The following is a 55,539-nucleotide window of genomic DNA, read 5'->3' on the forward strand; positions in this document are numbered from 1 at the left end:
ACGTCGCCGGGACGCAGGCGGGCGCGGCGGGACTTGAGGAATCCGCTCAGTTCGGCTCGGTCGTCCACGCGGCAAACGTACGTGATCACGCGGTGAGTACGCGGAAGCCGGATCTGGCCGATCATCCGGTCGGCGATGAGGCTGTGGATCTATCGATGGGAGATCCACATGACCCTCGCGATCATCGGCGGCGGCATGATCGGCTCGGCCGTCGCGTGGCGCGCCGTCGCCGCCGGGCTCGACGTCGTCCTGAGCAACTCGCGCGAACCGTCCACATTGGCCGGCCTGGCGGCGTCCCTGGGCGCCCGCGCGGCCTTCGCGGCCGAGGCGGCTCTCGCCGCCGACGTCGTGGTGGCCGCGATCCCGGTCTCGGCCTTCGGGAAACTGCCCGCCCGGGCGCTCGCCGGGAAGATCGTGGTCGACACCGCCAACTACTACCCCGAACGCGACGGGCACCTGGCCGAGCTCGACTCCGGCGCGCTCACCTCCAGCGAGCTGCTGCAACGGCACCTGCCGTCGTCCACAGTGGTCAAGGGCTTCAACGCGATCACCCCGCACCAGATCGGGACACTCGCCCGCCCCGCCGGGGCTGCGGACCGCAGCGCGCTGCCCATCGCCGGTGAGGCCGGGGCCAAGGCCGAGGTGGCGCGGCTGCTGGATCGGCTCGGCTTCGACGCGGCCGACGCCGGCGTCCTCGCCGAGAGCTGGCGCGCCGAGCCCGGCACGCCCGCCTACATCCTCCCGTACCTGGGGGAGGGCGGCGGCGTTCCTCGCCTGGACGGCCGGGACGCCGGGCGTGCCCGTCCCGGCCGCGCGGGTGGCGGCGCTGCTGGCCTCGGCGGTCCGGCGGCGGGCGGGGGAGGCGCTGCTGCCCCGGCCGTGAGCCGCGTCAGGTCCCCGCGTGCGCCAGCGCCGAGGGCGTCAGCCGCCCGACGATGGCCGGGGCCTGCCGGACGAGCGCGTCGTCCTCGACCGCCTCGACCATGAAGCGGGCGTAGTCGACGCGCCGGGTCCGGTTGCTGGCCAGGACGGGGTCGCCGACGTGGTGGCTCCACACCGGCAGGCCCTGGCTCTCGCCCTCCTCCAGGTCGCTGCCGCGCACCACCGTCCAGGCGGTGTCGCTGGCGAAGACCCGGCGGCAGGCCTCGACCTGGTCGCCGACGTCGATGACCCGCAGCAGCTTCGCCAGCCGCCCGACCACCGCCGCCATCGCCCGGAAGTGCCACGGGTACACGTCCCGGCCGTCGCGGCTGATGTGCCAGCCGCAGGAGAACACCAGCCGCGCGCCGGGCCGCGCGTGGTCCAGCACCGCCTGCGCGGTCCCGGACGCGTAACCGTCCACCCCGAACGGGACCAGCACGGTGAGGACCGCGTCGCAGCCCCGCACCGCCCGCGCGATGACGGCCGGGTCGTTGGTGCGTCCGGGGTGGACGGTGATGCGCCCGGCGAACTCGGCCAGCTTCGGCACGCTCTTCTCCCGGCAGACCCCCACGACCTCGTATCCCCGTTCCAGGGCCAGCCGCACCATGTACCGCCCGAGCTTCCCGGACGCGCCGATCACGCACAGTCTCTTGCCGTTGGATGCCACGTCGGCTCCCCTCCTCTTCCTTACTTAGTAAGGCTGGGCCTTACGGTGTAAGTTTGTCAAGACCGGAAGCGGAGGGGCCGATGACGCGGAGTCCACTGAGGACCGAGACCGTGCTGCGCGAGGCGGTGGCCTACGCCGATGAGAGCGGCGGCGTCCCGAGCATGCGCAAGATCGCCGAGCGGCTCGGCGTGGAGGCGATGTCGCTCTACCACCACTTCCGCAACAAGGACCTGATCCTGGACGGCATGGTCGACCACGTCTTCGCCGAGATCGAGCCGCCACCGCCCGCCACCGAATGGCGGGCCGCGCTCGGGCATCACGCCGCCTCGATGCGCGACGTGCTCGTCCGCCACCCCTGGGCCATCGGGCTGATGGACTCCCGCGGCCGCCCCGGGCCCGCCACCCTCCGCCGCCACGACGGCGTCCTCGGGCTGCTGCGCGCGAACGGCTTCCCGGTCGCGGGCGCGGCACACGCGGTCTCGGCGCTCGACAGCTACGTCTACGGGTTCGTGCTGCAGGAACTCAGCCTGCCGTTCGCGACGGCCGGTGAGCTGGACGAGGTCGCGTCCGGAATCCTCGACGCCGTGGGGGAGGAGTACCCGCACCTGGCGGAGCTGATCGCGCACCGGAACGCGCACTCGCCGGCGGTGGAGTTCGGGGCGGGACTGGACCTGGTGCTGGACGGGCTGGAGCGGTGGCGGGCGTGATCAGTCCTGCTTGCGCCGCCGCAGCAGCCATCCCGTCAGCCATCCGGCCAGGAACGTCACCAGCAGCACCAGCCACAGTGGCGCGCCGACGGAGGTGACGAACAGCTGCACGCGGGCGCTGTCCCGGTTGGCGAGGACGAACCAGACGGCCAGGACGATGATGATCGCGCCGAGGACCATCTTCGGGGTGATCCTGAACTTGCCCGGGGTCTTGCCCCCCGCCTGCTGGTCGCTCATGGACTCACGTTAGTTCCATTGTGGCCGTTTCGGTGCAAATCAGCCGATCACGGGCGGGCCCGTGACCGGCCGGGGATCGCTCAGGCCAGGCGGGTGCGTGAAACCGGTCCGTGGCGGCGGGTTTCGGGTTCGGCGCCGTTGGCGCGTTCCTCGAAATCGGCGGCCGGGGCCGGATCGATCCGGGTGACGCGCGGACGTGTCTTCTTGCGGCTTCCGGACAGCAATTTCACGCCCGGTTTCTCCACGAACTCATGGAGTAGCACCGCGCCCACGAGTGCGATGCAGAAGACCGCGATCAAGTTGGGCACCGTGGCGATGTCGCGACTCCCCATTACATGGTTCGCCAGATAGATCACCAGTTCGTGCACCAGGTAGAAACAGAATGAGATCTCACCGAGGTACACGATGCGTTTGTTCCGGAACACCGACGGTGCGCCACGCAGGTCCGCCGAGGCCGCCGCGGCGATCAGGAGGCTGAACGGAATCACCGTCACCGCCGCCCGATGGAACTCGTCGGGCACCTGATGCACGCCCCAGAACAGCGCCGCCGCGCACAGTCCGAGACTGATGACGACACCCGGTCCGCGCCATTTACCGGCCTTCACGATGAACGCCAGGCAGATGCCGGCGAGGAAGTCGGGCAGCCGCAGCGGCGGCAGCAGGTACGTCACGAACAGCGGCGTCCAGCCCAGCACGGAACGGAACACCTCGACCGTGAACGGCAGGACCACCACGAACAGGCACGACAGCCCGCCCACGACGTACCACCCTCGCACCGACAGCCCCCGCAGCCATCGCGCCAGGAAAGGAAACATCGCGTAGAAGAAGAACTCGCAGCTCAGCGACCACGACACCCCGTTGAAGCCGAACCAGATCCGGTCATCACCGGGCACCCACGCCTGCGTGAGCGTGACGTTGGCCAGCGCCGCCCGCCACGAGAAGTGCTGCGCCAGCCACGGCAGCGCCACCAGCGCCACCAGGAACATCACCAGGTGGCTGGGGTAGATCCGCGCGAACCGCCTGCGCCAGAAGCCCACCTTGGTGTCATCGGCCCTTAAAGTCCACGCGAGCACGAATCCCGAGAGCACGAAGAAGAACGAAACGGCGGTCGGCCCGCCGAAGAACGTGTGCTTGAGCCATTGGACTTCTCCCGCCGTCCCATAGGACTTGTCCTCGTAGGAGAAGTGATACAGAAAGATCAACAATGCCGCGAACCATCGCAACCCCGTGAGCGAGTCCAGTCGACCCGGCGACGGGGACGTTATCGACGGTGCAATGGTCGGGTTTGGTTTACCGAATGTGAGATACTTCACTCCACTCCTCTCTCCATGTCAATGGAAAAGATCGAGCATCGACGGTAATCTGTTTCCCGGCCGAGTAACAAATCATCGGCACCATCGCCGTGGATCTTTCCAAAAGATGAACAAGCAGGTAGAGCGGCGATTCCCGGCTTGCTGATCGAGGCGTTTACAGATCCACGAGTCGGATTTTTCACTCGGCGCAGGCCCCGAATGCGGGGAATGGGTGCTTTGTCGGCGCGGGTGGGTGGCCGGTCGGCGCCGCGGTGCATCGTGGACGGTTGATCCATGGAGACCCTCGTCGTCATCGTCACCGCGGAGGGCTGGGACCTCGGCGTGTTCGCCGCCGCGCTCGGCGCCTCGCACCAGGTCGCCCCGGCGTCCCCCGGCAGCGGGAGGCACCTCGTGGTCTCGCGGCCGGAATCGAGTGCTCGCGCCTACGTCGTCCTCATGGACCGGGAGGGAGACGGCCTCTTCGAAGACTGGCCCGAGGCGCTGATCCCCGAGGAGCCCTTCGCGGCCTTCGCCATCGACTACCGGGTTCCGGCGCTCGCGGAGTCGATCGCCCGCGCGATCCTCTCGGGCACGACCGGCCTCGTCGACACCAACTTCGGCGATGTGCTGACCGGCGAGGAGTTCCTCGCGCGAACCGGCCGCGCCGGTCCCCGCCGGGTGTGGTGGACGTGGCCTACGCCGGAACCGATGCCCTCCGCCGGTGCCCCGGCTTCAGTCCCGCGCGATCTCGGCGGCGAGATCGGCGGTCCCGGCCCGTGAGGATCCCCTCTCCCCGGCGCGGAAGCGTCCGGGGGCGATGCCGAACTCGCGCTTGAAGGCCGTCGCGAAGGCGAACTCGGAGTGGTAGCCGACCGCGGCGGCCACCGTTCGAAGTGGCTCGTCGGACGCGCGGAGATGCCCGGCGGCGGTGGTCATCCGCCACCAGGTCAGGTAGGCGAGGGGTGGGCGGCCGACGAGTTCGGTGAAGCGCCGTGCGAAGGGCGCGCGGGACAGCGCGCCCTGCGCCGCCAGGGACGCCACTGTCCATGGCGCGGCCGGGTCGCGGTGGACGGCCCGCAGCGCCGCCGCGACCGGCGGGTCGTTGAGGGCGGCGGCCCAGCCCGTCACGGCGTCGCGGGCGGGCCCGGAGCCGAACCAGGCGCGCAGGATGTACAGCAGCAGGATGTCCAGGAGCGGTGGACGGACGGCGTCCGAGCCGTGGCGGGGGTCTGCGATCTCGGCGGCCAGGAGCTTCACGATCGCGAGGAGCTCGACGCGCGCCGGGAGGTGGATCACCGCGGGGAGGCCGCGCAGGAGCGGGTGGCCGCGCGCCGGATCGAGGCGGTAGGCGCCGCAGAGCAGGGTGGTGGGCGGGCCGTTGGCTCCGGTGGGGTCGACGGTCGCCGTGGAGTAGCGGTCCCCGGGCCGGGGGTCGCCCGGATCGCACGGCGGGTCGTCGGCGCGTGTCGCGAGGCTGTCGACGAGCGTGTGGGCACCGCCCTGCGGGAAGAAGACGACGTCGCCCGCCGACAGGCGGAGCGGGGCGTCGTCCGGCCTCAGCAGCCAGCAGGATCCCTCCAGCACCACCTGGAATCCGGCCGCCCCGGGCACGGACGCGAACCGCTGCCCCCACGGCGCGTGCCATCGCACGAGCGCCGAGCGCGGCGTCCCGGTCCGGGTCACCGCGATCACGTCGCTGAGCACGTCCACGCCGGGAAACTACCCGCCGCGAGACGATCGCGTATGAACGGGGGATCCGCACACATGGTTCGTCTCGTCCGCGCTTTCTACGGTGGGATCATGAAGAGCGCACGAATCCACGAGTACGGCGACCCGTCCGTGATCCGCTACGAGGACGCCCCGCGGCCGGTTCCCGGCCCCGGCGAGGTCTTGGTCCGGGTCGCCGCGACGTCCTTCAACCCCACCGAGATGGCCCTGCGCTCCGGCGTGCTGCGCGACCTCTTCCCGCTCGCGTTGCCCTACACACTCGGCTGGGACGTCGCCGGCACCGTCGTCGAACCGGGCGAGGGGGTGGACGAGTTCGCGCCCGGCGCTCACGTCATCGGCCGCTCGGACGGGGGCGGCGCGGCCGCGGAGTACGTCACCGTCCCCGCCGCCGTGCTGACCCCCGCCCCGGCGTCGATCCCGCTCGCGCACGCCGCCGCGATCCCGATCGCCGGTGTCACCGCCCGGCAGGCGGTCGAGCGCGCCGCGATCACACCCGGGCTGTGCGTCCTGGTCAACGGCGCGGGCGGCGGCGTCGGCGGCTTCGCGACCCGGCTCGCCAAGCACGCCGGCGCGCACGTCATCGCCACCGCCGGGCCCCGCAGCGCCGCCGCCGTCCGCGCGCACGGCGCCGACCGGGTCGTCGACTACACCGCCTCCCCGCTCACCGAACAGCTCGCGGACCCGGTCGACGTCCTGCTGAACCTGGTCCCGGTACCGCCCTCGGAGACCGGGCCGCTCGCCGCGCTCGTGCGCCCGGGCGGCCGCATCGTCAGCGTCGCCACCCCGTTCCCCGCCGGTGACACCGATGTGGCGGCCCACCACGTGGTCGCCCGCAACGACGCCGACGACCTCGCCGCCCTCGTCCGCCTGGTCGACGCCGGAACCCTCACCGTGGACGTGAGCGCCGAGCACCCGCTGTCCGACATGGCCCGCGTCCACCGCCTCGGCGAGGCCGGAGGGATCCGCGGCAAGGTCGTGCTGGTGCCACCGGCGGAGCGGCGGGGCTGACCGGCGGGGGACCGGCCGGCGCCGAGGTCGGGGACACCGCACCGTCCCCCGCTGCTTACGCTCACTCCCGTGACCTCCCAAGACGACCACCTCGACGGCATCGGCGTCGGCCCCTGGCCCGGCGAATGGCCCACCGACGCCAGGTACGACCCCGAGCTCCTGGAGCTCGGCGACCGCCGCAACGTCCGCGACGAGTACCGCTACTGGACGCGCGAGGCGATCGTCGCCGATCTCGACACGCGGCGGTTCCCCTACGAGGTCGCCATCGAGAACTGGCAGCACGACTTCAACATCGGGACGGTGGTGCGCAACGCGAACGCGTTCCTGGCGCGGGCGGTGCACATCGTGGGGCGGCGGCGGTGGAACCGGCGGGGTGCGATGGTGACCGACCGGTACCAGCATGTCGAGCATCATGCGACGGTCGGGGAGTTCTGCGAGTACGCGGCGGGGGCGGGGCTGGCGGTGGTGGGGATCGACAACCTGCCGGGGGCGGTGGCGCTGGAGGAGACGCGGCTGCCGGAGCGGTGCGTGCTGGTGTTCGGGCAGGAGGGGCCGGGGCTGTCGGACGAGGTGCGCGAGGCGGCGTCCATGGTGTGCTCGATCGCGCAGTACGGGTCGACGCGGTCGATCAACGCCGGTGTCGCCAGTGGGATCGCGATGCACGCGTGGGTGCGACAGCATGTGTGGGGCGCGTGACGTTGGGGTGGCGAGAAGGGGCGTCGGTCGCCTGTGGAGCGTGACGGGTTGCCGACACTTCAGGCGTACGGGAAGTGCGGATGGCGGCACTGTCCGTACATCGTCACGTCCGTCCGGTAGCGTCACTTGTGGTCGTGACCAGGGATGTCTGTGGAGCCGGAAGGCGCAAAGGGGGGTTATCCTGGAAGCGGTCAAATGGGATGCCGGGTGTGTCGGCGCCCGTTACGGTTACAAGCAGTAAGAGTTTCAACATCACCTTAAAAGCTGTAGGCTCTAAGTGCCCGAGGCCTGTGCGACACGCAGCCGCAGACTGCGTGGGCATGGGGCCACCAACGCGGCACCGTGGGAGGGGGCTCGCCCGATGCTTAAGAAGATCCTGACCTGGGGTGGTTTGGCATTCCTGGTCTTCTTCGTCGCGTACCGGCCGAAGGAAGCGTCCAATGTCGTCGGAAACATCGGCGGCGGCATTATGGACGCCGTCCGGGGTCTCGGTGACTTCGTTTCGAATCTGCTCAGCTGATCGGTCCCGATGAGCCCCGGTGAGTTCGGTCGGTCGGGCGGTCGTGAGGAACGGGATGGTGAGCCGCGTGACGATGACACGCTGCTCGATTCCGATCTTTTCGACTCGCCCGATCTAGACCCCCCCGCCCCCCGCAGGCCCATCGACGGCGACATGAGCCCCCCTCTCGAAGTCGCCGACGAGGACCTCGACGGCCTGCGCTACGACTCCGCCGGCATGCCGGTGGGGCCTCGTCGTGTTCTGCCGCTGCCGGACGAGCCGAGTCCGCTCGCCGCCCGCTACCTCTTCCCCACCGAGAAGTACCGCGGCGAATGGCGCCGCCACTGGATCCACCTGGTGCCCGAGTTCGTCATCGGCGTCCTCGCCACCTTCGTGATGGGCTACGTCTCCGGACTCCTGGCGCGCACCAACAACGAGGGCGCCATGGGCGCCGTCATCGTCGCGTGGGTCATCGTCCTGGGCTGGGTCGGCTGGCGCGTCATGGACTGGTTCTTCGACCGCTTCATCCTGACCAACAAGCGCGTCATGGTCGTCTCCGGCGTCGTCACCCGCAAGGTCGCGATGATGCCGCTCCTGCGCGTCACCGACATGAAGTACGAGCAGACGCCCCTGGGCCGCATGCTCAACTACGGCACGTTCGTGCTGGAGTCGGCCGGCCAGGACCAGGCGCTGCGCGAGATCAAGCACCTGCCCGACCCGAACGAGCTGTACCTCCAGGTCGTCGAGGAGATGTACGAGCCGGACGCCGTGCAGGCCCGGGTCGAGGGCGAGGAAGAGGAAACGGCCTCGTCGCCGAGCGCGGTCAACGACGCCTGACCCCCGAAAGTGTGAGAACGGCGCGGCTTCGGCCGCGCCGTTTCTTTGCGCGCCGGAGAGCGGACCGTGTGGACGGTGGTGTGTGGACGCCGGTACGGCCGGGTCGACGGTGGACGGTGGCGTGTGGACCCCTACCGCCGCACCCCCCGCGCCACCAGCCGCGTCCCGATCACCTCGGTCCGCGCCGCCGCGCGCTCGCCCCGCACCCGCTCGAACAGCATCTCCGTCGCGCGTCCCGCCATCGCGCGGGTGTCGTAGGCGACCACGGTCAGCGGGCGGGGCATCAGGTGGGCGAGTTCGAAGTCGTCGAAGCCGGCGAGTTCGGCGTCGTCGCCGCGGCGCCAGAGCTCGCCGACGGCGCCGACGGTGAGGCGGTTGTTGACCGTGAAGAAGGCGGTGGGCGGCTGCGGGCCGTCGAGGAGCCCGGCGACCGCGCGGGCGGCGTCGTCGGGGTTGGCGACGCCTTCGACGACGGTGAGGGGCGCGTCGACGCTCTCCATCGCCTCGCGGGCGCCGAGGAGGCGCTCGCGCATCGTGTACACGCCGGTCGAGTCCAGCAGGACGGCGATGCGGCGGTGGCCTTTGGCCAGCAGGGCGTCGACGGCGGCGCGGGCGCCGCCGCGGTTGTCGATGAGGACGGTGTCGGCCTCCAGCCCGCCGCCGCCGGGGCGGTCGAGGAAGACCACGTGGACGCCCATGTCGACCTCGGGGCGCAGGTAGGCGTGGTCGCCGGAGGCGGGGACGAGGAGGAGCCCGTCCACGCGGCGGGAGCACAGGTCGAACACCAGGCGGCGTTCCAGGTCCGGGTCTTCCTCGGAGCTGGCGGTGATGAGCATGGTGTCGTGCTGGGCGGCGACCTCGGCGGCGACCGAGGCGATCGTCGAGTAGAACGGGTTGGCCAGTTCCTCGATGACCAGGCCGACGGTGCCGGTCCGGCGCCCGGCGCGCAGGGTGCTGGCGAGCTGGTTGCGCTGGAAGCCCAGGACGCCGATGGACGCCAGGACGCGCTCGGCGAGCCCGGCGTTGACCGTGGGCTCGCCGTTGACCACGCGGGAGACCGTCTTGAGGCTCACCCCGGCGTGGCGGGCCACGTCGACCATGGTCGGTCTTCTGGGGGTGTTCACGGGCGGGGTCCCATCGGTGCGTGTGGACGAAACGGTCCCACGCTACCGACAGGACGCCCGGGGGCCGCTAGGAGCCCGTGTACCAGACCATCTTCGCGCCGGTGTGGCCCGACTCGAACACGATGTAGGCGTTGGCGGCGGCGGCCGCGATGAGGAGGACGCCGAGGACGATCATGACGACGCGGCGGCCGGTCGCGGCCGGGTCGTCGGTGCGGGGCTTGGGCGCCTCCTCGCCTTCCTTGACGGTGGGCGTGAAGGCGCGGCCGGCGGCGGTCCGGCGTCCGCGTTCGAGGGCGCCGAAGAGGAGGAACAGGGGCAGGATCGCGATGGACGCCCACAGCAGCCAGTCACCGAACTTCTCGTGATCGGCGAGTCCGTTGGGCGCGGACGGGAGGGACGCGGCGAACTTCTCGCCGCTCCAGCGGGTGAAGAACACCGCGACGGGGGCGATGACGGCCAGGACGAGGACGGCCCAGCCGATGCGCTGGCGGACGGGCGGGATCAGGACGTAGGCGAGGGCGAACAGCACCAGCAGCGGCACCAGTACGACGGGCAGGTGGACCAGCAGCGGGTGGAGGGGGAGACCATCGACTTCGGTCGGCATCGATCCATTGAACACCATCGAAACACCGGGCGTGACCTGCACGACAATTCGCAGCGTGGTCGTGATCTCCGTGTCGTTGATCACGCCGGTAAGGTCCCATTTCTGTTTGACCCCTTCCATCCGGCATGTAACGGTGAAGAACGTGCAGAGCGAGCGTCTATTGCGATCCCACGGATTGCGCGTAACCCGGCAGCGCCTCGCCGTACTCGATGTGCTCCAGGAGGGCGGGCACCCCGAGGTCGACGAGATCATCACGCGTGCGCGCCGCCGGGTGAGCTCGCTGTCCACGCAGGCCGCCTACGACGTCCTGGCCGCGCTCACCGACGCCGGGCTCGCCCGCCGGATCGAGCCCGCCGGAAGCCACGCCCGCTATGAGGCGCGCGTCAACGACAGCCACCACCACCTCGTGTGCCGCTCCTGCGGCGAGGTCCTCGACGTGGAGATCTCCGGCGAGGAGACGCCCTGCCTGGAACCGGCCATGGCGCGCGGTTTCATGGTCGAAGAGGCCGAAGTGACCTTCTGGGGGATCTGCCCCCGCTGCCAGGCCGCCCGCTCCTAGCGCGTTCCCGGGCGGAGTGGCATCCTCCTCCCGCGTGGCCCTTCCCAATCGGCCGTTCACGCGTCAGAATCGATCAGTAACCCGCTGGGAGGAGCACACCGATGGGCCTACTGCGCTGGCTGCGCGGCGGCGACGACAATGACTCAAGTGTCGCCGCCATGTCCGCCGGGCTCGCCGAGCTGGAGGGCTTCGTCCAGCCGTCGAGGCGCAAGCAGACCGAGCTCATCCAGGAGCAGGAGCGGATGCGCGAGGACATCGGGAACGGACGCCAGTTCGACTCCCTCGACCTGGACTCCGGTGTCGCGGTCATCTACCGCCCGCGCAAGCGCGCCACCGAGGACGTCGCCGAGGCCTAGCCTCATCGCAGACCACCGAACGGCCCCCGCGAGCGGGGGCCGTTTCGCGTACAAAAAAGGAGCGCCGGGACCCGTTGGCCCCGGCGCCCGAACCCACCGCCGCTAGGCGGTGAACAGCTTGATGTACCCGTAGATGGACGAGGCGATCAGCTGGACGGCGATGGCCGCCAGCAGCAGACCCGCGATGCGCGTCAAGACCTCGATGCCGCCGCGCTTGATGAGCCGCACGATCACCGACGAGAACCGCATCGCCAGGTAGATGCCGATGTGCACGCCCAGGATCGCCAGCCCGACGCCCAGGTAACCGCCCGCGCCACCGGCGTCGTCGGCCTGCTGGACGAACAGGATCACCGCCACGATCGCGCCCGGCCCCGCCAGCAGCGGCGTGCCCAGCGGCACCAGGGCCACATTGGACGCCCCGGAGTGGTTCGGGTCGTCGGCCTTGCCGGTCAGCAGTTCCAGGGCCACCAGGAGCAGCAGGAGGCCGCCGGCGCCCTGCAGGGCCGGCAGGTCCACGTTCAGGTAGTGCAGGATCTGCTTGCCCGCGAGGGCGAACAGAGAGATGACGCCCAAAGAGAGCAGTGTTGCCTGTAGCGCGGCCTTGCTTCGCGCCTTGGCGTCCATGGCCCCGGTGAGCGCCAGAAAGATCGGCACTACGCCCGGCGGGTCCATGATCACGAACAAGGTCACGAAGGCCTCGCCGACGAGTGCGAATCCATTCACGAGATCTTGATAGCACCGCGTGAGGGATGGTGCACGTCGAACGGGAGTCCGGGGCGACGCCCGTCACGAACCGTAGCGGGGCACCGGCGTGGCGACCGGTCCGTCCGGTAGGGACACCCGTTCGAGGGACTGGTCGCCCGGGTCGTACGCCCACCAGCCGTCACTGTTGACCAGCAGCAGCAGGTTGTCGCGGGTCCACACCGCGCCGGCCATCTCGTATCCCGGCGGGAGACTCAGCATGCTGCCGTGGTCGTCGGTCGGGGACAGGTCGCGGCTCAGGTCGATGGTGAGCGGCGCCACCCCCATGCCGGGCAGGGTGAGTGTCACGCAGACCAGCCACCGGCCGTCCGGTGAGACGCTGGCCGGGGACACCCGCATGTCGGTCTTGGCGTAGCAACGGGGCGTGGTGGTCTCCTTGAAGGACGACCGCACGTCGATCCCGACGATGCACATCTGGTCTCCGGCGAACTTCGCCATCGGCGTCTGCCCGAAGTCCTCTTTCGACGTGCCGAACATCTGCAGCTGCCGGTCGGGACCGGACGTGGTCTCGGCATTGGAGACCGGATTCCAGGCCTGCAGGACCCGTTTCGAGCCGAACACGATGTCTTCGCCCACCCAGCCGCCGAGATCGCTGCCCTCGGGGACGGCGCGCTCGCCGAGCTGCTCGCCGTTCGGCAGGGAGTAGACCCGCAGCCACGGCTTCTGCCCCGGGGTGACGAACGGGGCCATCACCGCGACCCGTTTGCCGTCGGCGCTCACACTGAACACGAGGTTGTTGTCCTCGGCCAGGGTGACCGGAGACCGCCCGGGCATGTAGAGGGACAGCCGCTGGGTACTGGCGGGAGTCTCGCCGTCGCGCTGCCCGCCGAAGTAGGTGAGGGCCAGGAAGCCGTCGGGTACGCGCGCGCCCTGCTGGACGTACCGGCCGTCCTCGGGCTCGATCTTCGTCCCGTCGGCGGCGCGGATGAACGACCTGCCGCCGTCCTTGGGAAGCACGAGCGCGTCGATCCCGTTGCCGGACGGAGTCGTGGTCGGCTGCGGACCGGCCGCCTCGTCGGTGGGGCCGGAGGGGCGCATGCCCGGCAGGACGCCCGTGACGGTCGCGATCGCCAGCACGATCACCACGAACGCGGTGGCGAGCCCGGCGGTGGCCGCGCGGCGGCGGCGGACGTGCCCGGCGCGCACCAGCACGCGGTCGGCGATGTCCGGTTCCTGCGCGGGCACGGGGTCCGCGCGGTCCTCGAACACGGCGCGCAGCCCGCGCTCCAGCTCTCGGGTCATGTGGCCGTCCGCCTCCTTCCAGGTGTGTCGAGGGCGGCCATTTCGATGCCGGCCTCGGCGAGGTACGTCCGCAGGTTCGACAGTGCCCGTGAGCACTGGCTCTTGACCGTTCCCGCGGCGATCCCCAGGACCCGGGCCGTCTCCGACTCGGACATGTCCTCATAGAAGCGCAGGACCAGCACCGCCCGTTGCTTGGGCGGCAGCTTGCGCACGAAACGCCACATCAGGTCCCGTTCGACGTGCTCGTCGGTGTGATCGTTCCCGAGGTGCTCGGGGAGGATCTCGGTCGGATGCTCATTGCGCCACATCCGCCGCCACCAGCTCACGTTCGTCGTGTACAGGACCCGCCTCGCGTACGCCTCGACCGAGCCGATGTCGCCGATGCGCTTCCACGCGAGGTAGGTCTTCGTCAGGGCGGTCTGCACCAGGTCCTCGGCCGTGGCCCAGTTACCGGTCAGCAGGTATGCCGCACGGTGCAGGGCAGCGGACCGGGCCGTGACGAAGTCACGGAAGTCGGCCTCGATCTTCTCCTTCGAATCCACTCGTCTCCCGGGGGTCTGTGGAGGTGAACGCGCTGGAGCGTAGGAAGGGTTGCTGAGAGGGGCATGAAATTTCTCAGCGCCGGGCGCCGCAATGCGCGCGGAAGGGACCCGAAACCTACCCGGAAAGGGCGACGCGTGTATACCCGGTAGGTGTGGGGAGAGTGAACGCGCAGGTCAGCGGGGTGTGCGTGGCTGAAAACCGCTTCAGCGTCCGGCGTGCCGACGCGGGGAACGTGACGACGCTCTCAGGTGATCGCGCGGACCAGCAGCACGAACAGGGCGACCACCATGACCGCGCCCGCCATGATCCCCACGCCCGCGGTGAACGTGCGGGCCTGGCGCTCGGCGACCTCGGCCGCGGCGACGTCCTGGGCGGGCAGCGCGCGGGGCGGGGCGGCGTTCACCAGGTGCGGGACGCTCCAGCCCGGCGGAGGCGGGGCCGCGCGCGGCGGCCCCTCATAACGGGACGGTGGTGGCGCCTGTGGCACCACCACCTCCATGGGGGTGGCGTCGCCGCTGGGGCGGCGCCACACCGCGTCGGGATCGGTCACGGGACCGATGGTATTACTAGCCCGCGTCGGGGCGGCGGCGCTGCTGACGGCGACGCGGGGTCCGGGTCTCCAGGACGCCCGTCTCGTCGACCGGGGGCAGCGAGGCGCCCGGGTCGGAGAACACCGGCACCAGCGGCGAGTGCAGCGGGTGCTTCGGCGCGGAGACCGGGGCCTCCTCGCGGACGGCGGGGACCTCGTCGCGGACGACGGGGGTCTCCTCGCGGACGGCCGGGGCCTCGTCCTGCGCGACCGGAGCCTGCCGGCGGGTGCGCGTACGGGCGGGCTTCTCCACGACCGGCTCGGCGACCAGGGTGTCGGCGTCCTGGGCGGCCGGCTCGCGCGGGGTCTCGTCCTGAACGGCGGGAGTCTGCGCGACGGGCGCCTGGCGGCGCGTGCGGGTACGGGCGGGCTTCTCCACGACGGGCTCGGCGACGAGCACGTCCTGAACGGCGGTGGCCTGGACGGCGGCGTCCACGGCCTCGACGGTGACCTCGTCGGTGCGCTGCGCGGGCGTCCGGCGGCGCTGGCGGCGGCGCTCGGTGCCCTCGCCCGACTCGGTGACCTCCGTGCGGGTGCGCGACGGACGCTCCGCCGAGCGCTCGCGGGCCGGGCGCTCACGCGACGGCCGCGACTCCGACTGGGAGCCCGCCGGGCTCTTCGCCCGGCGACGCGAACGGGAGGCCTTGCCGCCCTCGACGTCGATCTCCTCCTCCGCCGACAGGCCCTCGCGGGACCGGTCGCGCTTGGGGAGCTCGCTGGTCACGTCGGTGGGGATGTCCAGATCGGTGTAGAGGTGCGCCGAGGTGTGGTAGGTCTCGACGGGCTCCCCGAGGTTCAGTTCGAGGGTCTTGTCGATGATCTTCCAGCGAGGCGCGTCCTCCCAGCTCACGAAGGTGATCGCGATACCGGTGGCGCCCGCGCGGCCGGTGCGGCCCCGCCGGTGCACGTAGGTCTCGACGTCCTCGGGGCTGTCGTAGTTGATCACGTGCGTCACGTCGCGCACGTCGATGCCGCGCGCGGCGACGTCGGTGGCGACCAGGATGTCGATCTTCCCGTTGCGGAAGGCCCGCAGGGCCCGCTCGCGCGCCGACTGCCCGAGGTCGCCGTGCACCGCGCCCACCGCGAAGCCGCGGAAGTCGAGGTCGTCGGCGATGCGCTGGGCGTGCCGCTTGGTGCGGGAGAAGACGATCGTCAGACCGCGGTCCTTCGCCTGGAGGATCCGGGCGAGCACCTCGATCTTGTTGAGCGAGTGCGTCAGGTACGCCAGCTCGCGGACCTCCCCGCCGGAGGCGGCGGGGTCCACCGCCACGTCGGCGTGGATCGTCATCGGCTGGTGCAGGTAGCGGCGGGAGAGGGCCACGATCGAGTCGGGCATCGTCGCCGAGAACAGCATCGTCTGCCGCTCCTCGGGCAGTGCGCCCAGCAGCTTCTCGACGTCCTCGGCGAAACCGAGGTCGAGCATGCGGTCGGCCTCGTCCAGCACCACGATCTGGATGCCGTCGAAGCGCAGGTGCTTGGCCTTCATGAGGTCGATGAGGCGGCCGGGCGTGCCCACCACGATGTCGACGCCGGTGCGCAGCGCCTCGATCTGCGGCTCGTAGGCGCGCCCGCCGTAGACGGGCAGCACGCGGACGCCGCGCAGCTTGCCGGCCAGTTCGATGTCCCGCGAGACCTGGAGGCCCAGCTCACGCGTGGGGACGACGACCAGCGCCTGCGGGCGGCCGTCGGCGCCCTCGTCGGGACCGAGCACGCGCTCCAGGATCGGGATGCCGAAACCGAGGGTCTTGCCGGTGCCGGTGGGGGCGCGTCCGATGACGTCCGTGCCGCGCATCGCGATCGGGATCGCGTACTCCTGGATGGCGAACGCGCGGGTGATGCCCACCGCGTCCAGGGCCTCGACGGTCTCGGAGCGGACACCCAGCTCGGCGAGCGTGGGGCTGTCGGGGCGGACGGGAGCGACAGGGGTCAGCTCCCCGACCTCGGTCTCGTCGACCGGGATCTGATGTTCTGCATCGCTGTACAGTTCGATTTTCCTAACATGATGAGCCGGTCGCCGCACCGGTTCGCTTACGCCCGGTGTCGCTGTACCCGCTGGAGTGTTCCCGCCCTTTTCGTCTCCAGGGCGGCCGGTGATCCGACTGTCACGCGGATCTAAACTCCTCCATGGTACGTGGTCGCCGGGGAATGGCCAGCGCCTTACCAGTACAGGTGTGCTCCGTTTCATGCGCGCGTGTGGCTGATGTGACGTGGGACCACGGGAGTCGATTCTTCGATAGCCTCGCGGAGTGGCCACTTCCTCCGTTCCCTCCGGTCCCGTCTCCGGTCCCGCCGCCTCCCCTGACGCCGTCGCCGACCTGCTCGGGGCGCTGGCCTACGGGTCGCTCGTGGCCTTCGACCGGCTCGCCGCCGACGCCCTGCTCGCGCCCGACCTGACCCGGCGGGCCCGGCTGGCGGTCATGGCCGGGGCCGAGATCGGCAACTATCAGCGGCTCGCTTCACGCCTTTCGTCTCTCGGGGTCCGGCCCGCTTCCGCGATGGAGCCCTTTCAGGCGGCCCTGGACGCTTATCACGAGGCGACGGCGCCGCGGGACTGGCTCGAAGGGCTGGTCAAGGCTTATGTCGGGGACGGGATCACCGACGACTTCTACCGGGAGATCGCTCCGTTCCTGGGGGACGGGGACCGGGAGCTCGTGCTGGAGGTCCTGCACGACACCGAGTACGCCGAGTTCGCGGTGGGGGAGATCCGGGCGGCGATCGAGGCCGATCCCCGGGTGGCGAACCGGTTGGGGTTGTGGGCACGGAGGTTGGTGGGGGAGGCGATGACGCAGGCGCAGCGGGTGGCGGCGGAGCGGGACTCGCTGGTGGAGCTTGTGGTGGCGGGGACGGGGGATTTGGTGGGGGTGGGGGCGCTGTTCAAGCGGTTGTCGCAGGGGCATGGGGAGCGGATGAGGGTGGTGGGGTTGAACAACTGAGGGTTCTTTTTGGGGGGTGGTCCGCTCGGCGCACCCAGCCCACCCAGCCCACCCAGCCCACCCAGCGCGAGCATCGCTACCACACACGGGGCCTTCCCTGGTGCGGCCGTCCCTCATCACCCGAGGCCGTTTCACCCGGCCTTCGTGGCCGTCTTCAGGCCGGAGGTCGTGGGTTTCCGACGCCTGTTGCCGCCCTCGGTGCTTCTTGTCTATCGCCCCGCGGATCGTTCGTGTTCGATGTATCCACTGCGTTGCGGCTAAGTGACGGTCACCCTCTGGCCTGGGCTTTCAGCCCTCGTCCCCGACCAGGACGCTGTCCTGGACCTGGGCCTCTCTCGGGAGGCGTCTCCTCCTCTGGTCGGCTGTCGTGACGGTGAACGAGGAACCTGGGGGTGTCAAGACGGAAGGGCGTGTCTTGACACCCCCAGAACCCTCGTTCCAAGGCCCATCCCGGCCGACCGACGGAGGATCCACCTCTCCTATCCCGGGTCGCTGTTTCCGCGCGGGCTGGTCTTCGGCCCGGCTCAGTTTTGCGGCCTGCGTCCGGTCTTCGACCCGGCTCTAGAACAACAAGCCGACTCCCCACCCGGGTTTTGACCCCGTTGCCCGCCAGTCACCGCGCCCGGCCCAGTTCCCCACCCCGCCCTGCCCCACCCATCCCCCGAACGCACCAACGCCACGCCCCTTCGGGCGTGGCGTTGAAGCTTGTGCGCTTGCTCTATGGCCGTTCGTGTCGCGTCGGCTTTAGCTGACGGTGAAGCCCACCGTGCGCTGGGTCTGCTCCGCGATTTCCACGTAGGCGATCTTCCCGACGGGGATGATCACCGTGCGGCCGGTCTTGTCGCTCAGGCGGAGCAGTCCGTTGCCTTCGAGGGCTTCCGCGACGGTCTTGTGGACCTCGTCGGCGGACTGGGCACTGTCCACAACCAGCTCGCGCGGCGCGTACTGAACGCCGATCTTGACCTCCACGGGCCCTCCTACCGCAATATCGAATGATCGCCACAAAGGCTATCCGGCGGCGGCCGTTATCGGCCTTCGCTGTCGCGTGTGTCATCTCCGTGCTGAAGCGGGAATCTTGAGATGCCCCGCCAGGACAGGGTCGCCAGGAGTTCCACCGCTTCTTCCTTCGGGACGGCTCGTTTCGACGAGAGCCAGTAGCGGGCGGCGATCTCGGCGGCGCCGGTGAGGCCGACGGCCAGGAGTTCCGCCCTTTCGCGGGTGGCGCCGGTGTCGGCCATGATCGTGTCGGCGATGGCCGAGGAGCATCCTCGTTCCACGCGTAGCATGCGCTCGGCGACGGCGGGGTCGTTGCGGAGGTCGGATTCGAACACGAGCCTGAAGGCCTCGCCCTGGGCGTCGACGAAGTCGAAGTACGCCTGCATGGCGCGGTGGACGCGTTCCTTGTTCTCGGTCGTGCCGGCCATCGCGGAGCGGACGGTGTTGACGAGGTTGTCGCCGTGGACGTCCAGGAGGGCCAGGTAGAGGTCGAGCTTGCTGGGGAAGTGCTGGTAGAGCACCGGCTTCGATACGCCCGCCCGCTCGGCGATGTCGTCCATGGCCGCGGCGTGGTAGCCGCGTGCGACGAACACCTCCTGCGCCGCCTCCAGCAGCTGGCGTCGGCGTTCGGGTCGGGGCATGCGGACACTGCGGCCGTCGGTCAGCGCCATGAGCGTTCGGCGGACCCCTCGTTCGGGGATGCGCCTCCTCCTTCCGATGAACAACGTTAGCGGCCTGCCGGAGCCCGTGGGATCGCGCTCGGTTAGCGGGAGTGGTGCGTTGGCGGTAATGTGCTGACAGACCGGGCGAGGAGTGCGTCGTGTACGAGCAGGATCGGCGCGATACCGACATGGGTCGCGCGTCGCAGGACAATGCCGTCGTGGCGCCCGTGAGGCGCTACGAGACGTCGCGCCGCGCCTCCGAGAACGACGAGCCCGAGACGACCGTGACGCCCGTCGCCCCCGTGCCGCGGGCGCGGCGCCACCGCTACGCCGACGAGCCGGAACCGGCCGCCCCGGTCGCCGAGGCCGCCGTGGACGCCCAGCTCAACCGGATAGCGGCGTTCTTCCGCGGTGCCGACCAGGAGCGCAAGGCCACCGCGGGTGACGGCTTGGCGCTGTGGGACAGCGCCGCCACGCAGGAGATCCGCCCGCCGGCCTACCAGCCGGAGGTCGTCACCACCGGCGAGGCGACCCCGACCGAGGACGACGCGGTGCTGGTCGCCGTGCGCGAGCTGCCCGGCGTCAACGACGCCGAGCTGTACACCGACGCCACCGGTACCCGGCGTTTGCGGCTCGACCTGGACTCCGCCGCCGACCCGGACGTGGTCTCGGCCGCCGCCGCGCGGCTGCTCGCCGACCGGCTGGGCGTGCGGGCGCAGCCGCGCACCACGCAGTCCTTCTCGTTCCCGCGCCCGCCGGTTGGGCTCACCAGCCGCGCGGTCGTCGAGCAGGTCTCGGTGGCCACCGCCGGGTTCGAGACCGCCGTCGAGGTCGCGCTGAACGTGGACGGGCAGGTCGCCATCGGGCGCGCCGCCGGACCGGCCGTCGACTGGCACGTGCTGCGCACCGCCGCCGACGCCACCGTCGACGCCGTCGCCGGGCTCATCGGCGAGCGCGGGCGGGCCGTGGTCGAGCACGCCTCCGTCGTCCCGGCCGGGGCCCTGCGGGTCGCGGTCGTGGTGGTGCTGCTGCTGACCGAGGCCGGTGCCGAGCAGCTCGCGGGCGCCGCGCCGGTCGCGGGTGACTCGCGGCAGGCGATGGTGCACGCGACCATGTCCGCCCTCAACCGCCGGCTGGAGGTGCTGCTGCCGTGAAACGAGCCGTGATCGCCCCGGATGAGGCCGTGCCGAGCATCGAGGTTCAGCACGGGCCGTGGCCGGGCCGCGATCACCTCATCGACGGCATGCACACCTTCGTCCGCGAGACGCCGCCGACCGCGCCGGGTGCCGAGCCCGCGCTGTACGTGCACGGCCTGGGCGGGTCCGCGCAGAACTGGACCGACCTCGCCGACGTCCTCGCCACCCGTCTCGACGGGCAGGCCATCGACCTGCCGGGTTTCGGCCGCAGTGAACCCTCCCGGCGGTACACGATCCCGGCCATGGCCGAGCGTGTCATCAGCTGGATCGAGTTCGCCCAGCGTGGGCCGGTGCACCTGTTCGGCAACTCCCTCGGCGGGGCGGTGTCGGTGTACGTGGCCGGGAAGCGGCCCGATCTGGTGCGGAGCCTGACGCTGATCAGCCCGGCCATGCCGTTCCTGGACCCGTCGCGCTCGGTGCACTCGCGCATGGTGCCGCTGCTGGCCATCCCGCGCGCCGACCGCATCGCCATTCGCGCACTGGCGCGCATGACGCCCGCGCAGCTGGTCGACCAGGTCGCGCAGAACTGCTGGGCCGACCCGAGCACGATCACCGAGGTCCGGCGCGCCGAGGCCGTCGCCGAACTCGAATACCGGATGAGCCTGCCCTGGCACGCCGACGCCTACGTGCGTTCCTTCCGGGGTCTGGTCTCGTCCTTCATCCGCGCCTACCTGCCCGGTTCGGGCTCGCTGTGGCGCCTGGCGGGGCACGTGACGGCGCCGACTCTGGTCGTGTGGGGCAAACAGGACAAGCTCGTCGACGTCCGGCTCGCCCCGCAGGTGGCCCGCGCGATCCCCGACTCACGCATGTTGATCTTGGACAAGGTGGGGCATCTCGCGCAAATGGAGGCGCCACGCGCCGTGGCGCGCGCCTTCGTGGGGATGTTGGATGAGATCATGAGAGGCGATGTCGACGACTCGCCGAGCAGCAGCAGCCCCAGCGCCGCCCCGGCAGCGGAGCCGCGGGGCAACTAGGCCCACGCGCCTCTCGCGCCGACGCAGGGCGCGTCTTCGGCGTACCGTGCTGCTGGCGATCTCGTTCGTCACGCTGATCATCGTGACCGTCGCCCTGTTCCGCACCGGCCAGGGCGAGGCCGAACCCGAGGCCGCCCCGCCCGCGCCCGCGCCGACCGCGACGGCGTCCGCCGCGCAGCCGCCCGCCCCGTCCCCGTCGCCCTCGCCGTCCCCGACGGTGGTCGACAAGGGCAAGGGCACCTGGTCCTACGCCGGCGGCGGCGACCGGCACGGCGACAAGGGCACGCTCATGCGCTACCGCGTCGCCGTCGAGGACGGCATCCAGCAGGACGTCGCGCCCTTCGCCGAGACCGTGGAGACCGCCTTCGCCGACGAGCGCGGCTGGTCCGGCGGCGGCGAATGGCGCCTCCAGCGCGTCGCCAAGGGCGAGGCCGCCGACTTCACCATCTACCTGGCCTCCCCGAAGACCCGCGCGGTCCTGTGCGCCGCCGACGACTACTACACCTCCTGCCGCAACGGCGACCGCGTCGTGGTCAACCTCGCGCGCTGGATCGAGGGCGTCCCCGACTACGGCGCGCCCCTGGACGTCTACCGTCTCTACGTCGTCAACCACGAGAGCGGACACGCCCTCGGCCACGGCCACGAGCTGTGCCCGAAGAAGGGCGAGCTCGCGCCCGTGATGCAGCAGCAGACCCTCGGCCTGCACGGCTGCACGGCGAACGCGTGGCCTTATCCGAACGGCAGATACCACTCGGGACCCTCGGGGGAGTACTGATGAGCGCGCTACCGGTCGAGGACGCCGCCGACGTCCTGGAGAAGCTCCTGGAGACGCCCGACGCCGACGGCGTCCTGTCGGCCGTGCGCCGCTTCGCCGCGGTGGAGTTCGACGCGGTGAGCGACGACTTCGCCTTCGAGTACGGGACCCTCGACTGGGGTGACGGGCCCTTCTTCGCCGTCGGGTTCTCCCGTCAGCTGGAGCCCGCCGATGAGGAGCTGGACGTGGTCCAGGCCCGCGTCGAGTTGCAGTTCGAGGTCGACGCCGAGCTCATCGGCGCCGGTGACTGGGGCAGCGAGTGGACCGCCGGTGGCGCGAAGTCCTTCGACCAGTGGCTGGACGCGGTGGCGGCCAAGCCGATCTGGGCGCTGGTGCGCGGCCGGACCGTCCGCGCGGTCGAGGTCGCGCAGGACGGCGTCTTTTAGGCGTCAGCCGCCCGGGGTCGCCCTGGCGCAGCGGAAGTCCACCGCGTTGCGGTCGGAGTCGGGGCCGAGGCCGTCGCGTTCGTCGGCCTCGCCGGACGCCCACGCGCACGCCGGTGCCGGTTCGCCCTCGGTGCAGTCGAGCCCGGGGCCGAGGCCGAGTCCGTCGACGATGACGCCGGAGGCGTCGGTCAGCAGCCAGCCGCCGCGTGTGGAGACGTCGGCGCCGTAGCGCAGGTCGGGCATCTGCCCGCCGGCGTAGGCGCGGCGGGGCCGGAAGCCTGGCCCGGCCAGCAGGCGGCGCGCGCCGGGCGCGAGGGACGTCCCCGGAGGCAGGGTGGCGATGACGGTGGTGAGCCCCGGCGCGGAGCAGACCGCCAGGCGCCAGCCGGAGACGTCGGCGGTGGACGCGGTGGGGTTGCGCAGTTCGAGGTACTCGTCGGTGGCGCCGCCGGGTCCGGCGGGCGCGGCTTCGCTGATGACGACGCCGGGGGTGGCGGGTACCGGGGCCATCGGGGTGAGGGACGCGCATATCAGGGCGGGTATGAGGGCACCGTTCTTCACTGTTCTTCTCTTTCCCTGTCCGTAATCGGCGGGTGGCGAGTGGATGTCATCCGCTCCCTATCATGTTGTGCCCCGGCCGGAGTCGGTCACGGAGGATTAAGGCCCGAATGTGGCACATCCGGGGACCCCGTTCCGGGGGCCAGTAGAGTGGCCCCCTTTCGCCATTGGCGGGATTCGGTCAGGGTGTTGATGAGACTCGAATCGGGTCGCGCTCGAACGGATTCGGCGTGAAAGCAGAGCCGGTGATCCGGTTGTCGCGGCCTTTGGGGGCGCCCCCATTCCACCGAAATTCTGTCCCCACCCCCGGAAATGAGTTCGACCCGGGTGGCAGAAAGGAAAGCTCATGCGCAAGCTCCTCGCCCTGGCCGCTTCGGCCGGTATGATCCTCGCCCTCGGCGTGGCCGGTACGGCCAGTGCCTCCGCCGACTCCGGCACCGACCGGGTCATCACCCCCAAGCAGTCGATGACCGTCGTCATCAACGAGGTCCAGACCCACGGCCTGAGTGCCGGCGACCAGTTCGTCGAACTTCGCAACGTCTCCCCGAACAGCATCGACCTGGCGGGCTACCAGCTCCTGCGCTGCGAGACCTCGGGCAACGAGACCGTCATCCAGACCTTCGGTCCCGGGACCGTCCTGGCGCCCTACGGCCAGATCGGCCAGCACCTGCTGATCGCGCCCTCCGCCGTCAAGGGCGTCGCCCCCGACGTCATCGCCTCGCCGAGCATCTCCCAGCAGGGCGGCGCGATCCTGCGCACCCCGTTCAACAACGGTGGCCAGAAGGTCGACGGCGTGGGCTTCTCCCCGCTGGCCGGATCCTGCCTGGAGCAGACGAACGCGTCCGGCCCGGCCGCGTCGGTGCCCGTGTTCAACACGTGGAACCTGTCCGCGCAGCGCAACCACACCGCGACCGACACCGACACCAACTCGATCGACTTCGGCCTGATCACCCGCAGCCCGCAGAACCGTTTCTCGGTCTGATCCTCCATCGCGACGCCGAGTGAGCCGGGGAAGACCCTTCCTCTTCCCCGCCCGGGCCGCCCTCTCGGGGCGGCCCGGGTCGTACTGTCGGGGCCGGACGAACAAATGGCGAAATTGCGCCAGCGGCCGGTTTCGGTCAGGTTCAGATCTTTTTCACCAGCCGGACACGTGTCACACTCGCTGCACACCGGCTTGGAAAAGAGCCGATCGGCATACAGTGCGAAAAAGAGGAGCGGCACCATGTCTCCCCCCGGCGAAGGATGCGCGCCGACCGGCCGGCGCGTAAATGACACACGGTTCTGGATCAGGCGGTCGTGCGCATTCGCGCTCTGTGGCCTGATCGTTTTTTCGATGCAATCGGTGACGGGGGCCGCGGCGGCCGCCGCTCCCGTTTCCCCCTGGCGGCCGCCTTCGGCACCAGCCGCCGACACCGCGGTCACGCTGATCACCGGCGACACGATTCAATACCATCTCGATTCCGGCGGCCGTCCCGTCTTCACCGCCACCCCGGCGCCCAGAAGCGACGGGCGGACCGTGGCCTTCCACGCCGAGGGCGGCCCCGGCGACTTCCACGTGTACCCCGACGACGCGGTGCCGCTGCTGTCGGCGGGCGTGCTGGACCGCGACCTGTTCGACCTGCCCGGATTAGTCGCGCAGGGCCTGTCGGACGCCGCCAGCGACAGCATCCCGGTGATCGTCGGCTACGCCGGTGACCCGGGCGCGGCCCGGTTGCGCGCCGACACCGACGCGCTGCCCGCCACCGAGGACGTCGTCGCGCTGGCCAGCGTGGACGGCGCGGGCGCGGCGGTGCGGCGGGCGCACGCGGCGTCCTTCTGGTCGGCGCTGACCGCCCGCTCCCTGGACCGCCGGGTCGCCTCGGTGTCCCTCGACCACCGCGTCACCGCCGTCCTGGACCGCTCGGTCCCGCAGATCGGGGCCCCGGAGGCCTGGGCGGCCGGGTACACCGGCGCGGGCGTCACGGTGGCCGTGCTGGACACCGGCGTCGACGCCACCCACCCCGACCTGGCGGGCAAGATCGCCGCCGAGCAGAACTTCACCGCCGATCCCACCGCCGCCGACGGCAACGGGCACGGCACGCACGTCGCGTCCACCATCGCGGGCAGCGGCAGCGCCTCCAACGGCCGCTACAAGGGCGTGGCACCCGACGCCAAACTCATCAGCGGCAAGGTTCTCGGCGCCGACGGCAACGGGCTGGAGTCGTGGATCATCGCCGGGATGGAGTGGGCCACCCGCAACGGCGCCTCCGTGGTGAACCTGTCGGTCGGCGGGCGCGTCACCGACGGCCGCGACCCCCTGGCGCGGGCCGTGGACGACCTCACCGCCCGCACCGGCACCCTGTTCGTCATCGCGGCGGGCAACAGCGGCCCCGGCGGGCCGCTGATCAGCACCCCCGGCGCGGCCACGTCGGCGCTGACCGTGGGCGCGGTCGACAAGGGCGACGCGATGGCGTCGTTCTCCTCGCGCGGGCCCCGGGTCGGCGACCACGCCGTCAAACCCGAGATCACCGCGCCCGGCGTCAACATCGTGGCCGCCCGCGCCAAGGGCACCGCCCAGGGCACCCCCGTCGACGCGTTCTACACCGCCCTCAACGGCACCTCGATGGCCACACCGCACGTGGCGGGCGCGGCGGCGCTGCTGCGCCAGGCGCGTCCGGACCTGTCCGGGCCCGCCCTGAAGGACGCGCTGGTCTCGGCGGCGGCCGACAAGGGCGCGGCCTGGTTCGCGCAGGGCACCGGGCGCGTGGACGTTCCGCACGCCATCAACACGCCCGTGCGGGCCTCGGCCTCGGTGAACCTGGGCGACCTGACCACCGCGACGGCGCCGTCCACCGCCACCCTCACCTACACCAACGACACCGGCACCTCGCTCCCGCTGGCGCTGACGGCGAAGGTCGCCGACCGCACCGGCGTCCCCGCCACGGGCCTGAGCCTGTCGGCGACCTCGGTGACGGTGCCCGCGCACGGCTCGGCCCAGATCGCGGTGAGCGTCGATCCGGCGGCCGTCGCGCAGGGCGTCTTCGGCGGGACGATCACCGCCACCGGGCCGGGCGTGTCGCTGCGCACCGGCGTCGGCTACGGGCTCAGCCGCGAGAACCGGCTCACGGTCAACGTGGTCGACTCCACCGGCGCGGCCGCGTCCTACCCCTGGCCGATCGTGCTCATGCACGACGACTACGACCCGGCGAACCCCGTCGGGCGCCCGCAGTACCTCCTCGGCCCCGAGGGCGGCGAGGCCACCGAGTACGTCCCCGACGGGGTGTACACCGCGATGACCACCGTCTACGAGGGGACCGCGCCGGACTTCCGCCGCGCCAGCCTCCTGGCGGCCGTCGAGGTGCGCGTCACCGGGAACACCGCAATCACCCTGGACGCCCGCGCGGCGGTCGAGCTGGCGGCCCGCGCGCCGCAGGCGACCGACATGCGCATGCACTCCTACGCGATGACGCGGCACTGGGCGAAGCTGGACCTGTCCTACTCGATGGCCGGATACGCCATCGGCAAGACCTATCCCGTACTGGCCTCACCGGCCGCGCCCGGCGCGCTGGCGCCGATCTCACTGCACGACCACTGGGTCCTGGCGCAGCCGAAACCGCTGCGGCCGGTGCCCTACACCAACGGGCAACTGTCCTACAGCGACGCTCCCGGCTACATCTACAACCTCCAGTTCGCCTACCTCAACGGCGTTCCGGCGAACCTGTCGCGCGCGGTGACCAACCGGGACCTGGTGAGCACCCGCGTCCTCTACCACTCGGAGAACCCCGGCGCGCTGCTCCAGCGCGCCTACACCGCGATGGCCCCGACCCTGGGCGTCCTGTGGAACCCGATCATCTACCTCGTGCCCGGTGAGGTCACCGAGTACGTCCTGGCCGACGACCACCTGACCTGGGACCGCTACGCCAACCTGTTCCGCAACCCCAGCGCCTCGGTCCAGTACACCTACCCGCTCTACTCGCGCGAGACCTTCCGCTCGGCCGAGGCCGGGACGCGGCGGCCCGACGAGCACTGGTTCGAGGCACCGGCCCGCGTCGGCGCCCTCGACGTCCCCGATCCCTTCCGCGCCAACCCGATGGGCTACACCCGCGAGGCCTTCGCCATCCGCGGCGGACCCGACGGCGACCAGTTCCTGCCCGGCGCGCAGGCCCTCGGGAACGCCCCCGGCAGCGGCATGACCTACTTCGGCCCGGCCGACATGTACGCCCGCTGGCGCATGTGGAACACCGGCACCGGAACCGAGCTGCCCGTCGACTGGTCCGCCTGGGGCTACGCGCTCCCGGTGTTCCACCTCGACCCGGCCGCGGCCGGCTACCGCCTCGAAGCGGTGGACCGGGCGCCCGCCGACAAGGTGGGCGACCTGTTCCGCACCGCCCCGACCGCCACCACCGTGTGGACCTTCCGCTCCGCCCGCTCCGACGCCGCGGTGCCCGACGGGTACGTGTGCGGCGTCCCCAACCGGATCGACGGCGGCTACTGGATCGGCGACGTGTGCCGCTTCCAGCCGCTCATCCAGCTCGGCTACGACCTCGGCCTCGACCTGCGCGACCGGGCGCCGGCCGGCCGCGCCCACACCATCACCGTGCGCGCCGGGACGCACTCCCAGGCGTCCGGGCCGCCGGTGGTCTCGCTGACGGTGGAGACCTCCACCGACGGCGGGAAGACCTGGACGGCCGCCCGGCCCACCGGGCCGATGCGGGACGGGACGCTCACCGCGATCGTCAAGCACCCGCCGCTGGACCGCACCGACGGTTTCGTCTGGCTGCGGGTCAAGGCGGCCGACGCCTCCGGCGGCACCGTCGAATCCACCGTTCAGCGCGCCTATGAACTGACCTGACCCCGACCGCGCCGCGGCCCCCGGGCCGCGGCGCACACCTTTGGAGACCCATGCAGACCCGCCGGATCCTCATCGCCGCCGCCCTCAGCGCGCTCGCGCTGACCGCCCTGCCCGCCGCCGCGTCCGCCCGCCCCGCCGCGTCCTGCGCCGGGACCGCCGCCGACCTGACCGTCCACGGCGACCTCCTGGTCCCGCCGGGCGCGTCCTGCCGCCTGACCCGCGTCACCGTCACCGGGCGGGTCACCGTCGCGCCCGGCGCGAACCTCGTCCTGGAGACCACCACCGTCCACGGTGGACTCGCCGCCGAATCGAACGCCTTCGTCGCCGCCGAGGCGTCCACCGTGCGCGGACGCGTCCGGCTCACCGCCGCCTACGGCCTCGACGCCCACGGCGGCCGCCTCCACGCCCCCGTCACCGCCGAGAACACCGGATTCCTCTACGCCACCGGAACCGCCCTCGACTCCCTCACCTCCACCGGCGGCGAGACCTACCTCGCCTCGGCCCGCGTGGACGGGCGCGTCAGCACCCGCGACGACCGCTTCACCGACCTCGACGACACCGTCGTCCTCGGCTCTCTCAGCATCACCGGACCCGCCCAGGGCGCGCGGCTGTGCGCGTCCGAAGTGGACGGCGACGTCACCGTCACCGGCGCCCGCGGCCCGGTCCGCGTCGGCGGCGACTGCGGCTACGCCGTCCTCGGCGCCCGCCTCACCCTCACCGCCAACGCCGCCGTCGACGTCACCGGCAGCACCGTCCGCGGCCCGCTCTCCTGCCGCGACAACGCCACCGCCCCCACCGGCGGCGGCAACCGCCTGCGCGGCGGGGCGAGCGGGCAGTGCGCGACGCTCTCGGCGTCCCCACCCGCCCTCGCCGGGGGCCGCGCGTACGCCGACATCGCCGCGCGACTGGCGTCGGCACTGGCCGCCGCGACCGGCCCCGCCTTCTGAAGAACCGGTGGGGAACCGCGCGACGCGGGCCGTCCGGCGGTTCCCCGCCCCGCCCCCTGGTGCCACGATGGGCCTTACGGGGCCCCGAACTCAGCGAGGTGGGGCAATGCTGGAAATCGTCGACCTGGACGCCACGGCTCAGGCCGTCTACGAAGCCGTCGTCACCGGGCAGAGCACCGCCGCCGAGCTCGCCGCCGCCTCCGGGGCCTCCGGCGCGCACCTCCAGGAGATCCTGGAGCGCCTCCAGGGCCTCGGCCTGGTCGCCGTCGTCCCCGGCATCGAACCCGCCTACGTCGCCGCCCCGCCCGACACCGCCCTCGAAGCGGTGCTGCTGGAGAAGGAGAAGCAGCTCAAACGCGCCCGCCTCTTCGCGCAGCGCCTCACCGAGGCCCACCGCCGCAGCACCGCCGCCGGGGACCCCGTCCGGCTCGTGGAGGTCGTCGCCGGGCGCGAGGCCGTCGTCCGCCGCTTCCAGCAGGTCCAGCGCGCCTGCCGCCGCGAGCTGCGCATCATCGACAAGCCCCCCTACGCCCTGGCCGGGCCCGAAGAGAACGTCGGCTTCGAGCGCGAGCTCCTCGAACGCGGCGTCCGCTGGCGCGCCATCTACGACCCCGCCGGACTCGACGACGGCCACGACCTCACCGGCGACGTGCAGGTCAGCGTCGCCCTCGGCGAGGAGGCGCGCGTCCTGGCCGGTCCCGCGCCCACCAAGCTCGTCCTCGCCGACGACCGGGTCGGCATGATCCCCCTCCAGATCGCGCCCAGCGGCATCGACTCCATCGTCGTCGTCTACCCCTCGGCGCTGCTGGAGGCACTGGCCGCCCTCTTCGAGCAGCTGTGGGAGCGCGCGCTGCCGCTGCCCCTGCCGGGACGGGTCACGGCCGGGCGTTCGCCGCGCGAGCCGACCGAGGCGGAGCTGCAGCTGCTGAGCCTGCTCACCGCCGGGCTGCCCGACGACCGCATCGCCGGGCACCTGGGCGTGAGTCCCCGCACGCTCCAGCGGCGCATCCGGGCGCTGCTGGACCGGCTGGGCGCGCGGACGCGGTTCCAGGCCGGGATCCGGGCGACGCTGATCGGGTGGGTCGACGGGGAGAAGTGAGCGCGGCTTCTCGGTGCGTCTTTCGTGACGGTTGCCGGTCTATCGGCCCCCTTGTTCCGGTATGGCGTTCCCGGAGGCGCCCCAATATGGTGGGAACCGGTCATTGCCCGTGACGACGGAAATCCCGAGGAGCCCGAGTGAGCCCCGATTTCCCGTTCGACAGCCGACTGCCCTTGAGCGACTACCGCCTCTTCCGCACCTCCGACGTCGACGAGGCGCGCGAGGAGGTGGCCCGGGTCTTCTGCGACCACCAGCTGATCCCGCTGGGCCGCACGGCGCTGCTGGACGCCGCCCAGCACAGTGTCCGGCTGCGCCAGGTCGGCTTCAACTACATCCGCTACGGCGCCGAGGTCGGCATCGTGCCCGGCGAGCTGACCGACTTCTACGTGCTCCAGGCGACCCTGCGCGGCACCGCCGACGTGACCAGCGGCTGCCGGACGGCGCTGGCCCGGCCGGGCGTGGTGACGATCCCCGCGCCGCACCGGCGGCTGGCGATGCGCTGGCGCGGCGACTGCGAGCAGATCGTGCTGCGGGTGGAGCGCTCGGCGGTGGAGGCCGAGCTGCGCGACCTGATCGACCGGCCGCTGCCCGGCCCGGTGGAGTTCGACGTGACGATGCCGCTGCACCGGTCGATGGCGCGCAGCTGGTGGCGGCTGGTCCGGCACGTCGTGGCCGACCTGGACGACGGGGGCGGCCTGGCCCGCCACGAGCTGGCGGCCGGTGGCGTGGAGCACGCGCTGATCACCGGGCTGCTGCTGGCGCAGCCGCACAACTACACCGCCGCGCTGAACGCGCCGCCGCGCGCGCCGGGCGCCGGCTGCGTCCGGCTGGCGGTGGACCTGATCGAGAACCAGCCGCAGCGGGCCCTGACGGTGTCCTCGCTGGCGCGGGAGGCGGGGGTGAGCGTGCGGGCGCTGCAACTGGGCTTCCGCCGCAACCTGGACACCACGCCGACGGACTACCTGCGGCGGGTGCGGCTCCAGCGTGCGCGCGCCGAGCTCCAGGCGGGCGGGGACGGGCTGACGGTCTCGGAGGTGGCGTGGCGGTGGGGGTTCACGCACCTGGGGAGGTTCGCCACGGCCTACCGGCTGCGGTACGGGGAGCCGCCGTCCAGGACGCTGCGCCGCTTCTAGCGCGGTGCCCGGCGGGCGGTGGCGGGGCGGCCCGCCCGGCCGTCCCGCCACCCGTCAGACGAGGGCCTCGCGCAGCCGCTGACGACGCGAGCGCCCGAGCGCCCGGTGCATCATCGCGGCGGGGATGCCCAGCGCGACCGCGAGCCAGCGCCGCCAGTAGGGCCCGGGGATGCGCCTGCCGCGCTCCCAGCGGGCCACCTGGTGGCGGTTGACCGCGTCATTGTGGGATAGCTCCACCAGTTTGTGAGCCAATTCGTACTGGCTCATTCCCCGGCGGAGTCGCACGGCCCGGATGAGCTGGCCGAGCGTCGCCTGATCGTAGGAGCATGAGCGATCCGTGGTCACGCGGTGGACGCTACGCCGACATGGGGAGGTGGGCTATCCGATGCGCGCATGCGGCGGGCCGCCCGGCGAAGCGCTCAGGCGTGGCCGGGCGGGGTACGGCGGGCTCGTGCGGGATGAGCGGCGGGCTCGGCCGGGGTCGACGATGTTTCCCACGGTTAACCACTGTTTCAGTGGCCGCGCCCGGGGCGTCCCACCGGTCGAACATCACACCCGCCGGTTGGCCCCCACCCCGTCCGACCGGCAAGAATGGGACCCATGCCACTACCGCCGCTCGTGGAGCCCGCCGAGTCCCTCTCCGTCGAGGAGGTGCGCCGCTATTCGAGGCACCTCATCATTCCCGATTTCGCCATGGCCGGTCAGAAACGGCTGAAGAACGCCAAGGTCCTCTGCGTCGGCGCCGGTGGCCTGGGCTCGCCCGCGCTCCTCTACCTGGCCGCGGCCGGGGTCGGGACGCTGGGGATCGTCGACTTCGACGTGGTGGACGAGTCGAACCTCCAGCGCCAGGTGATCCACGGCGTCAGCGACGTCGGGCGCGCCAAGGCGCAGTCGGCGGCCAACTCCGTCCGCGAGATCAACCCGCTGATCCAGGTGAACGTGCACGAGTTCGCCCTGGACAACGACAATGTCCTCGACCTGTTCGCGCAGTACGACCTGATCGTGGACGGCACCGACAACTTCGCCACGCGCTACATGGTCAACGACGCGTGCGTGCTGCTGAACAAGCCCTACGTGTGGGGCTCGATCTACCGCTACGACGGTCAGGCGAGCGTCTTCTGGTCGGAGCACGGTCCCTGCTACCGGTGCCTGTACCCGGAGCCCCCGCCGCCGGGCATGGTCCCCAGCTGCGCCGAGGGCGGCGTCCTGGGCGTGCTGTGCGCGTCGATCGGGTCGGTCCAGGTCAACGAGGCCATCAAGGTGCTGACCGGGACGGGCGACCCGCTGGTCGGACGGCTTATGGTGTTCGATGCGCTGGAGATGAGCTGGCGGGACATCAAGGTCCGCAAGGACCCGAACTGCGCCATCTGTGGTGAGAACCCGACCGTTACCGAACTGATCGACTACGACGACTTCTGCGGCGTGGTCTCCGAGGAGGCGAGCATGGCCGCTGCCGGCCACACCATCACCGCGTCCGAGCTGAAGGAATGGCAGGACGCCGGTAAGGACCTGGCGCTGATCGACGTGCGCGAGCCCGCCGAGTACGAGATCGTCAAGATCCCGGGCTCGACGCTGATCCCGAAGGGCGACATCGTCTCCGGTGAGGCGCTGTCGCAGATCCCGGCCGACAAGCAGGTCGTGCTGTACTGCAAGGCCGGTGTCCGCTCGGCGGAGGCCCTGGCGGCGGTGCACGCGGCGGGCATCACCTCGGCGGTGCACGTCCAGGGCGGCGTCCTGGCGTGGATCAACCAGATCGACCCCGCGCTGCCCTCGTACTGACGGGTAGGGCCGTCGGTCCACTGAACAACTGCGAATCGAAGCCCCGGTGCCCCGTGCGCCGGGGCTTCTTCGCGTCCGCGGTCGCCTGAACCCGGGCTTCAGCGAACAGGGGGCCCGCGAACCGGTGACGGTCGGTGGGTACCGGACGTGGGCGGGGCGACGGATTGCCCACTATGTGCTCGCGCAGGGTAAATTTCCGGCGGTACGGCCCCCTTCCCCCAACCTGGAGGTGCCAGGTGCCACGACCCGCCGCGTCCCTGTCGTCCCGGAGCAGACTGGCTCCGGTGTCCCGGTCGTCGACGGTCGATCTCATCGCCGCCCGCATCCGCGAGGCCATCACCGCCGGGGACCTCCCGCCGGGGTCGCCGCTGGGCGAGGCGGAGCTGGCCGAACAGCTCGGCGTCAGCCGGGGCCCGCTGCGGGAGGGGATGCAGCGGCTGGTGCAGGAGGGTCTGCTGACCTCGGTCCGCAGGCGCGGCCTGGGGGTGCCGTGCCTGAGCGCCGACGAGGTCACCGACGTCTACGTCATGCGCGCGGCCGTCGAGCGGGCCGCGTGCCTGCGGCTGCTGGCGCTGGACGCCGCCGGGCTCACCGCCGTGGCGCGTTCGCTGGAGGGCGAGGTCCGGCGCATGACGAGGGCGTCGCGCAAGGGCGACGCCGACCATCTCGGCGAGGCCGACATCAACTTCCACCGCGATCTGGTGGACGCGGCCGGCAGCAGCCGTCTCAGCCGCGCCATCCGCACGCTGCTGATCGAGTCGCGCCTGTCGGTGTTCTCGATGCAGGACCACTTCACCGTTCCGGCGGATCTGCCCGCCGATCACGAGGCGATCGTGGCGGCCCTGCGCGAGCGGGACCGGGAGCGGCTCCTCGGCCTGGTCCAGTCGCACATGGACGAGGCGGTGCGCCGCCTGACCTGGCCGCGCGCCGGGAAACGGACCCTCGAGGCGCATCCTCCGGAGGAGCCGCGCGGGCTGGGCCCGATCCGCCGCGACGGTCCCCATGGGACGGTCTGAGACAAGGAATTGACAGTTCGGCCGGTGACCGACTGCGTACTCTCCCGTGCATGGGCCGTTATGGGGGTATCGCAGCCGGTCATCCGGCCACTGTGGACGCCGGTGCCGCCGTGCTGGCCGCGGGCGGTTCGGCCGCCGACGCCGCCGTCGCGGCGATGTTCGCGTCCTGCGTCGGCGAGACGGTGATGACGGGACTGGGCGGCGCGGGCTTCGCCACCTACGTGGAGGCCGCCACCGGGACCGTCACCTGTCTCGACTTCTTCGCCGCCGTCCCGGGCCTCGACGGCGGGGACGCGGGCCCGATGCACGAGATCGACGTCGCCTTCGGCGCCGTCCCGATGCGCTTCTCCATCGGCGGCGCCAGCGTCGGCGTACCGGGCCTGGTGGCCGGTGCCGCCGAATTGCACCGCCGGTGGGGCCGCAGGCCGTGGGGGAGCCTCCTGGAGCCCGCGATCGGCCTCGCCGAGCGGGGCGTCCCACTGCCCGAGGAGCACGCCACGACCCTCCCGACGGTCGCGGCGGCGCTGCTGCCCGGTGACGGGCGCGTCGCCTACGCCCCCGACGGCGAGCTCCTGCGGGGCGGGCAGATCCTTTACCACCCGGGCCTGGCCGAGGCTCTGGACCGCATCGCCCGCGCGGGCGCCGGGGACTTCTACACCGGCGAGCTGGGCGCGGTCATGGTCGAGGCCGTCCGCGAGGGCGGCGGGCGCATGGGGCCCACCGACCTGGCCGCCTACCGGGTGCTGGACGTGCCCGTCCACCGCACGGTCTTCGCCGGGCGCGTCGTCTACGGCCGCGACGACCTCAACCACACCCTGGCGACCCTGGCGGGCCTGCCGACGATGACGGGCCTGGACGAGGGCGACCGCGCGGTGGCCATCGCCGACGCGCTCACCGGCCCCGACCCGGGCGGGCCGGGCGACACCACCAACATCTCGGTCATGGACCGGCACGGCAACGCCTGCGTCGTGACGACCACCCTGGGCATCGGCTCGGCGGTGTGGCTGCCGGGCTTCGGCGTCCACCTCAACTCGATGCTCGGGGAGGGTGAGCTGCTGCGCGGCCCGCTGACCGCCGGGCACCGGATGGGCAGCATGATGTGCCCGCTGGTGGCGATGGACAACCGGGGTGTGGTCCTGGCCGCCGGTTCGGCCGGCGCCTCGCGCATTCGAACGGCGCTGACGCACGTCCTGGTGAACCATCTGGCCCTGGGCGCACCCCTCGGGGAGGCCCTGGACCGGCCCCGCTTCCACATCTGCGGCAGCGTCGCCCACACCGAGCCCGGGGTGTCCACCGACGTGCTGACCGCCCTGGTCAAGGCCGGTTACGAGGTCAACGAGTGGAGCGTGGACCGGCACTACTTCGGGGGCGCCAGCGCGGTCTCGCCGACCGAGGCGGCGGGCGATCCGAGGCGTGCGGGAGCCGGGCGCGTCATCAGGTGACCGACTAGACGTTCGAACGTGTCGCACTGGCCGGGCGTCGCCCCCTCGTGGTTACCTGGGCCGGTGAGTTCGCGCTACGCCTTCCGGCGGCAGACCGAACCGGGGTCCTACGAACCGGACGAGAGCCAGCGGGCCGTCATCGATCACGATGCCGGTCCGCTCCTTGTGCTCGGCGCGCCCGGCACCGGCAAGACCTCGACCCTGGTGGCCTCGGTCGCCGCGCGGGTGGCGCGCGGGACGCCGCCGGAGCGCATCCTCGCCTTCACCTTCGGCCGCCGGGGCGCGCAGTCCCTGCGCAGGCGCATCGCCTCGGCCGTCGCCCCCGGGCGGGGCGGCACGGTCACCGAGGTCAACGTCCACACATTTCACGCTTTCGCCTTCGCGATCCTGCGCCTGGCCGGTGGACCACCCCCGAAACTGCTCACCGGACCCGAGCAGGACCTCATCATCCGCGAACTGCTCGCCGAGTCCGACCCGGCCGCCTGGCCCCCCTCCCTGCGCGCGGCGGTGCCCACGCGCGGCTTCGCCACCCAGCTGCGCGACCTGATCCTGCGCTGCTCCGAACGCGGCATCGACCCGCCCCGCCTGGCCGCCTACGGCCAGTCGGAGAACCGGCCCGAATGGACCGCCGCCGCCGAGTTCTACCACGACTACCTGACACAACTGGCCCTGCGCGAGGGCGGCAGCCGCTACGACACCGCCGAGATCGTGCGGGTGGCCGCCTCCCTGCTGGACCGCGATCCGGCGCTGGCCGAGGCCGTCCGCCCCGAACACGTCTACGTCGACGAGCTGCACGACACCGACCCCGGGCAGCTGGCCCTCCTGCGGCGGCTGGCGAGCGCGGGCACGCACCTGGTCGCCTTCGCCGACCCCGACTCGGCGACCTTCGCCTTCCGCGGCGGCGACCCCGAGGGCGTCCGCCGCTTCCCCGACGTCTTCACCCACCGCGACGGGACGCCCGCCGAGCGCGTCCACCTCACCCACGCCCACCGCGCGGGCGAGAAGCTGCTGGCCGCCGGACGCACCGTCTCCCGCCGCCTCGCCGGGCTCGGCCCGCACCGGGGACGCGCATCGGCCCGCGAGACCCCCGGCGTCGTCCAGGCACGCGTCTTCGCCTCCACCGGGGCCGAGGCCGCCCACATCGCCGACGTCCTGCGCACCGCCCACCTGCGCGACGGGACGCCCTGGTCGCGGATGGCCGTCCTGGTCAAGTCCACCGCCGCGCACCTGCCGGTGCTGGCCCGCGCGCTGCGGCAGGCGCACATCCCCATGGCCGTGCACGGCGAGGACCTGCCGCTGTCGCAGCAGCCGATCGTCCGGCCGCTGCTGACGCTGGTCCGCTGCGGCCTCGACCCCAAGCACGTCGACGAGGACACCGCGGTGGCGCTGCTGCACTCGCCCTTCGGCGGGGCCGACCCGCTGGGGGAGCGCAGGCTGCGGCAGGCGCTGCGGGCCACGGCGATGGAGCGCGGGGACCGGCGTCCCTCGGGCGACCTGCTCGCCGAGGCCCTGCGCGACCCGGACCTGTGGGAGCTGCCCGAGGAGCCGTGGGCGCGGCCCGTGCGGGCCCTGGGCGAGCTGATGGCCCTCGTCCGGGACGGGGACCGGTCTTTGCGGTACAGCGTCGAGGAGACCCTGTGGGCGGTGTGGCGGCACTCGGGGCTGGCCGAGCGGCTCACCGAGCTGGCCCTGTCCGGCGGGCCGCGCGCGGCCTCCGCCGACGCCGACCTCGACGCGATGATGACGCTGTTCGACGGGGCCGCCAACTTCACCGACCGGCTGCCGGGCGCGGGCCCGGAGGTCTTCGTGGAGCACGTCCTGGCGCAGGACCTGCCCGCCGACACCCTGGCCGCGCACGCCGACCGCGGTGAGGCGGTGCGGGTGGTGACCGCGCACGCCGCCAAGGGCCTGGAGTGGGACCTGGTGGTCATCGCCGGGGTCCAGGAGGGCTCGTGGCCGAACCTGCGGCTGCGCGACGGGCTGCTGGCCGCCGACGCGCTGGTCGACACCGACGCCGGTCGTGCCGCGCGCGACATCAACCGCGCGGCGGTGCTGCTGGCCGAGGAGCGGCGGCTGTTCTACGTGGCGGTGGGGCGGGCGCGGGAGCGGCTGCTGGTCACCGCCGTCGACGATGACGAGGAGGGCGTGCCCTCGCGGTTCCTGGAGGAGCTGGGGATCGAGCCGGAGGAGGCCGCCGCGCCCGAGGCGCCCATGACGCTGCCTTCGCTGGTGGCGCGGCTGCGGCTGGCCGCCGCCGACCAGCACGCCCCGGACCACCGGCGCGCGGCCGCCGCCGCGCAGCTGTCGCGGCTGGCGGAGGCCGGTGTCGCCGGTGCCGATCCGCGTTCGTGGTGGGGGCTGGCGGCGCTGTCGGACGACCGGCCGCTGTCCATGCCGGGCGAGGCGGTGCGCGTGTCGCCGTCCACAGTGGAGAGCGTGCTGGACTGCGGGCTGCGCTGGGTGCTGGAGCGGCACGGCGGTTCCGAGGCGTCCGGCACCGCCCAGCTGATCGGCAACATCGTGCACGCCGCCGCCGAGGAGTCGGTGGGCGCGGCCGACGTGGCCGCCGCGATGCACGACTACGTGGGCGCCAACATGGAGTCCATGCCCGTGGAGGCGCCCTGGCTGTCGGCCAAGCAGCGCGAGCGGGTGGCGAAGATGGTGGACAAGTTCGCCGCGTGGGTGCGGGAGAACCCGCGCGAGTTCGTGGCCGCCGAGCGCGGTTTCACCGTGACGCTGTCCGAGGGCGATGTGACGGTGGAGCTGTCGGGCAAGGTCGACCGGCTGGAGAAGGACGCCGCCGGGCGTCTGTACATCGTGGACATCAAGACCGGCCGGGGTGACGCGCCCAGCAAGGCCGACGCGGAGGCCAACCCGCAGATGGCGGCCTACCAGGTGGCCGCCGAGCACGGGGCCTTCAAGGAGGGCACCGAGGCCGGGGGAGCCGCGCTGCTGCACATCGGCTCGTCCAGCGTGGGACCGGCGGTGCGCGAGCAGAGCGCGCTGTCCGAAAGGGACGATCCGAAGTGGGCGGAGAATCTGGTGCTGGACGTGGCCGAGCGGATGGCGGCGGCGACGTTCACCGCCAAGCACACCGGCAAGTGCGCGACCTGCAAGGTGAAGGACGCCTGCCCGATCTCGGGCAAGGGCCGGCAGGTGACCGATTGAGCCCCAGGTACAGCGCCGTGGAGCTGTCCCGGCTCCTCGGCGACGAGTTCCCGCCCACCCCGCAGCAGGCCGCCGTCATCGAGGCGCCGCTGTCGCCGACGATCGTGGTCGCCGGGGCCGGGTCCGGCAAGACCGCGACCATGGCCGCGCGCGTGGTCTGGCTGATAGCCAACGGATTCGTGCGGCCCGAGCACGTCCTCGGGCTCACCTTCACCCGCAAGGCCGCCGCGGAGCTCGGGCAGCGCGTCCGGCGCCGCCTGGCGCGGCTGGCGGGCCTGTCGGCCTTCCAGAACGACCGCACCGACCGGGGTGAGGTGGAGGACGAGAGCGCCGAGCTCGGTGAGCCCACGGTGTCCACCTACCACTCCTACGCCGCCCGCGTGGTCGGCGAGCACGGCCTGCGGGCCGGGCTGGACGCCCAGACCCGGATGCTCTCGGAGGCCTCCGCCTGGCAGCTGGCCGACTCGGTGGTCCGCAGTTACGGCGGAGACATGTCCCATGTGGACTTCACGCTGGACACGGTGGTCGACCGGGTCCGGGCGCTGGCCGGTGAACTGGCCGAGCACCTGTGCGGGCCCGAGGAGCTGCGCCGCTACACCGACTCGATGGTGGAGAGCCTGACCGAGAAGGCCGGGAAGAAGCTCGTCAAGGACGTGTCGAAGGCGATCTCGGTGCAGCAGGCGCGGTTGCAGCTGCTGCCGCTGGTGGAGGCCTACCACCACCGGAAACGCGAGCTCGGTGCCGCCGACTTCGCCGACATCATGGAGCACGCGGCGCGGCTGGCCGCCGGCGTCCCCGAGGTCGGCGCGACCGAGCGCGACCGCTACCGGGTGGTCCTGCTCGACGAGTACCAGGACACCAGCCACGCGCAGATCGTGCTGCTGCGCTCGCTGTTCGGCGGCGGGCATCCGGTGACGGCGGTGGGGGACCCGTGCCAGTCGATCTACGGGTGGCGTGGGGCGTCCTCGGGGACGCTGAAGCGGTTCCCGGATTCGTTCCCCGCGGCCGAGAATCAAGAACCGCAGGCCTTTCAGCTCACGATCTCCTGGCGCAACCGGGCGCGGATCCTGACCGTGGCCAACGCGATCTCCGGGCCCCTGCGGGACGGTGGCGCGGTGGTCGCGCCGCTGACGCCCGGCGCGCCGGGCGCGGGCGATGTCAGGTGTGCGCTGCTGCCGACAGTGGCCGATGAGGCCGAGTACGTCGCCGACACCGTCGAGGAGATCTGGAACTCGGTCTCGGATTCGGTGTCCGGTGGGGACTGGACCGAGACCCCGCCGGCCGCGCTGCCGTCCACGGCCGTACTGGTCCGCAAGCGTTCGCAGATCCCGTTGCTGGAGCGCGCCCTGCGCGGCCGCGGGCTGCCGGTGGAGATCGTCGGCGTCGGCGGCCTGCTGGACGTGCCGGAGGTCCGCGAGGTCTACTGCACCCTGCGCGTCCTGGCCGATCCCGGCGCGGGCGGGCAGCTCATCCGGTTGCTGACCGGGCCCCGCTGGCGCCTCGGGCCCAGGGACCTCGTCGCGCTCTACCGTCGCGCGGGCGAGCTGGCCGAGGCGCGCGGCAAGGGGCGTAAGGCTCGTGACGCCGATCGTGCCGAGGAGACCGCGCTGGCCGAGGCCATCCACGATCCCGGCGATCAGGATCTGTACACCGAGGTGGCGTGGGAGCGCATCCACGCCCTGCGCGAGGAGATCGACGCCCTGCGCTCCCGCCTCGGGCAGCCCTTGTCGGAGTTGATCGCCGACATCGAGCGCACCACCGGGCTGGACGTGGAGGTGTCCGTCCACAGGGGAGACAGGTCGCAGCTGGACGCGTTCGCCGATCTGGCCGCGAAGTATTCGGCGGATTCGCCCACGGCGACGCTGACGGGATTCCTGGCGTATCTGAAGGCGGCTGAGGACACCGAGCGCGGCCTGGAGGCGGCGCCCGCGAAACCGCACCCGGGTGCGGTGCAGATTCTCACGGTGCACGCGGCCAAGGGGCTGGAGTGGGATCTGGTGGCGGTCACCGGACTGTCCAAAGGGGTCTTTCCCGGGGAGAAGGCCCGCTCGTCGTGGCTGTCCTCGCCGGGTGAGCTGCCCACCGAGTTGCGCGGCGATGCGTCCGACCTGCCGATGCTGGAGCTGGAGGGGACCACCTCGGCGAAGGCCATCAAGCAGTTCGCCACCGACTGGCGCGCCCATGACCTGTCGGAAGATCGGAGGCTGGCGTACGTGGCCTTCACCCGTGCCCGGCACACGCTCGTGACGAGTGGGTACTGGTGGGGTGAGACCTCGGTGGGTGTGTCGGGCCCCTCGGCTTACCTGGAGGAGTTGAGGTCGGCCGAGGCGACGGTCGATCAGTGGGCCGAGCGTCCGATGGACGAGCGCAATCCGATGCTGGAGAACCCGCCGAGTGCCGTGTGGCCCGCGCCCGCGCCGCTGGGAGCGAAGCAGGGCGCGATCGAAGAGGCGGCGGCGCTGGTCATGGCCATGTCGACGGTGGACGTGCCGGAGATCGCGCCCGAGGAGGACGAGGAAGTCGCCGCCTGGGCGCATGAGGCGGAGTTGCTGTTGGCCGAGCGCGACGAGAACGCGTCCGGAGTGGTGCGCCTTGAGCTCCCCGGACAGCTGTCGGTGTCCCAGCTGGTGGCCTTGCGCCGGGATCCGGAAGATTTCGCGGCTCGTCTGCGCCGGCCCCTTCCCGAGCAGCCCGAGCCGAGGACTAGGCGAGGGACGGCTTTTCATGCCTGGGTCGAGGAGTTCTTCGGTGCCCGGCCGCTGCTGGATGTGGACGAGCTGCCGGGCGCGGCCGATGATGACGCCGCGCCTGATGAGGACTTGGAGGACTTGAAGAGCGCGTTCACGGAGAGCCGGTGGGCCGCGCGTGGGCCGGTGGCCGTGGAGGTGCCGTTCGTGACGATGGTCGGTGGCGTGCCGGTGAGGGGGAGGATCGACGCCGTCTTCGAGAGCCGCGACGAAGAGTTTGATTTTGAGGTTGTCGACTGGAAGACCGGCCGCCCGCCGCGCTCGCTGGAGGCCAGGAGAGTCGCGGCGGTGCAGCTGGCGGCGTACCGGAGGGCCTGGGCCCAGCTCCGGGGGATTGAAGAAGAGAAGGTCCGCGCGTGCTTCCACTACGTCGGTGTCAATAGGACGGTGGACGCCGGGGAGTTCCCCGATTTGGAGGAACTGCTGCCGTCTTAGGGCTCCTGCCGAGGCTGTTCGACCTGGATCTGCTCGCGCAGGCGGATTTCGACTCGCTGACCACGGCGGTGACGGCGTTGCCGAAAGGGGCGCCGGTGACCGATCAGCGCCGGGCAGATCAGCGCGGCCCTTGAGTCGGTCGGGCGGCCGGGGACGATCGCGTCGCTGCGGCCGTCGGCGCACAGCAGAGGCAACAACGGGATAGGCGGGACGTTGTTGCAGCGTTGCTTCCCAGTGCGCTGATCGATCACGTGTGGGTGCTCGACGGGGTGACGCGCGGGGGGACCATCGAGGAGATGGATCAGGTGGGGGTGCGGGGGGTGGGATATGCCCGGCTCATCGGTGACGCCTACGCCGATGGGAGGGTGCCGGGGTTGCCGCCGGTGATCGCCTCGCTGGTGGGCGCCGTCGGGTTGCCGAGGTGCGGGACGTTCACCGCCGCGGCGACCGCGTCGGGTGGGCGGGTGCGCATCCAGGACTTCACGGCCGCGCGCAGGAGTGCGTTGTCGGCGATGCTGGTCGGGAGGGGCGGGTGGAGAACTTCATGAGTTTGGCGCCCCGGGTCATGACGTCGCCATTCGCGTTCCTGGAGTGGAACAACCTTCAGAACGTCAATCCCCCGGGGACGCCGAGGAGCACGTGGAGGCCGGTGGAGCCGTTCACCTACGCGCACCAGTCTTTCGTGCCGGAGATCGCGGAGGACATGTTCAGGTGAGGGAGCCCAGGGAACCCAGTGCGGTCACGAACGAGGCCCAGGACGCACGATCCACCTGGAGGATCGGTGACACGGCGAGCTTCGAGTCGCGGACGAGGATCGAGGGGCCGGTCGCAGCGGCTTCGACGCAGTTGCCGCCATTCCCGTGGCTGTAGCTCGACCGGTGCCACGCCACCTCGATGCAGTTGCCGCCATTGCTGGTGCTGTAGCTCGACTTGCGCCAGACGAACTCGGTCATTTGGTTTCCTTCATCAGGCTCTTGATCATTGCTGAAGACTCATCGGGCGTCAGCGCGCTGCGGGTGAGCTTCGCCCAGGAGACCTCGTACGTGGTGATCTCATTTTCCTCTTCGAGGAAGATCCCGCCGATCTGCGTTTCCAGGTAGACCACGCCCGGGTCGGCCTCCACACCGAACCCGATCAGGTGGAAGCCGCTCTCAAGACCTGGCACGGCTCCGCGCACAAATGGCAGTACCTGCACACGGATGTGCGGCTGCTGGTTCACCTCGACCAGGTGCCCAAGTTGCTCCCGCATCACCTCTGGCCCACCCACCATCCGGCGGAGTGCGGCTTCATCGAGGATCGCGTGCAGCAGCATGGGCCGATCACGGGTGAGCGCTTCCTGCCGCCGGAGACGTTGCTCTGCGAACTCACGAATCACGTCTTCAGGTCGCTCGGGATCGTCGCGGAAGAGGGCTTCGATGTAGCCACGCGTCTGGAGCAGGCCCGGGATCACGCTCAGCTCGAAGGTTTGGATCTGGGTGGCGCCCCACTCCAGGCCGATCAGGGAGGAGAACCACTCCGGCACTCCCGAGGCCCGATCCCACCAGCCTTTCTCCTTGGCCTTCACCGCGAGGTCGAGGTACCAGACCTGGCGCTCCACCGGCACCTTGTACAGCTGGAGCATCACGAGCAGGTCGGATCGCCGCACCTGATTCCGTCGCGTCTCCAGGTGACCGACTCTCGCCGGTGCGCACCCGAGTTCGCCCGCGACATCCGCCTGGCTCAGACCGGCGGCCATGCGCAGGCGTCGCAGCTCATTGGCGAGCAGCCGGGCGGCTACGGTCGGGCTGCTTTCAGCTGGGTGCACCGAACTCCCTCACTGTCGGGTTTCCGTCATCGCACGCGTGGTGCGACACGCCGAGTAGACCACGCTCTTGCTCAAGTTGATAGTCGAAACGTAGTCTCAACTAACGGCCTGGGGAGGCGGTCACGAGGCTTGGAGGCCTGTCATGGTCAACGAGGAAACCACTGTCGTAGATACGTACGAGTACGTCCTGTGGGAAGTCTGCAAGTCACCTGAGGGCGCTGTCCACTTCGTCATCCGTCAAGCGGCGGCCGCGCCGGACATCTCCCTCAAAGAAATGAGGGCGGGCCTCGTCCCCTGGGGACTGGCCGCCCTCACCTCGACCTTCCACGAGATGGGCCTCTACTGGGTCGCACTCCACCCCGCCGACCCCGAAGGCAACTACGACACCAAATCCATCTCCGACACCTACATCACCTGGGGCACCGGCGCTCTCCACCTCTGACCCCGGTGACGGACTACGGTCACCCCATGTCCGAACTCGCCGCGCTCGAACACCGCCGCCTCAAGGCCCTCGTCGCCGCCGAAGCCGAGACCCTTGACGCCCTCCACGCCCCGGACTTCCTCCTCGTCCACCCCAGTGGCGGCGTGTGGACGAAGTCCGACTACATCGGCGGGATCCTCTCCGGCGAGATCCGGTACCACCGCTTCGAAGCCCTCACCGAAATCCAGGTCATGGCCGACACGACCATCGCCGTCCTGCGCTACCGCTCCTCGATCTGCATCCAGATCGGCGGCAACCAGCCCGGCGAACTGGAGGCCTGGCACACCGACTCCTACCGGCGCGAGGACGCGTCCTCACCCTGGCGGGTCGTCTGGTCCCAGGCCACCGCGATCGATTAGAAGAGCAGAGTCAGTCGGAACAGGCTCAGGCGAGCAGCCCTCGCACGAAGGCCTCGAACTCCTTCGGCGCCGACAGCATCGTGTAGTGGTCGCCCTCGTCCAGCTCGGTGAGGGTCGCCCCCTCAACCTCCCGGGCGAGGCGCTTGGACCACAGCTGCGTCCCTTGAAAATCATGCTTCCCGGACAGCACGCTCACCGGCACGCGAATCTCACTCAACCGCTCCGCCACCGGCGGGTCCAGCTCGACGCCCAGGTAATCCTCCAGCATCACCCAGTACCAGGCCTGTACCTGCATCGCCACCAGCCGCCGCCGCTCGTGCTCGGGCAGCTTCGGCGCCCACGCGGCGATGTCGGCCTCACCCACGGCCGGGACTCCACCCAGCTCGGGGTTCCGCAGCGCGATCACGTGCTCGAAGTGCTTCAGCATCACTTCACGCGCGGCCGTCTCCTCCTCCGTCGGGTCCGGGAACGGGCCGAAGGACGCCGACACCGGCACCGCGCGCTCCACCCGCTCGGGGTACCGGTGCGCGAAGGCGAGCAACCGCCGTCCGCCGTCCGAGACTCCAATGAGGACGGCGCGCTCCACACCGGCCGCGTCCATCACGGCCCGCACGTCCTCGATCTCGTCGTACTTCTCCGTCGCCAGCGACGAAAGTCCAGAATCCCGGTAGTCGAACATGGTGACCCGCGCGATCCGCGAAAGCCACTCCACAGTGGAGTCCCAGACCCGCATGTCGGCGGCGCCCGGGTTCAGGAGGACGACGTCTCGTCCCGAAGTCGCCGTGTCGAGCGAACCCACCGTCTTGTAGAAGATGTATCCACCGGGAACGTCGGCGTATCCGCTCGTCACCGCGAAGTTCGTGTTGGTCATGGCGACAATCTAGGGAACGATCACGACCCTGCCCATGTTTTTGCGTGTGTCGAGCATCTCGAAACCATCGCTCACCCGCTGTAGTGCCAGACGTGCGTGGACCTGCGGCTTTACCGCCCCATCCGCGTGCAGTCGCCACAGTTGCGCCCGCATCCGCTCCACTTCGGACGGACGATGCCGCGCCAGCGTCCCGACGGCGAACCCGGTGAGGCTCTTCATCTCCGGCCGCAGCGAGTACGTGTCCACCAGCGCTCCCTCGGCACTGAAGGTCACCGCCCGCCCGAAGGGCTTCAGCGCGGCGATTCCCTTCCGCAGGACCTCACCGCCCACGGCGTCCAGGACCGCGTCGAACCCGCCGTCCCAGCCGTCCTCATAGGACATCGCCCTCTCCGCGCCCAGGCCGCGCACGAACTCCGCCTTCTCCGGCGAGTCCACCGCGCCCACGACCCGCGCGCCCAGCCCGCGCGCGATCTGCACCGCGAGATGCCCGACACCACCGGCCGCGCCCGTGACCAGGACGCGCTCACCACCCGCGACCCGGGCGGCCTCCACGGCCCCGAGCGCGACGAGCCCGCTCCGGGCGATGACGACCGCCTCCACGGGGTCCACGGCCCTCGGCACCCGGCTCACCAGCCCCGCCGGGGCCACCGCGTAATCGGCGAGGGCGCCGTGCGGCGTCACTCCCGCGACCCGCTCACCCAGCCCGATGCCCCGCACATCCGGGCCGAGGGCCATCACCTCGCCCACCAGCTCACCCCCGACCGGCGCGGGCAGCGGCGAGGCGGTCTTGAGCCGCAGCAGGTCCGGCAGCGCGATCCCAGCGGCCTCCACCCGCACCAGCACTTCACCCGGCCCGGGTTCGGGGATCGCCGCTTCCGTCACCCGCAGCACCTCGGGTCCGCCGTGGGACTCCTGCATCACCTTGCGCACGTCGGCCTCCACTCCGCTCGGGATCGCTCTCAAGATCGTCGCGGAGAAGGTACCGCCACCGCCCGCGCGGCGCACGGGACAGCGCGAAACCGGCACCGCGACTAGCCTCACGGTGAGCCCCCGAGACGTGTCCGAGGAGCCGGTGATGCCCGAGCCAGCCGCGGAACTCCCGCGCTACCAGCAGATCCTGCGCGACTTCGAGGAGAAGACCGCGCGCCTGGCCCGGGCCGCCGCCGGGATGCGCGACATCACCGGCCACGCCCGCAGCCGCGACGGCTCGGTCGAGGTCACCGTCACCGGCACCGGCGCGGTCCTCGACCTGAGGCTCTCGGCGAAGGCCATGACCCGCGGGCACCTGCCGCTCACCAACGAGATCATGGCGATGATCCGGCAGGCCACAGTGGACGCCGCCGACAAGACGCGCGCGAACCTCGATCCCGAACTCGCCGCCGAACTCGCCCGCATCGACCAGGCGCGCCAGGACGCGGAGGGCACCGCATGAGCACCTTCGAGGTCGACCCCGAGGCCCTCCTCTCCTACGGTCAGGGCAGCAAGGAACTGGCGGCGAAGTTCCGGCGGCTCTCGCAGCTCCTCGAACAGGCCAGAGTGGACGATCAGTGCTTCGGCCTCATCGGCGGCGTCACCTACGGCCGGATCTACTTCAACGCGCTGGACGCGGTCAAGGCGACCAGCGAGCAGGCGAAGACCTTCCTCGAAGACGTCGACGGCAAGCTCACCGACGTCCACGGCAGCTACACCGGCACCGACCAGGGCGTGGCCGGCGCGCTCAAGAAGATGGGCGGCCCGGCGTGACCACGCCCGACGGACCCGGGACCTTCGCCGACCTGAACAAGGGCACCTACGAACAGGACGGCTGGTTCGAGCAGGCCTCGGGACGCGGCAGCTCGATCGCGGGGTCCTTTTTAGACCTCGCCGACGCCACCTCGCCACCGGAAGTCGCCGCCGCGACCGTCTCCTCCCGTATGGAGATCCTCTCGGCGATCGCCAGCCCCGGGCAGGCCCTCATCTCCAACGGGCTCGGCTGGCTGATCTCCATCATCCTCAGCCCGATCATCGAAGGCGTCATCGAACCCGCCCTCGGCGACCCCGAGCAGATGCGCGCCACGGCGTCCGGCTGGGAACAGGTCGGCAACTGGCTCGACCAGGTCGCCACCGCCGAACCCGAACGCGCCCGCAAGACCACCGGTGCGTGGCAGGGCGCCGCCGGTGACGCCTTCCGCACCAGGATGGACGACTTCGGCAAGGGCGCCAAGGCGATGGGCGGCGACGTCCGGGGGCTGAAGGACACCCTGGAGACCTTCGCCGACCTCATGGACGCCTTCGTGGAGTTCTGCGTCTCGATCCTCACCGACCTGGTCACCGGGCTGATCGTGGAGTGGCTGGCCGCGCTGGCCGCGTCCTACATCACCGCCGGGGCCTCGGTCGTGGCCGCCGGAACCGCGACCACCATCCAGGTGGCCAACACCGCGAGCAAGGTCGCCAAGGCCGTCACCGAGCTGGAGAAGGCCCTCCAGCTCCTGCGCGGCAAGATCAAACCCGTCATCGAGGCCATGGACGAGCTCCGGAACGGCAACTTCGCGCTGCGGGCCCTCGGCCGCAAGATCGACGGCACCGGGCTGGGCATCCTCACCCGCGCCAACGGCGAGGGCCTGTCGACCACCGCCAACCGCTTCGCCAACGGCGTCATCGGGCCGCAGGCCCTGGCCACCAACATCACCCAGCACCTCCTGAGCAACGTCCTGGGCGGGACGACCCTGACCGGCCGGGCGGCGAAGAACGCCGCGATCGACGGTGCCATCGACTACGGCATCGGCGCGGGCGCCGACTACGCCTACGACACCGGCAAGGACGCGGTGACCGGCGGCGACGCCTCCGACGAGGAGCGCGCCGCGGCCGAGAAGAGGGGCTTCGGCTCCTAATCCACTGTGGAGCTTCGCGTTCTCTCGCTAGGGTGCCGGGATGACCGACCCCACCCCCTACCTCGGCATCTGCGTCGCCGCCCTCGAAGCCGCCGGCGTCGAGATCAGCGGGATCGGCGCGCTCGCGCATCCCGTGCGCTCCCGGCGTTTCCGCGTCGGCGGCGCCTGGCGGATGGCGCTCATGGACCACGACGACACCTTCTACGACGCCGGCCTCGGCTGGCACGAGGAGACCGGCTGGACGGTCCACGAGACCAGCGAGCCCGGCGCGGTGCGCGGTTACCTGCACACCGACTACGCGATCGGCTCCGGCATCGTCCCCGCCCCGGCCGAGCTGGCCGCCGAGATGCTCGCGCTGGGCCGCGACATGTCCGGGCTCTCCCGCCGCGACGGCGACTGGAAGGCGCGCCGCGCGTCGGTGCCCGACCCCGCGCTGGAGGCCGCCCTGGCGTCCCATGCACCGCTGCGGGAAGCGGACCCGGCGCTCATCGCCGCCGCCCGCGACGCCCTGACCGCCGCCGGGCTCGACCACGCCCTCACCCGCCCGCTCGCCGGGCCCGACGGGCTCGAAGACGGCGAGCACGGGTCGCTCCTCCGCCTCGGCCTGCACGCCTCGGCGCTGCTGGAGCGCGCGGTCGACGACGGCGAGGTCTACCACGCGAACCTGGAATGGCGCTCCCGCGGCGGATGGAGCCTCGCGCTGGGAGTGTGGCGGGACGAGGAGATGGGCGACTTCCGGGTCGTCCGGCGGCCCCTCGCCCTGGGGCCGGACGCCGAGGTCGCGCGGGTCGCCGCAGCGGTGGCGGCTCAGACCGCCTGATCCCGCGCGGCGGCCAGCGCCGCCCGGTACGGCTCGTGCAGTGCGAGGACCTCCGGCAGCCGGCCGACGTCCGCCCACAGGTCGTGCCACTCGCTGCCGGTGGCGGCGGTGACCCGGTCCCAGGCGCGCAGCGCGTGCTCGACCAGCCCGGCGCCGGCCTCGAAGGGCCGCGCGGCCAGGACCTCGCGGGCCCGCTCGTCCTCGACCGGCGCGCCCAGCCTCGCCGCGATCAGGGCGACGGCGGCCATCGCCCCGGCCGCCTCCGTGGCGTCCAGGTAGCCGTCGAAGGCGACGGCCCAGTCCAGGGCCTCCCGCACCCGCGCGGCGGCCTCACCGGGCGGGCCCCACCGATGTGGTCGAGCGCGTCCCACGCGCCGTCACTGTCGAACGGGCCGCGGCCCCAGACACCCATGGTGGGACGGTAACCGGGGGGTGTGACGGGGTGGGGCGCGGACGGGGGCCCGGGTGGGCTGGGGCTGGACGATCGCGGTGGGCTGGGGCTGGGCCGATGAGGCGTGGGCAGCGGATCCCGGGCACATGACGCGCGACGACGTGCCGCGCGCTCGCCCTGCTCACCGTGCGTTTTTCGCCGACCTCTTTTCGGTGGGGGCCCAGAGCCCGCCCCGCTGGGGCGAACGTAACCGGCCTTGAGCGTGGGGTGTCAAACGGCTGATCCCCGGCACCTGTGGATATCCGGGTGATTGTGGATAGTTCGTAACAAAGCCGAAACATGATCCGCGACCACCGACCACCCGCCGACCCGCCACCCGCCCCTCCGTCCCGCCCGCTCGTCCCTCAGTCGCGTCCGAACGCCCACCCACCAGAACACCGGAACGCCGGAGCCCGAAAGCCCCGGCGTCCCGTTCCTCAATCCATCCGTCTATCCAGCCCGGTGGCGGCTAGAGCTTCCCCTCCACCAGCGTCGTGTAGCCGTCCTGCCCGAGCTTGTTCGGGTGGTACGACTCGATGATCGGCCAGGAGAGGCCGTTGATCCACGACGTCGAATCGCAGATGGCGTGCCCGGTGAACGGCGTCCTGGCGTCGGCGAAGGTGAAGCCGTGCGCCGAGGCGCGGGCGGCGATCGCGTTGGCCAGGCGGTTGGCGGTGTCGTTCAGGGCGGTGCGCTCGGCGGCGCTGATGCCGTTGATGACGCTGCAGTTGTTGCCCTTGAACAGCTTGGGGTAGCCGACCACGATCACGTGCGCGTTGGGCGCCTTGGCGCTGATGGCGTTGTACACCGCGTCGAGCTTGCCGGGCAGGCTGTTGGCGATGAACGTGTTCGCGTTGTCGATGTCGTCCATGCAGTTCACGAACGGGATGTTGCACTGGGTGATGACGTCGGAGAATCCGGCGTCGTTGCCGCCGATGGAGATGGTGACCAGGTCGGTGCCGGCCGACAGGGTGCCCATCTGGTTGGCGGTGACGTCGCCGGTCCGGGCGCCCGAGCACGCCTTGAACGACAGGTTCGCCCCGATGTCGGTGGCGAGCTGGTACGGGTAGGCGTGCACGGAGGTGTAGCAGTTGGTTTCGATGTACTGGCCGGTGCCGGTACCGGACGAGTAGGAATCGCCGAGCGCGACGTAGTCGATCGAGGCGGCCTGTGCCGGGGCCGCCGCGAACAACACCGACGCGAGGGCGAGGACCCCGCCGAGGGCGAGGATCCGAAGCCGACGTGACATGTTGCTCTCCTTGGGGGTAAAGAGAAGCGACTACCGGTGGGTAACCGGTGGCGCCACTCTAGGGCTTCCCGGGTGCCGGGGGAAGCTCCAAAGGACCTCTCAGCTCAGCTGCGGGCGGACGAGCCCGGTGTAGGCGACGTGGCCGTCGCGGTTCGGGTGATAGGACTCCGTGGTCGGGCTGGACAGCCCGTTGATCCACTCCACGTCATCGCAGACGCGGTGGACGTTGAAGGCGGACCGTGGATCGACGAACGTGAAGCCGTGCGCCTGGGCGCGGCCGCGGATGGTGTCGTCCAGCAGGTCGCCGGTGGTGTTCATCCGCGACTGCTCGCCGGCGCTGAGGCGGGCCAGCGCGTTGCAGGTTTCGCCGTTGAACAGCAGCGGGTACCCGACCACGATCACCTTCGCGTTGGGCGCCTTGGACCGGATGAGCCCGTACAGCTCGTCGAGGCGCCCGGGCAGGGTGCCGCGAATGAAGTTGTCGGCCTTGTCGATGTCGCCCCAGCAGGTGTAGGGCCACGGCTTGGCGCACTGCGTGATGATCGAGGAGAAACCGGCGTCGTTGCCGCCGACGGAGACGGTGACGAAGTTCGTCCCGGCGCTGAGGGAACCCAGCTGCTTGTCGCGGACGTCGTAGGTGCGCGCGCCCGAGCACGCCTGGAACGACAGGCTCGCGCCGATCGCGGCCGCCGCCTTGTACGGGTAGGCGTACTGCGAGCGGTAGCAGCCGTCGTCGGCCAGGTAGGACCGGGTGCCGACGCCGGACGAGTACGAGTCGCCCAGGGCGACATAGGACGGACCCGCCGCGTGTGCCGGGAGCGCGGCGATGACCGTGAGTATCACCGCGAGGGCGGTGAGTAAAGTCGAGCCGGCCCATCTGAGCCGGGAAGTGGTGCGCATGAGGGACACTCCTTTGTGGACGAGCACAGATGATCTGTGACGGTCGTCACGTAGCATAAGGGTGAGAAGGTGGCCGCGAACACCGTCTACATGCGAATTCGCGCTGTCGTGTCGGCGATAGCGCTCATCACGCTGACCGCCTGCACCTCCGGCCCCACCGGCGGCGGGGACGACGTCGACGGTGTCGACCCCGACCCCTACACCCAGAAGATCGCCACCTGCCTCTCGCCCGAGGACGCCCCGCACACCGGCGAGCCCCTCGACGGCGAGGCGGGCCCCGCGCGGACCGCCGACGGCGAGTCGGGCGTGTCCTACCGCGCCTACCCCGACCCGTGGCGGCCGTTCGTGCTCGACTGGAAGACGCAGGAGCTGGGCCTGAGCTTCCACTCCGGGCAGATGCTGGAGGCCGAGGTCGGCGTGGACGGCACGCCCAACTGGGCCGTCATCGGGTCCACGCGCATGCCCACCAACGTCGGCGACGCCGTCGTCACCGACCTGGCCTGCCTGGGCGCGCTCGTCGTCGCCGACATCATCGACATGACCGGCTACGAGTCGGGCGCGGCCTCCACCGACGTCCTGCGCCAGGAGCTGCGGACGATCGACGGCCGCCCGGCGTGGCTGAACCTGTCGCGCTACCACGTCATCGACGAGCGCTTCTCGTCCCGCAGCGAACTCCAGGGCACGCTGCTCATCGACGGCGACAAGGGCGCGGCGATCGTGTTCGTCACCGTCCCCGGCGTCCGCGACGACCTCGACGGGGTGATCGACGAGGTCTTCGCCTCCGTCCGCGTCCCGTGACTCGCCGGGGCACACTAGCGGGGTGAGCACGCACCCCCAGACGCCCCCGCGCATGGACCCCAAGGTCCTGCGCTGGTTCGTCGTGGCCGGCATCGGCATCGTGGCGATCGGATTGGTGATCGTCATCGCCCTGGCCGCGCAGGGCGCGCTGCCCGGCGACAAGCCCCAGTCGGCGAACGACTACTCCGCCCCCAAGGACGACAAGCCCTTCCTCGCCGAGCAGTGCCCGCCGCTGGCCTCCTCGCCCGAGCAGGGCGAACCCGGCCCGCCCCCGGAGGGGGACCGGACGGTCGACCAGAAGTCCGGCATCTCCTACCGCGCCTACGGCGACCCGTGGAAGCCCTGGCACGACGACTGGCGGATGGGCGAGCTGGAGGTCTCCTACCGCGTCGGCCAGTACTTCGTCACCGAGAACTATCCCGGCGGGGAGTACCTGGCCTCGATCCTGTCGGGCTCGGTGCCCGCCCGCGTCAACGACGGCGCCGACCTGGACCTCCAGTGCACCGCCAAACTCGTCGCCGCCGACGTGCGCGCCTCCTACTACCCCAAACCGAACACCATGGAGACGTTGCGGGACGAGCGCATCGACATCGGCGGGCGCTCGGCGTGGGTGGTGCGGATGCGCATCCACTTCGACGAGGAGGGCCTGACCGCCAAGGACGAGCTGGTCGGCGTCGCCCTCATCGACGTCGGGCGGCCCGAGGCGGCCGTGCTGTACGTGTCGGTCCCCAGCACCCACAAGCAGTTCGACTGGATCGTCGACGACGTGATGGAGTCGGTCCGCGTCGTCTAGCCGAGCACGTCGGTGAGCGCGTCGCCGCGTTCGGTGCGGCGCAGCAGGACCCGCCTCCCGCGCCGCTCGCGCGTGATCAGCCCGGCCCCTTCGAGCCGCGCGCAGTGGTAGGTAGCCGTCCCCGGCGAGCAGCCCGCCTCCCGCGCGGCCTCCCCGGCGGTCACGCCCCGCCCGGCCGCGCGCAGGATCGCCGCCCGGACCCCGCCCAGCGTCAGCGCCAGCGCGTCGGACGCCGGTGGCGGCACCGGCTCGCCCGCCCACAGCCCGCCCAGGCCGCGCAGGGGATAGCCGAGCCAGACCTCATCGGGCCGGTCGAGACTGAACACCGAGGCCGAGGTCCCCGAGGCCAGCGGCACCAGCGTGATCCGCCGCCCGCCCAGCGCGAAGACCTCCGGATGCGGATCGGGCAGCAGCAGATCGCCGCCGCGCAGGCGCGTGCGATGCGACAGGGCGCCCAGGACGGCGTCCAGCCGCCCGGAGACCGCCGCGGTCCCCACCCGCTCGATCTCGCGGCCGACCAGCGGCGCCGTCCGCCGCCACAGCGGCGCGAAGGCGTCCCAGGCCGCCCGCAGGACCCCCAGGTAGCCCGCGATGAAGGCGCGCGGATCGTCCACCACCACCCGCCACTGACGCGGCACCACCCCGTCGAAGTCGTACTCCAGCTCGGCCAGTAAGACCTCGCCGGGCAGCTCGGCCAGCTCCTCCAGGCGCTCGCCGACCGGCGTCGCCGACAGCGTCCGGGTCAGCGTGAGGCAGTCGGGGACCAGCGAGAAGCCCGGCGCGAACATGGGCCGCACGATCGCCCCCGCCTCCGCCGGCAGCGCAGCGCGCAGCCCGGCGCGGACCCCGGGCGGCACCCCCTGCGGGCGCCCGCCGAGGACGTCGGCGACCAGCGACATCAGCGTGGCGCCCTGGTCGGGCGCGACGGACACCGCCACGCGATCGAGCTCGCCCAATCGCAAACGCGTCCATGTCGCCACCGTGCCTCCCGGCCGGATCGTACGCGGGTTCGATGTTTTGAGGGATCTCGAAAGGCTTGGGACGGCCGGTGCCGCTCGCCAGGATCGGGGGCACATACCGGATCTGCCTGGGAGTGAGCCATGCGTTCAATGAAAGACCTGATCGGACGCGCCGCCGACCGTCTACTGGGGACGGTCGCACCGAAGGCGCGGGCGGCCGCCTGGTGCTGCGGCAGCGTCGAGCCCTGCACGGTCGAGTGCTGGCGCGACTGCCACTGCAACGCCAACAACCGCCTGTGCTGCCGCATCTGCTCGACGCAGCTGGGCTCGGGCGCCACCAGCTGCGGCGCCTACAACTGCAACGCGGCCTGCTGAGGCCCCCGGCGGTGTCGCCCGGAGTTGTCGCACCCCCGGGCGACACTGCCGCGCATGAACGTGATCTTGCGCGAGAGCGTCCACGACGACCTGGAGACCTTCTTCGCCCACCAGGCCGAACCCGAGGGCGTGCGCCGCGCCGACTTCCCCGCCCGCGACCGCGAGGCCTTCTTCACCCACTGGGAGACGAAGATCTTCGCCGTCCCCGAGAACATCGCCTACACGGTCGTGGCCGACGGCCGCATCGCGGGCAACATCGTGTCCTGGCCGCAGGACGGCCGCCGCATGACCGGCTACTGGCTGGGGGAGGAGTTCTGGGGACGCGGCCTGGGCACCACCGCGATGCGGCTGTTCCTGGAACTGGAGACGACCCGCCCGCTCTACGGCGACGTCGCCGAGGGCAACACCGCCTCCATCCGCCTGCTCGAACGCTGCGGATTCACCCGGCAGGGCGAGCCCGAGGACGGTTACGTACTGCTCATGCTGGAGTGAGGCGGACCGTCCGGGTCGTCTTCCCGAGATAAGGTCATCGCGTGGCTTCTCCCGAGATTCGCATCCCCGCCACCCACTACCCCGTGGAGCGCTTCACGCTCCCGAACGGGCTGCGGGTGGTCCTGAGCCCGGACCGCAGCGCGCCAGTGGTGGGCGTGTCGGTCGTCTACGACGTGGGCATCCGCAGTGAACCCGAGGGGCGCACCGGTTTCGCGCACCTCTTCGAGCACCTGATGTTCCAGGGTTCGGCGAACCTGGAGAAGCTCGCGCACTTCCGCTACGTCCAGGGTTCCGGCGGCACCTTCAACGGCTCCACCCACCTGGACTACACCGACTACTACGAGCAGCTCCCCTCGAACGCGCTGGAGCGGGCCCTCTTCCTCGAAGCCGACCGCATGCGGTCGCCGCGCATCACCGAGGAGAACCTGCAGAACCAGATCGCGGTCGTCAAGGAGGAGATCCGGGTCCGCGTCCTGAACCAGCCCTACGGCGGGTTCCCGTGGCTGCGGCTCCCCCCGGTCATGTTCGACACGTTCCCCAACGCCCACGACGGCTACGGCTCCTTCGACGACCTCGAAGCGGCCACCGTGGAGAACGCCACCGACTTCTTCGAGCGGTACTACGCCGCCGGAAACGCCGTCCTGTCGGTCTCCGGCGACTTCACCGTCGAGGAGGCCACCCGCCTCATCGAGCGGCACTTCTCCGACGTCCCGGCCCGCCCGGCGCCCGCGCGGCCCGACTTCGGCGAGCCGGACCTGACCGCCGAGCGCCGCTCGTCCTACACCGACGCCCTGGCGCCGCTGCCGGCGATCGCCTCGGCGTGGCGGGTCCCCGACCCGGTCAAGGACCTC

Annotated in this window: 60 protein-coding genes and 1 pseudogene (2 of these 61 running past the window's edge); 36 read left to right on the forward strand and 25 right to left on the reverse strand. The window is 71.4% G+C overall.

The window, feature by feature from the left end:
- Positions 1-68, reverse strand: partial view of a helix-turn-helix domain-containing protein gene (locus tag QSK10_RS33025; RefSeq protein ID WP_285667479.1) — the start only. The gene continues 706 nt to the left of window position 1, outside the view; 68 of the gene's 774 nt are visible here — the first part of the coding sequence; it begins with the start codon at positions 66-68; the stop codon falls past the left edge of the window.
- A 100-nt stretch (positions 69-168) separates the two neighbouring features.
- Between QSK10_RS33025 and QSK10_RS33030 the strand changes: the two genes are divergently transcribed.
- Positions 169-987 carry an NADPH-dependent F420 reductase gene (locus QSK10_RS33030; protein ID WP_285667480.1) on the forward strand — a complete coding sequence of 273 codons (819 nt, stop codon included), beginning with the start codon at positions 169-171 and terminating at the stop codon, positions 985-987.
- On the opposite strand, the gene QSK10_RS33035 is transcribed toward QSK10_RS33030, so the two are convergent.
- Positions 890-1,588, reverse strand: a complete 699-nt coding sequence (locus tag QSK10_RS33035) for an NAD(P)-dependent oxidoreductase (protein WP_285667482.1) — start codon at positions 1,586-1,588, stop codon at positions 890-892. The two genes, QSK10_RS33030 and QSK10_RS33035, sit on opposite strands and share 98 nt — an antisense overlap.
- A gap of 80 nt (positions 1,589-1,668) precedes the next feature.
- Between QSK10_RS33035 and QSK10_RS33040 the strand changes: the two genes are divergently transcribed.
- Entirely contained in the window at positions 1,669-2,295 is a 627-nt protein-coding gene (locus QSK10_RS33040) for a TetR/AcrR family transcriptional regulator (RefSeq protein ID WP_285667483.1), read from the forward strand.
- Here the strand turns inward: QSK10_RS33040 and QSK10_RS33045 are convergent, their stop codons facing one another.
- Positions 2,296-2,532, reverse strand: a complete 237-nt coding sequence (locus QSK10_RS33045) for a LapA family protein (RefSeq protein ID WP_285667484.1) — start codon at positions 2,530-2,532, stop codon at positions 2,296-2,298.
- 80 nt (positions 2,533-2,612) lie between these two features.
- Entirely contained in the window at positions 2,613-3,845 is a 1,233-nt protein-coding gene (locus QSK10_RS33050; RefSeq protein WP_285667485.1) for an acyltransferase family protein, read from the reverse strand.
- A gap of 273 nt (positions 3,846-4,118) precedes the next feature.
- On the opposite strand from QSK10_RS33050, the gene QSK10_RS33055 reads away from it, so the two are divergent.
- A complete protein-coding gene (locus QSK10_RS33055) occupies positions 4,119-4,604 on the forward strand; it encodes a hypothetical protein (protein ID WP_285667486.1) in 486 nt (161 codons plus the stop codon).
- Here the strand turns inward: QSK10_RS33055 and QSK10_RS33060 are convergent.
- Positions 4,557-5,534 (reverse strand): AraC family transcriptional regulator, encoded by a 978-nt coding sequence (locus QSK10_RS33060; RefSeq protein ID WP_285667487.1) that lies wholly within the window; start codon positions 5,532-5,534, stop codon positions 4,557-4,559. The genes QSK10_RS33055 and QSK10_RS33060 overlap by 48 nt on opposite strands.
- A gap of 90 nt (positions 5,535-5,624) precedes the next feature.
- On the opposite strand from QSK10_RS33060, the gene QSK10_RS33065 reads away from it, so the two are divergent.
- The 4 genes from QSK10_RS33065 (at position 5,625) to QSK10_RS33080 (ending at position 8,592) form a co-directional block, all read left to right on the forward strand.
- A complete protein-coding gene (locus QSK10_RS33065) occupies positions 5,625-6,560 on the forward strand; it encodes an NADP-dependent oxidoreductase (RefSeq protein ID WP_285667488.1) in 936 nt (311 codons plus the stop codon).
- Between the two features lie 69 nt (positions 6,561-6,629).
- On the forward strand, positions 6,630-7,256 hold the full coding sequence (locus QSK10_RS33070) for a TrmH family RNA methyltransferase (RefSeq protein WP_285667489.1): 627 nt from the start codon (positions 6,630-6,632) through the stop codon (positions 7,254-7,256).
- Between the two features lie 361 nt (positions 7,257-7,617).
- Complete coding sequence (locus tag QSK10_RS33075) at positions 7,618-7,776, forward strand: hypothetical protein (protein ID WP_285667490.1); 159 nt, start codon at positions 7,618-7,620, stop codon at positions 7,774-7,776.
- Between the two features lie 9 nt (positions 7,777-7,785).
- A complete protein-coding gene (locus tag QSK10_RS33080; protein ID WP_432705394.1) occupies positions 7,786-8,592 on the forward strand; it encodes a PH domain-containing protein in 807 nt (268 codons plus the stop codon).
- A gap of 131 nt (positions 8,593-8,723) precedes the next feature.
- On the opposite strand, the gene QSK10_RS33085 is transcribed toward QSK10_RS33080, so the two are convergent.
- Both QSK10_RS33085 and QSK10_RS33090 read right to left on the reverse strand, forming a co-directional pair.
- Positions 8,724-9,692, reverse strand: coding sequence for a LacI family DNA-binding transcriptional regulator (locus QSK10_RS33085; RefSeq protein WP_285667491.1), 969 nt, complete (start codon positions 9,690-9,692; stop codon positions 8,724-8,726).
- 91 nt (positions 9,693-9,783) lie between these two features.
- Positions 9,784-10,404, reverse strand: a complete 621-nt coding sequence (locus QSK10_RS33090) for a DUF2231 domain-containing protein (protein WP_285667492.1) — start codon at positions 10,402-10,404, stop codon at positions 9,784-9,786.
- 58 nt (positions 10,405-10,462) lie between these two features.
- Between QSK10_RS33090 and QSK10_RS33095 the strand changes: the two genes are divergently transcribed.
- Together QSK10_RS33095 and QSK10_RS33100 are read left to right on the forward strand one after the other, a co-directional pair.
- Positions 10,463-10,879: a Fur family transcriptional regulator gene (locus tag QSK10_RS33095; RefSeq protein WP_285667602.1), complete on the forward strand. Its 417-nt coding sequence runs from the start codon at positions 10,463-10,465 to the stop codon at positions 10,877-10,879.
- A gap of 101 nt (positions 10,880-10,980) precedes the next feature.
- Positions 10,981-11,235 carry a hypothetical protein gene (locus QSK10_RS33100; protein WP_285667493.1) on the forward strand — a complete coding sequence of 85 codons (255 nt, stop codon included), beginning with the start codon at positions 10,981-10,983 and terminating at the stop codon, positions 11,233-11,235.
- Between the two features lie 102 nt (positions 11,236-11,337).
- Here the strand turns inward: QSK10_RS33100 and QSK10_RS33105 are convergent, their stop codons facing one another.
- The 5 genes and pseudogenes from QSK10_RS33105 to QSK10_RS33125 all read right to left on the reverse strand — a co-directional run.
- Positions 11,338-11,958, reverse strand: a complete 621-nt coding sequence (locus tag QSK10_RS33105) for a MarC family protein (RefSeq protein WP_285667494.1) — start codon at positions 11,956-11,958, stop codon at positions 11,338-11,340.
- 63 nt (positions 11,959-12,021) lie between these two features.
- Positions 12,022-13,239, reverse strand: coding sequence for a hypothetical protein (locus tag QSK10_RS33110; protein ID WP_285667495.1), 1,218 nt, complete (start codon positions 13,237-13,239; stop codon positions 12,022-12,024).
- Entirely contained in the window at positions 13,236-13,781 is a 546-nt protein-coding gene (locus tag QSK10_RS33115; RefSeq protein WP_285667496.1) for a SigE family RNA polymerase sigma factor, read from the reverse strand. Before QSK10_RS33115 ends, QSK10_RS33110 begins: the two co-directional genes overlap by 4 nt.
- A 245-nt stretch (positions 13,782-14,026) precedes the next feature.
- Positions 14,027-14,332: a translation initiation factor 2 gene (locus QSK10_RS33120; RefSeq protein ID WP_285667497.1), complete on the reverse strand. Its 306-nt coding sequence runs from the start codon at positions 14,330-14,332 to the stop codon at positions 14,027-14,029.
- A gap of 286 nt (positions 14,333-14,618) precedes the next feature.
- Positions 14,619-16,331, reverse strand: a pseudogene (locus QSK10_RS33125) (DEAD/DEAH box helicase); the annotation flags it as partial.
- 286 nt (positions 16,332-16,617) lie between these two features.
- Between QSK10_RS33125 and QSK10_RS33130 the strand changes: the two are divergent.
- The gene (locus tag QSK10_RS33130; RefSeq protein ID WP_285667498.1) at positions 16,618-17,304 is read left to right on the forward strand and encodes a ferritin-like fold-containing protein; all 687 of its coding nucleotides are present in this window, start codon (positions 16,618-16,620) and stop codon (positions 17,302-17,304) included.
- A 744-nt stretch (positions 17,305-18,048) separates the two neighbouring features.
- On the opposite strand, the gene QSK10_RS33135 is transcribed toward QSK10_RS33130, so the two are convergent.
- Both QSK10_RS33135 and QSK10_RS33140 read right to left on the reverse strand, forming a co-directional pair.
- Positions 18,049-18,273 (reverse strand): DUF3107 domain-containing protein, encoded by a 225-nt coding sequence (locus QSK10_RS33135; protein ID WP_285667500.1) that lies wholly within the window; start codon positions 18,271-18,273, stop codon positions 18,049-18,051.
- 56 nt (positions 18,274-18,329) lie between these two features.
- Positions 18,330-18,971 (reverse strand): TetR/AcrR family transcriptional regulator, encoded by a 642-nt coding sequence (locus QSK10_RS33140; RefSeq protein ID WP_285667502.1) that lies wholly within the window; start codon positions 18,969-18,971, stop codon positions 18,330-18,332.
- A gap of 209 nt (positions 18,972-19,180) precedes the next feature.
- Between QSK10_RS33140 and QSK10_RS33145 the strand changes: the two genes are divergently transcribed.
- From QSK10_RS33145 to QSK10_RS33160, 4 genes are read left to right on the forward strand one after another with little or no spacing between them, the layout of a single operon-like run.
- Entirely contained in the window at positions 19,181-20,116 is a 936-nt protein-coding gene (locus QSK10_RS33145; RefSeq protein WP_285667503.1) for a hypothetical protein, read from the forward strand.
- The gene (locus tag QSK10_RS33150) at positions 20,113-21,132 is read left to right on the forward strand and encodes an alpha/beta fold hydrolase (protein WP_285667504.1); all 1,020 of its coding nucleotides are present in this window, start codon (positions 20,113-20,115) and stop codon (positions 21,130-21,132) included. The genes QSK10_RS33145 and QSK10_RS33150 overlap by 4 nt, the downstream gene beginning before the upstream one ends.
- Positions 21,133-21,178: 46 nt before the next feature.
- Entirely contained in the window at positions 21,179-21,907 is a 729-nt protein-coding gene (locus tag QSK10_RS33155) for a DUF3152 domain-containing protein (protein WP_285667506.1), read from the forward strand.
- Entirely contained in the window at positions 21,907-22,332 is a 426-nt protein-coding gene (locus tag QSK10_RS33160) for a hypothetical protein (RefSeq protein WP_285667507.1), read from the forward strand. Before QSK10_RS33155 ends, QSK10_RS33160 begins: the two co-directional genes overlap by 1 nt.
- 3 nt (positions 22,333-22,335) lie before the next feature.
- Here the strand turns inward: QSK10_RS33160 and QSK10_RS33165 are convergent, their stop codons facing one another.
- Positions 22,336-22,893 (reverse strand): lamin tail domain-containing protein, encoded by a 558-nt coding sequence (locus QSK10_RS33165; protein WP_285667508.1) that lies wholly within the window; start codon positions 22,891-22,893, stop codon positions 22,336-22,338.
- Positions 22,894-23,236: 343 nt separating this feature from the next.
- Here QSK10_RS33165 and QSK10_RS33170 point away from each other — a divergent pair, with 343 nt between their 5' ends.
- The 5 genes from QSK10_RS33170 to QSK10_RS33190 all read left to right on the forward strand — a co-directional run bounded on the left by QSK10_RS33170 (position 23,237) and on the right by QSK10_RS33190 (position 30,900).
- Complete coding sequence (locus QSK10_RS33170) at positions 23,237-23,872, forward strand: lamin tail domain-containing protein (protein ID WP_285667509.1); 636 nt, start codon at positions 23,237-23,239, stop codon at positions 23,870-23,872.
- A 351-nt stretch (positions 23,873-24,223) separates the two neighbouring features.
- A complete protein-coding gene (locus tag QSK10_RS33175; protein ID WP_285667510.1) occupies positions 24,224-27,721 on the forward strand; it encodes a S8 family peptidase in 3,498 nt (1,165 codons plus the stop codon).
- Positions 27,722-27,771: 50 nt separating this feature from the next.
- Positions 27,772-28,668 (forward strand): hypothetical protein, encoded by an 897-nt coding sequence (locus QSK10_RS33180; RefSeq protein ID WP_285667511.1) that lies wholly within the window; start codon positions 27,772-27,774, stop codon positions 28,666-28,668.
- 106 nt (positions 28,669-28,774) lie between these two features.
- A complete protein-coding gene (locus QSK10_RS33185) occupies positions 28,775-29,767 on the forward strand; it encodes a helix-turn-helix transcriptional regulator (RefSeq protein ID WP_285667512.1) in 993 nt (330 codons plus the stop codon).
- A gap of 137 nt (positions 29,768-29,904) precedes the next feature.
- Complete coding sequence (locus QSK10_RS33190; protein WP_285667513.1) at positions 29,905-30,900, forward strand: AraC family transcriptional regulator; 996 nt, start codon at positions 29,905-29,907, stop codon at positions 30,898-30,900.
- Positions 30,901-30,954: 54 nt separating this feature from the next.
- Here the strand turns inward: QSK10_RS33190 and QSK10_RS33195 are convergent, their stop codons facing one another.
- The gene (locus tag QSK10_RS33195) at positions 30,955-31,245 is read right to left on the reverse strand and encodes a helix-turn-helix domain-containing protein (protein ID WP_285667514.1); all 291 of its coding nucleotides are present in this window, start codon (positions 31,243-31,245) and stop codon (positions 30,955-30,957) included.
- 255 nt (positions 31,246-31,500) lie between these two features.
- On the opposite strand from QSK10_RS33195, the gene moeZ reads away from it, so the two are divergent.
- The 5 genes from moeZ (at position 31,501) to QSK10_RS33220 (ending at position 41,487) form a co-directional block, all read left to right on the forward strand.
- Entirely contained in the window at positions 31,501-32,679 is a 1,179-nt protein-coding gene (gene moeZ, locus QSK10_RS33200; protein ID WP_285667515.1) for an adenylyltransferase/sulfurtransferase MoeZ, read from the forward strand.
- Between the two features lie 284 nt (positions 32,680-32,963).
- Positions 32,964-33,695: a GntR family transcriptional regulator gene (locus QSK10_RS33205; protein ID WP_285667516.1), complete on the forward strand. Its 732-nt coding sequence runs from the start codon at positions 32,964-32,966 to the stop codon at positions 33,693-33,695.
- 50 nt (positions 33,696-33,745) lie between these two features.
- Positions 33,746-35,137: a gamma-glutamyltransferase gene (locus QSK10_RS33210; protein WP_285667517.1), complete on the forward strand. Its 1,392-nt coding sequence runs from the start codon at positions 33,746-33,748 to the stop codon at positions 35,135-35,137.
- Positions 35,138-35,200: 63 nt separating this feature from the next.
- Positions 35,201-38,305 carry an ATP-dependent helicase gene (locus QSK10_RS33215; protein WP_285667518.1) on the forward strand — a complete coding sequence of 1,035 codons (3,105 nt, stop codon included), beginning with the start codon at positions 35,201-35,203 and terminating at the stop codon, positions 38,303-38,305.
- Positions 38,302-41,487 (forward strand): ATP-dependent helicase, encoded by a 3,186-nt coding sequence (locus QSK10_RS33220; protein ID WP_285667519.1) that lies wholly within the window; start codon positions 38,302-38,304, stop codon positions 41,485-41,487. Before QSK10_RS33215 ends, QSK10_RS33220 begins: the two co-directional genes overlap by 4 nt.
- A gap of 349 nt (positions 41,488-41,836) precedes the next feature.
- Here the strand turns inward: QSK10_RS33220 and QSK10_RS33225 are convergent, their stop codons facing one another.
- Positions 41,837-41,959, reverse strand: a complete 123-nt coding sequence (locus QSK10_RS33225) for a hypothetical protein (RefSeq protein WP_285667520.1) — start codon at positions 41,957-41,959, stop codon at positions 41,837-41,839.
- 72 nt (positions 41,960-42,031) lie between these two features.
- Between QSK10_RS33225 and QSK10_RS33230 the strand changes: the two genes are divergently transcribed.
- Entirely contained in the window at positions 42,032-42,202 is a 171-nt protein-coding gene (locus tag QSK10_RS33230; RefSeq protein WP_285667521.1) for a hypothetical protein, read from the forward strand.
- Here QSK10_RS33230 and QSK10_RS33235 read toward each other — a convergent pair.
- Complete coding sequence (locus QSK10_RS33235; protein ID WP_285667523.1) at positions 42,195-42,440, reverse strand: DUF397 domain-containing protein; 246 nt, start codon at positions 42,438-42,440, stop codon at positions 42,195-42,197. The genes QSK10_RS33230 and QSK10_RS33235 overlap by 8 nt on opposite strands.
- Positions 42,437-43,291, reverse strand: coding sequence for a helix-turn-helix domain-containing protein (locus QSK10_RS33240; RefSeq protein WP_285667525.1), 855 nt, complete (start codon positions 43,289-43,291; stop codon positions 42,437-42,439). The genes QSK10_RS33235 and QSK10_RS33240 overlap by 4 nt, the downstream gene beginning before the upstream one ends.
- A 142-nt stretch (positions 43,292-43,433) precedes the next feature.
- Between QSK10_RS33240 and QSK10_RS33245 the strand changes: the two genes are divergently transcribed.
- Positions 43,434-43,733, forward strand: coding sequence for a hypothetical protein (locus QSK10_RS33245; protein WP_285667526.1), 300 nt, complete (start codon positions 43,434-43,436; stop codon positions 43,731-43,733).
- A gap of 26 nt (positions 43,734-43,759) precedes the next feature.
- Positions 43,760-44,131 (forward strand): nuclear transport factor 2 family protein, encoded by a 372-nt coding sequence (locus tag QSK10_RS33250; protein ID WP_285667527.1) that lies wholly within the window; start codon positions 43,760-43,762, stop codon positions 44,129-44,131.
- 25 nt (positions 44,132-44,156) lie between these two features.
- On the opposite strand, the gene QSK10_RS33255 is transcribed toward QSK10_RS33250, so the two are convergent.
- Both QSK10_RS33255 and QSK10_RS33260 read right to left on the reverse strand, forming a co-directional pair.
- Positions 44,157-45,002 carry an alpha/beta fold hydrolase gene (locus tag QSK10_RS33255; protein WP_285667528.1) on the reverse strand — a complete coding sequence of 282 codons (846 nt, stop codon included), beginning with the start codon at positions 45,000-45,002 and terminating at the stop codon, positions 44,157-44,159.
- Positions 45,003-45,011: 9 nt separating this feature from the next.
- On the reverse strand, positions 45,012-45,932 hold the full coding sequence (locus QSK10_RS33260; RefSeq protein ID WP_285667529.1) for a quinone oxidoreductase family protein: 921 nt from the start codon (positions 45,930-45,932) through the stop codon (positions 45,012-45,014).
- Positions 45,933-46,077: 145 nt separating this feature from the next.
- On the opposite strand from QSK10_RS33260, the gene QSK10_RS33265 reads away from it, so the two are divergent.
- Genes QSK10_RS33265 through QSK10_RS33280 form a run of 4 tightly spaced genes read left to right on the forward strand, consistent with a single transcriptional unit; the run spans position 46,078 to position 48,692 of the window.
- Positions 46,078-46,434 carry a YbaB/EbfC family nucleoid-associated protein gene (locus QSK10_RS33265; RefSeq protein WP_285667531.1) on the forward strand — a complete coding sequence of 119 codons (357 nt, stop codon included), beginning with the start codon at positions 46,078-46,080 and terminating at the stop codon, positions 46,432-46,434.
- A complete protein-coding gene (locus QSK10_RS33270; RefSeq protein ID WP_285667532.1) occupies positions 46,431-46,745 on the forward strand; it encodes a hypothetical protein in 315 nt (104 codons plus the stop codon). The genes QSK10_RS33265 and QSK10_RS33270 overlap by 4 nt, the downstream gene beginning before the upstream one ends.
- A complete protein-coding gene (locus tag QSK10_RS33275) occupies positions 46,742-47,872 on the forward strand; it encodes a WXG100 family type VII secretion target (protein WP_285667533.1) in 1,131 nt (376 codons plus the stop codon). The genes QSK10_RS33270 and QSK10_RS33275 overlap by 4 nt, the downstream gene beginning before the upstream one ends.
- A 40-nt stretch (positions 47,873-47,912) precedes the next feature.
- Positions 47,913-48,692, forward strand: coding sequence for a DUF6292 family protein (locus tag QSK10_RS33280; protein ID WP_285667534.1), 780 nt, complete (start codon positions 47,913-47,915; stop codon positions 48,690-48,692).
- On the opposite strand, the gene QSK10_RS33285 is transcribed toward QSK10_RS33280, so the two are convergent.
- From QSK10_RS33285 to QSK10_RS33295, 3 genes are all read right to left on the reverse strand, one after another.
- On the reverse strand, positions 48,680-49,063 hold the full coding sequence (locus QSK10_RS33285; RefSeq protein WP_285667535.1) for a DUF4259 domain-containing protein: 384 nt from the start codon (positions 49,061-49,063) through the stop codon (positions 48,680-48,682). The genes QSK10_RS33280 and QSK10_RS33285 overlap by 13 nt on opposite strands.
- 528 nt (positions 49,064-49,591) lie before the next feature.
- A complete protein-coding gene (locus tag QSK10_RS33290) occupies positions 49,592-50,371 on the reverse strand; it encodes an SGNH/GDSL hydrolase family protein (protein ID WP_285667536.1) in 780 nt (259 codons plus the stop codon).
- A gap of 99 nt (positions 50,372-50,470) precedes the next feature.
- Positions 50,471-51,271 (reverse strand): SGNH/GDSL hydrolase family protein, encoded by an 801-nt coding sequence (locus QSK10_RS33295; protein ID WP_285667537.1) that lies wholly within the window; start codon positions 51,269-51,271, stop codon positions 50,471-50,473.
- A gap of 69 nt (positions 51,272-51,340) precedes the next feature.
- Between QSK10_RS33295 and QSK10_RS33300 the strand changes: the two genes are divergently transcribed.
- Both QSK10_RS33300 and QSK10_RS33305 read left to right on the forward strand, forming a co-directional pair.
- The gene (locus QSK10_RS33300) at positions 51,341-52,069 is read left to right on the forward strand and encodes a hypothetical protein (protein ID WP_285667538.1); all 729 of its coding nucleotides are present in this window, start codon (positions 51,341-51,343) and stop codon (positions 52,067-52,069) included.
- A gap of 22 nt (positions 52,070-52,091) precedes the next feature.
- On the forward strand, positions 52,092-52,862 hold the full coding sequence (locus tag QSK10_RS33305; RefSeq protein WP_285667539.1) for a hypothetical protein: 771 nt from the start codon (positions 52,092-52,094) through the stop codon (positions 52,860-52,862).
- Here the strand turns inward: QSK10_RS33305 and QSK10_RS33310 are convergent.
- Positions 52,859-53,818 (reverse strand): winged helix-turn-helix domain-containing protein, encoded by a 960-nt coding sequence (locus QSK10_RS33310; protein WP_285667540.1) that lies wholly within the window; start codon positions 53,816-53,818, stop codon positions 52,859-52,861. The genes QSK10_RS33305 and QSK10_RS33310 overlap by 4 nt on opposite strands.
- 144 nt (positions 53,819-53,962) lie before the next feature.
- Here QSK10_RS33310 and QSK10_RS33315 point away from each other — a divergent pair, with 144 nt between their 5' ends.
- The 3 genes in view from QSK10_RS33315 to QSK10_RS33325 are tightly spaced (at most 54 nt apart) and all read left to right on the forward strand, a layout consistent with a single transcriptional unit that may run on beyond the window.
- Positions 53,963-54,196, forward strand: a complete 234-nt coding sequence (locus tag QSK10_RS33315; protein ID WP_285667541.1) for a hypothetical protein — start codon at positions 53,963-53,965, stop codon at positions 54,194-54,196.
- 54 nt (positions 54,197-54,250) lie between these two features.
- Positions 54,251-54,688 carry a GNAT family N-acetyltransferase gene (locus tag QSK10_RS33320; RefSeq protein WP_285667542.1) on the forward strand — a complete coding sequence of 146 codons (438 nt, stop codon included), beginning with the start codon at positions 54,251-54,253 and terminating at the stop codon, positions 54,686-54,688.
- A 41-nt stretch (positions 54,689-54,729) separates the two neighbouring features.
- Positions 54,730-55,539, forward strand: partial view of a M16 family metallopeptidase gene (locus QSK10_RS33325; RefSeq protein ID WP_285667543.1) — the 5' portion only. Its footprint extends 501 nt past the window's final position; the window shows 810 of its 1,311 coding nt (coding positions 1-810); the start codon lies at positions 54,730-54,732; its stop codon lies off the right edge, out of view.

The organism is Actinorhabdospora filicis, from assembly GCF_030269765.1.
Taxonomy (GTDB): Bacteria; Actinomycetota; Actinomycetes; order Mycobacteriales; family Micromonosporaceae; genus Actinorhabdospora; species Actinorhabdospora filicis.

Excerpts from the sequence above, each read along its gene's own strand:
- QSK10_RS33065 (WP_285667488.1), top strand. The coding sequence starts at position 5,625 with ATGAAGAGCGCACGAATCCACGAGTACGGCGACCCGTCCGTGATCCGC.
- QSK10_RS33160 (WP_285667507.1), top strand. The coding sequence starts at position 21,907 with ATGAGCGCGCTACCGGTCGAGGACGCCGCCGACGTCCTGGAGAAGCTC.
- QSK10_RS33235 (WP_285667523.1), bottom strand. The coding sequence starts at position 42,440 with ATGACCGAGTTCGTCTGGCGCAAGTCGAGCTACAGCACCAGCAATGGC.
- QSK10_RS33210 (WP_285667517.1), top strand. The coding sequence starts at position 33,746 with ATGGGCCGTTATGGGGGTATCGCAGCCGGTCATCCGGCCACTGTGGAC.
- QSK10_RS33045 (WP_285667484.1), bottom strand. The coding sequence starts at position 2,532 with ATGAGCGACCAGCAGGCGGGGGGCAAGACCCCGGGCAAGTTCAGGATC.
- QSK10_RS33295 (WP_285667537.1), bottom strand. The coding sequence starts at position 51,271 with ATGCGCACCACTTCCCGGCTCAGATGGGCCGGCTCGACTTTACTCACC.
- QSK10_RS33315 (WP_285667541.1), top strand. The coding sequence starts at position 53,963 with ATGCGTTCAATGAAAGACCTGATCGGACGCGCCGCCGACCGTCTACTG.
- QSK10_RS33245 (WP_285667526.1), top strand. The coding sequence starts at position 43,434 with ATGGTCAACGAGGAAACCACTGTCGTAGATACGTACGAGTACGTCCTG.
- QSK10_RS33080 (WP_432705394.1), top strand. The coding sequence starts at position 7,786 with ATGAGCCCCGGTGAGTTCGGTCGGTCGGGCGGTCGTGAGGAACGGGAT.
- moeZ (WP_285667515.1), top strand. The coding sequence starts at position 31,501 with ATGCCACTACCGCCGCTCGTGGAGCCCGCCGAGTCCCTCTCCGTCGAG.
- QSK10_RS33255 (WP_285667528.1), bottom strand. The coding sequence starts at position 45,002 with ATGACCAACACGAACTTCGCGGTGACGAGCGGATACGCCGACGTTCCC.
- QSK10_RS33270 (WP_285667532.1), top strand. The coding sequence starts at position 46,431 with ATGAGCACCTTCGAGGTCGACCCCGAGGCCCTCCTCTCCTACGGTCAG.
- QSK10_RS33175 (WP_285667510.1), top strand. The coding sequence starts at position 24,224 with ATGCAATCGGTGACGGGGGCCGCGGCGGCCGCCGCTCCCGTTTCCCCC.
- QSK10_RS33265 (WP_285667531.1), top strand. The coding sequence starts at position 46,078 with ATGCCCGAGCCAGCCGCGGAACTCCCGCGCTACCAGCAGATCCTGCGC.
- QSK10_RS33290 (WP_285667536.1), bottom strand. The coding sequence starts at position 50,371 with ATGTCACGTCGGCTTCGGATCCTCGCCCTCGGCGGGGTCCTCGCCCTC.
- QSK10_RS33180 (WP_285667511.1), top strand. The coding sequence starts at position 27,772 with ATGCAGACCCGCCGGATCCTCATCGCCGCCGCCCTCAGCGCGCTCGCG.
- QSK10_RS33140 (WP_285667502.1), bottom strand. The coding sequence starts at position 18,971 with ATGGCGCTGACCGACGGCCGCAGTGTCCGCATGCCCCGACCCGAACGC.
- QSK10_RS33250 (WP_285667527.1), top strand. The coding sequence starts at position 43,760 with ATGTCCGAACTCGCCGCGCTCGAACACCGCCGCCTCAAGGCCCTCGTC.
- QSK10_RS33030 (WP_285667480.1), top strand. The coding sequence starts at position 169 with ATGACCCTCGCGATCATCGGCGGCGGCATGATCGGCTCGGCCGTCGCG.
- QSK10_RS33280 (WP_285667534.1), top strand. The coding sequence starts at position 47,913 with ATGACCGACCCCACCCCCTACCTCGGCATCTGCGTCGCCGCCCTCGAA.
- QSK10_RS33055 (WP_285667486.1), top strand. The coding sequence starts at position 4,119 with ATGGAGACCCTCGTCGTCATCGTCACCGCGGAGGGCTGGGACCTCGGC.
- QSK10_RS33100 (WP_285667493.1), top strand. The coding sequence starts at position 10,981 with ATGGGCCTACTGCGCTGGCTGCGCGGCGGCGACGACAATGACTCAAGT.
- QSK10_RS33185 (WP_285667512.1), top strand. The coding sequence starts at position 28,775 with ATGCTGGAAATCGTCGACCTGGACGCCACGGCTCAGGCCGTCTACGAA.
- QSK10_RS33170 (WP_285667509.1), top strand. The coding sequence starts at position 23,237 with ATGCGCAAGCTCCTCGCCCTGGCCGCTTCGGCCGGTATGATCCTCGCC.
- QSK10_RS33040 (WP_285667483.1), top strand. The coding sequence starts at position 1,669 with ATGACGCGGAGTCCACTGAGGACCGAGACCGTGCTGCGCGAGGCGGTG.
- QSK10_RS33110 (WP_285667495.1), bottom strand. The coding sequence starts at position 13,239 with ATGACCCGAGAGCTGGAGCGCGGGCTGCGCGCCGTGTTCGAGGACCGC.
- QSK10_RS33225 (WP_285667520.1), bottom strand. The coding sequence starts at position 41,959 with ATGCGCACCCGCCCACCCGACGCGGTCGCCGCGGCGGTGAACGTCCCG.
- QSK10_RS33075 (WP_285667490.1), top strand. The coding sequence starts at position 7,618 with ATGCTTAAGAAGATCCTGACCTGGGGTGGTTTGGCATTCCTGGTCTTC.
- QSK10_RS33230 (WP_285667521.1), top strand. The coding sequence starts at position 42,032 with ATGAGTTTGGCGCCCCGGGTCATGACGTCGCCATTCGCGTTCCTGGAG.
- QSK10_RS33085 (WP_285667491.1), bottom strand. The coding sequence starts at position 9,692 with ATGGTCGACGTGGCCCGCCACGCCGGGGTGAGCCTCAAGACGGTCTCC.
- QSK10_RS33320 (WP_285667542.1), top strand. The coding sequence starts at position 54,251 with ATGAACGTGATCTTGCGCGAGAGCGTCCACGACGACCTGGAGACCTTC.